The sequence below is a fragment of the Streptomyces sp. NPDC048507 genome (genome assembly GCF_043199995.1).
Lineage (GTDB): Bacteria > Actinomycetota > Actinomycetes > Streptomycetales > Streptomycetaceae > Streptomyces.
Map to the genome: position 1 here is coordinate 225215 of NZ_JBICWZ010000001.1, position 55909 is coordinate 281123.

47 protein-coding genes and 2 pseudogenes (2 of these 49 cut by a window edge) are annotated in these 55909 nt (G+C 73.2%); 31 read left to right on the top strand and 18 right to left on the bottom strand.

What is annotated here, in order from left to right:
* The 3 genes from ACGFXC_RS01040 to ACGFXC_RS01050 all read left to right on the top strand — a co-directional run.
* A protein-coding gene (locus tag ACGFXC_RS01040; protein WP_393708238.1) for a 6-phospho-beta-glucosidase crosses the window boundary here: on the top strand, positions 1–1129 show its 3' portion. Its footprint begins 230 nt before the window's first position; the window shows 1129 of its 1359 coding nt (coding positions 231–1359); the start codon falls outside the window, past its left edge; the stop codon is at positions 1127–1129.
* 179 nt (positions 1130–1308) lie between these two features.
* The gene (locus ACGFXC_RS01045) at positions 1309–3291 is read left to right on the top strand and encodes an MDR family MFS transporter (protein WP_393709565.1); all 1983 of its coding nucleotides are present in this window, start codon (positions 1309–1311) and stop codon (positions 3289–3291) included.
* 110 nt (positions 3292–3401) lie between these two features.
* The gene (locus ACGFXC_RS01050; protein WP_393708240.1) at positions 3402–4061 is read left to right on the top strand and encodes a GPP34 family phosphoprotein; all 660 of its coding nucleotides are present in this window, start codon (positions 3402–3404) and stop codon (positions 4059–4061) included.
* Positions 4062–4127: 66 nt separating this feature from the next.
* Here ACGFXC_RS01050 and ACGFXC_RS01055 read toward each other — a convergent pair whose 3' ends face one another.
* Complete coding sequence (locus tag ACGFXC_RS01055; protein ID WP_393708242.1) at positions 4128–4655, bottom strand: NUDIX hydrolase; 528 nt, start codon at positions 4653–4655, stop codon at positions 4128–4130.
* A 169-nt stretch (positions 4656–4824) separates the two neighbouring features.
* On the opposite strand from ACGFXC_RS01055, the gene ACGFXC_RS01060 reads away from it, so the two are divergent.
* Positions 4825–6294, top strand: a complete 1470-nt coding sequence (locus ACGFXC_RS01060; RefSeq protein WP_393708244.1) for an NAD(P)-binding protein — start codon at positions 4825–4827, stop codon at positions 6292–6294.
* On the opposite strand, the gene ACGFXC_RS01065 is transcribed toward ACGFXC_RS01060, so the two are convergent.
* Complete coding sequence (locus ACGFXC_RS01065) at positions 6281–7360, bottom strand: ATP-dependent DNA ligase (RefSeq protein ID WP_393708246.1); 1080 nt, start codon at positions 7358–7360, stop codon at positions 6281–6283. The two genes, ACGFXC_RS01060 and ACGFXC_RS01065, sit on opposite strands and share 14 nt — an antisense overlap.
* Before the next feature lie 75 nt (positions 7361–7435).
* On the opposite strand from ACGFXC_RS01065, the gene ligD reads away from it, so the two are divergent.
* Genes ligD through ACGFXC_RS01080 form a run of 3 tightly spaced genes read left to right on the top strand, consistent with a single transcriptional unit; the run spans position 7436 to position 9280 of the window.
* Positions 7436–8455: a non-homologous end-joining DNA ligase gene (ligD, locus tag ACGFXC_RS01070; protein WP_393708248.1), complete on the top strand. Its 1020-nt coding sequence runs from the start codon at positions 7436–7438 to the stop codon at positions 8453–8455.
* Positions 8456–8493: 38 nt separating this feature from the next.
* A complete protein-coding gene (locus tag ACGFXC_RS01075; protein WP_393708249.1) occupies positions 8494–8991 on the top strand; it encodes an HAD domain-containing protein in 498 nt (165 codons plus the stop codon).
* A gap of 46 nt (positions 8992–9037) precedes the next feature.
* The gene (locus ACGFXC_RS01080) at positions 9038–9280 is read left to right on the top strand and encodes a WhiB family transcriptional regulator (RefSeq protein ID WP_351828190.1); all 243 of its coding nucleotides are present in this window, start codon (positions 9038–9040) and stop codon (positions 9278–9280) included.
* A 68-nt stretch (positions 9281–9348) separates the two neighbouring features.
* Here ACGFXC_RS01080 and ACGFXC_RS01085 read toward each other — a convergent pair whose 3' ends face one another.
* The 4 genes and pseudogenes from ACGFXC_RS01085 to ACGFXC_RS01100 all read right to left on the bottom strand — a co-directional run bounded on the left by ACGFXC_RS01085 (position 9349) and on the right by ACGFXC_RS01100 (position 12918).
* On the bottom strand, positions 9349–10320 hold the full coding sequence (locus ACGFXC_RS01085; RefSeq protein WP_393708251.1) for an acyl-ACP desaturase: 972 nt from the start codon (positions 10318–10320) through the stop codon (positions 9349–9351).
* 418 nt (positions 10321–10738) lie between these two features.
* Positions 10739–11513: pseudogene (locus tag ACGFXC_RS01090) on the bottom strand (ATP-binding cassette domain-containing protein); the annotation flags it as partial.
* An 87-nt stretch (positions 11514–11600) separates the two neighbouring features.
* Positions 11601–12203 (bottom strand): annotated as a pseudogene (locus ACGFXC_RS01095) (ATP-binding cassette domain-containing protein); the annotation flags it as partial.
* Between the two features lie 298 nt (positions 12204–12501).
* Positions 12502–12918 (bottom strand): SsgA family sporulation/cell division regulator, encoded by a 417-nt coding sequence (locus ACGFXC_RS01100; RefSeq protein WP_393708252.1) that lies wholly within the window; start codon positions 12916–12918, stop codon positions 12502–12504.
* A gap of 306 nt (positions 12919–13224) precedes the next feature.
* Between ACGFXC_RS01100 and ACGFXC_RS01105 the strand changes: the two genes are divergently transcribed.
* Entirely contained in the window at positions 13225–14337 is a 1113-nt protein-coding gene (locus ACGFXC_RS01105; RefSeq protein WP_393708254.1) for a WD40/YVTN/BNR-like repeat-containing protein, read from the top strand.
* 353 nt (positions 14338–14690) lie between these two features.
* Here the strand turns inward: ACGFXC_RS01105 and ACGFXC_RS01110 are convergent, their stop codons facing one another.
* Positions 14691–14990: a YciI family protein gene (locus ACGFXC_RS01110; RefSeq protein ID WP_393709567.1), complete on the bottom strand. Its 300-nt coding sequence runs from the start codon at positions 14988–14990 to the stop codon at positions 14691–14693.
* A 25-nt stretch (positions 14991–15015) separates the two neighbouring features.
* Between ACGFXC_RS01110 and ACGFXC_RS01115 the strand changes: the two genes are divergently transcribed.
* Positions 15016–15693, top strand: a complete 678-nt coding sequence (locus ACGFXC_RS01115; RefSeq protein ID WP_393708256.1) for an endonuclease V — start codon at positions 15016–15018, stop codon at positions 15691–15693.
* A 78-nt stretch (positions 15694–15771) separates the two neighbouring features.
* On the opposite strand, the gene ACGFXC_RS01120 is transcribed toward ACGFXC_RS01115, so the two are convergent.
* Complete coding sequence (locus ACGFXC_RS01120) at positions 15772–16971, bottom strand: saccharopine dehydrogenase family protein (RefSeq protein ID WP_393708258.1); 1200 nt, start codon at positions 16969–16971, stop codon at positions 15772–15774.
* A 96-nt stretch (positions 16972–17067) separates the two neighbouring features.
* Between ACGFXC_RS01120 and ACGFXC_RS01125 the strand changes: the two genes are divergently transcribed.
* From ACGFXC_RS01125 to ACGFXC_RS01150, 6 genes are all read left to right on the top strand, one after another.
* Positions 17068–17469 (top strand): MmcQ/YjbR family DNA-binding protein, encoded by a 402-nt coding sequence (locus ACGFXC_RS01125; protein WP_393708259.1) that lies wholly within the window; start codon positions 17068–17070, stop codon positions 17467–17469.
* A gap of 94 nt (positions 17470–17563) precedes the next feature.
* Positions 17564–18718, top strand: coding sequence for a CaiB/BaiF CoA transferase family protein (locus tag ACGFXC_RS01130; RefSeq protein ID WP_393708261.1), 1155 nt, complete (start codon positions 17564–17566; stop codon positions 18716–18718).
* Positions 18718–19743: an LLM class F420-dependent oxidoreductase gene (locus tag ACGFXC_RS01135; protein WP_393708263.1), complete on the top strand. Its 1026-nt coding sequence runs from the start codon at positions 18718–18720 to the stop codon at positions 19741–19743. Before ACGFXC_RS01130 ends, ACGFXC_RS01135 begins: the two co-directional genes overlap by 1 nt.
* Before the next feature lie 11 nt (positions 19744–19754).
* Positions 19755–20897 (top strand): acyl-CoA dehydrogenase family protein, encoded by a 1143-nt coding sequence (locus tag ACGFXC_RS01140; RefSeq protein ID WP_393708265.1) that lies wholly within the window; start codon positions 19755–19757, stop codon positions 20895–20897.
* Positions 20898–20924: 27 nt separating this feature from the next.
* Positions 20925–22139 (top strand): acetyl-CoA C-acetyltransferase, encoded by a 1215-nt coding sequence (locus ACGFXC_RS01145; protein ID WP_393708267.1) that lies wholly within the window; start codon positions 20925–20927, stop codon positions 22137–22139.
* Positions 22140–22185: 46 nt separating this feature from the next.
* Entirely contained in the window at positions 22186–24357 is a 2172-nt protein-coding gene (locus tag ACGFXC_RS01150; protein ID WP_393708269.1) for a 3-hydroxyacyl-CoA dehydrogenase NAD-binding domain-containing protein, read from the top strand.
* Between the two features lie 49 nt (positions 24358–24406).
* On the opposite strand, the gene ACGFXC_RS01155 is transcribed toward ACGFXC_RS01150, so the two are convergent.
* Positions 24407–25054, bottom strand: a complete 648-nt coding sequence (locus tag ACGFXC_RS01155) for a 1,4-alpha-glucan branching protein (protein WP_393708271.1) — start codon at positions 25052–25054, stop codon at positions 24407–24409.
* A 9-nt stretch (positions 25055–25063) separates the two neighbouring features.
* Entirely contained in the window at positions 25064–25792 is a 729-nt protein-coding gene (locus ACGFXC_RS01160) for a MerR family transcriptional regulator (protein WP_393708272.1), read from the bottom strand.
* Positions 25793–25877: 85 nt separating this feature from the next.
* Between ACGFXC_RS01160 and ACGFXC_RS01165 the strand changes: the two genes are divergently transcribed.
* The 4 genes from ACGFXC_RS01165 (at position 25878) to ACGFXC_RS01180 (ending at position 32929) form a co-directional block, all read left to right on the top strand.
* Positions 25878–27716, top strand: a complete 1839-nt coding sequence (locus tag ACGFXC_RS01165) for an AMP-dependent synthetase/ligase (RefSeq protein ID WP_393708273.1) — start codon at positions 25878–25880, stop codon at positions 27714–27716.
* Positions 27717–27829: 113 nt separating this feature from the next.
* Entirely contained in the window at positions 27830–29509 is a 1680-nt protein-coding gene (aspT, locus tag ACGFXC_RS01170; RefSeq protein ID WP_393708275.1) for an aspartate-alanine antiporter, read from the top strand.
* 18 nt (positions 29510–29527) lie between these two features.
* On the top strand, positions 29528–31231 hold the full coding sequence (aspT, locus tag ACGFXC_RS01175; RefSeq protein WP_393708277.1) for an aspartate-alanine antiporter: 1704 nt from the start codon (positions 29528–29530) through the stop codon (positions 31229–31231).
* Between the two features lie 45 nt (positions 31232–31276).
* Positions 31277–32929 (top strand): bifunctional aspartate transaminase/aspartate 4-decarboxylase, encoded by a 1653-nt coding sequence (locus tag ACGFXC_RS01180; RefSeq protein WP_393708279.1) that lies wholly within the window; start codon positions 31277–31279, stop codon positions 32927–32929.
* 334 nt (positions 32930–33263) lie between these two features.
* Here the strand turns inward: ACGFXC_RS01180 and ACGFXC_RS01185 are convergent, their stop codons facing one another.
* Together ACGFXC_RS01185 and ACGFXC_RS01190 are read right to left on the bottom strand one after the other, a co-directional pair.
* Positions 33264–33515, bottom strand: a complete 252-nt coding sequence (locus tag ACGFXC_RS01185; protein WP_393708281.1) for a hypothetical protein — start codon at positions 33513–33515, stop codon at positions 33264–33266.
* A 400-nt stretch (positions 33516–33915) separates the two neighbouring features.
* Positions 33916–34260, bottom strand: coding sequence for a DUF6415 family natural product biosynthesis protein (locus ACGFXC_RS01190; RefSeq protein ID WP_393708282.1), 345 nt, complete (start codon positions 34258–34260; stop codon positions 33916–33918).
* Positions 34261–34388: 128 nt separating this feature from the next.
* Between ACGFXC_RS01190 and ACGFXC_RS01195 the strand changes: the two genes are divergently transcribed.
* On the top strand, positions 34389–35612 hold the full coding sequence (locus ACGFXC_RS01195; RefSeq protein ID WP_393708284.1) for a helix-turn-helix domain-containing protein: 1224 nt from the start codon (positions 34389–34391) through the stop codon (positions 35610–35612).
* Between the two features lie 257 nt (positions 35613–35869).
* Here ACGFXC_RS01195 and sph read toward each other — a convergent pair whose 3' ends face one another.
* Positions 35870–36859, bottom strand: coding sequence for a sphingomyelin phosphodiesterase (gene sph / locus ACGFXC_RS01200; protein WP_393709568.1), 990 nt, complete (start codon positions 36857–36859; stop codon positions 35870–35872).
* 206 nt (positions 36860–37065) lie between these two features.
* Between sph and ACGFXC_RS01205 the strand changes: the two genes are divergently transcribed.
* Entirely contained in the window at positions 37066–37956 is an 891-nt protein-coding gene (locus ACGFXC_RS01205) for an oxygenase MpaB family protein (RefSeq protein ID WP_393708286.1), read from the top strand.
* A 34-nt stretch (positions 37957–37990) separates the two neighbouring features.
* Here the strand turns inward: ACGFXC_RS01205 and ACGFXC_RS01210 are convergent, their stop codons facing one another.
* On the bottom strand, positions 37991–39496 hold the full coding sequence (locus tag ACGFXC_RS01210) for a M1 family metallopeptidase (protein WP_393708287.1): 1506 nt from the start codon (positions 39494–39496) through the stop codon (positions 37991–37993).
* Positions 39497–39825: 329 nt separating this feature from the next.
* Between ACGFXC_RS01210 and ACGFXC_RS01215 the strand changes: the two genes are divergently transcribed.
* The 5 genes from ACGFXC_RS01215 to ACGFXC_RS01235 all read left to right on the top strand — a co-directional run bounded on the left by ACGFXC_RS01215 (position 39826) and on the right by ACGFXC_RS01235 (position 46006).
* Positions 39826–40689: a hypothetical protein gene (locus ACGFXC_RS01215; protein WP_393708289.1), complete on the top strand. Its 864-nt coding sequence runs from the start codon at positions 39826–39828 to the stop codon at positions 40687–40689.
* 78 nt (positions 40690–40767) lie between these two features.
* Positions 40768–43263, top strand: coding sequence for a Tex family protein (locus ACGFXC_RS01220; protein WP_393708291.1), 2496 nt, complete (start codon positions 40768–40770; stop codon positions 43261–43263).
* A 254-nt stretch (positions 43264–43517) separates the two neighbouring features.
* Entirely contained in the window at positions 43518–44024 is a 507-nt protein-coding gene (locus ACGFXC_RS01225) for a hypothetical protein (RefSeq protein WP_393708293.1), read from the top strand.
* The gene (locus ACGFXC_RS01230) at positions 44014–45213 is read left to right on the top strand and encodes an MAB_1171c family putative transporter (protein ID WP_393708294.1); all 1200 of its coding nucleotides are present in this window, start codon (positions 44014–44016) and stop codon (positions 45211–45213) included. The genes ACGFXC_RS01225 and ACGFXC_RS01230 overlap by 11 nt, the downstream gene beginning before the upstream one ends.
* Positions 45214–45220: 7 nt before the next feature.
* Positions 45221–46006, top strand: coding sequence for an SDR family NAD(P)-dependent oxidoreductase (locus ACGFXC_RS01235; protein ID WP_393708296.1), 786 nt, complete (start codon positions 45221–45223; stop codon positions 46004–46006).
* A 37-nt stretch (positions 46007–46043) separates the two neighbouring features.
* Here ACGFXC_RS01235 and ACGFXC_RS01240 read toward each other — a convergent pair whose 3' ends face one another.
* Complete coding sequence (locus ACGFXC_RS01240) at positions 46044–47681, bottom strand: ABC-F family ATP-binding cassette domain-containing protein (protein ID WP_393708298.1); 1638 nt, start codon at positions 47679–47681, stop codon at positions 46044–46046.
* Between the two features lie 123 nt (positions 47682–47804).
* On the opposite strand from ACGFXC_RS01240, the gene ACGFXC_RS01245 reads away from it, so the two are divergent.
* Positions 47805–48764: a GlxA family transcriptional regulator gene (locus ACGFXC_RS01245; protein ID WP_393708300.1), complete on the top strand. Its 960-nt coding sequence runs from the start codon at positions 47805–47807 to the stop codon at positions 48762–48764.
* A gap of 92 nt (positions 48765–48856) precedes the next feature.
* On the top strand, positions 48857–49498 hold the full coding sequence (locus ACGFXC_RS01250) for a DJ-1/PfpI family protein (protein ID WP_393708302.1): 642 nt from the start codon (positions 48857–48859) through the stop codon (positions 49496–49498).
* Here the strand turns inward: ACGFXC_RS01250 and ACGFXC_RS01255 are convergent.
* Positions 49411–50268, bottom strand: coding sequence for an enoyl-CoA hydratase/isomerase family protein (locus ACGFXC_RS01255; protein WP_393708303.1), 858 nt, complete (start codon positions 50266–50268; stop codon positions 49411–49413). The two genes, ACGFXC_RS01250 and ACGFXC_RS01255, sit on opposite strands and share 88 nt — an antisense overlap.
* 92 nt (positions 50269–50360) lie before the next feature.
* Here ACGFXC_RS01255 and ACGFXC_RS01260 point away from each other — a divergent pair, with 92 nt between their 5' ends.
* Complete coding sequence (locus ACGFXC_RS01260) at positions 50361–51038, top strand: HdeD family acid-resistance protein (RefSeq protein WP_393708304.1); 678 nt, start codon at positions 50361–50363, stop codon at positions 51036–51038.
* Positions 51039–51132: 94 nt separating this feature from the next.
* On the top strand, positions 51133–51663 hold the full coding sequence (locus tag ACGFXC_RS01265) for an ATP-binding protein (protein WP_393708305.1): 531 nt from the start codon (positions 51133–51135) through the stop codon (positions 51661–51663).
* 66 nt (positions 51664–51729) lie between these two features.
* On the opposite strand, the gene idi is transcribed toward ACGFXC_RS01265, so the two are convergent.
* Positions 51730–52329 carry an isopentenyl-diphosphate Delta-isomerase gene (gene idi, locus ACGFXC_RS01270; RefSeq protein ID WP_393708307.1) on the bottom strand — a complete coding sequence of 200 codons (600 nt, stop codon included), beginning with the start codon at positions 52327–52329 and terminating at the stop codon, positions 51730–51732.
* A gap of 128 nt (positions 52330–52457) precedes the next feature.
* Positions 52458–53702: a GNAT family N-acetyltransferase gene (locus ACGFXC_RS01275; protein WP_393709569.1), complete on the bottom strand. Its 1245-nt coding sequence runs from the start codon at positions 53700–53702 to the stop codon at positions 52458–52460.
* A gap of 465 nt (positions 53703–54167) precedes the next feature.
* Between ACGFXC_RS01275 and ACGFXC_RS01280 the strand changes: the two genes are divergently transcribed.
* Positions 54168–55909, top strand: the 5' portion of a protein-coding gene (locus tag ACGFXC_RS01280; RefSeq protein WP_393709570.1) for a DUF5941 domain-containing protein. 40 nt of this gene lie beyond the right edge of the window; 1742 of the gene's 1782 nt are visible here — the first part of the coding sequence; its start codon is at positions 54168–54170; its stop codon lies off the right edge, out of view.

The window sequence follows — 55909 nt, forward strand, 5'->3', positions numbered from 1 at the left end:
CGACTTCGTCTTCTCCGCCATCCGCGTCGGCGGACTGGAAGGACGCGCCGCCGACGAGCGGATCGCCCTGGCCGAGGGGGTCCTGGGCCAGGAGACGGTCGGCGCGGGCGGGATCGCCTACGGCCTGCGGACCGTTCCCGTGGTGCGCGAGATCGCCCGCCGGATCGCCCGGCACGCCCCGGACGCCTGGGTCATCAACTTCACCAACCCGGCCGGGGTGGTCACCGAGGCGATGGCCGAGGTGCTGGGCGACCGGGTCATCGGGATCTGCGACTCGCCGGTCGGGCTCGGCCGCCGGATCGCCCGGCTGCTCGGCGCCCGCCCCCAGGACGCCTGGATCGACTACGTCGGCCTCAACCACCTCGGCTGGGTACGCGGCCTGCGCGTCGGCGGCCGGGACGAGTTGCCCCGGCTGCTGGCCGACGCGGGGGCCCTGGAGTCCTTCGAGGAGGGCCGGCTCTTCGGCGCGGACTGGCTGCGCTCGCTCGGCGCGATCCCCAACGAGTACCTGCACTACTACTACTTCAACCGGGACACCGTCCGGGCGTACCAGGAGGCCAAGCAGACGCGCGGGGCCTTCCTGCGCGACCAGCAGCGCGCCTTCTACGCCGAGGCCGGCCGGGCGGCGGACGGCCCCGCCGGGCAGGCGCTCGCCGCCTGGGACCGGACGCGGGCCGAGCGCGAGGCCACGTACATGTCCGAGAACCGGGAGGTCGCCGGCGTCGGCGCGCGCGAGGACAGCGACCTGGAGTCGGGCGGGTACGAGAAGGTCGCCCTCGCCCTGATGCGGGCCATCGCGCGGGACGAGCGCGCCACCCTCATCCTCAACGTCCGCAACCGCGCCACCCTGTCGGTGCTCGACGCCGAGGCCGTGATCGAGGTGCCCTGCCTGGTCGACGCCAACGGGGCCCACCCGGTGGCCGTCGACCCGCTGCCGCTGCACGCGGTGGGGCTGGTGACCTCCGTCAAGGCGGCCGAACGGGAGGTGCTGGCCGCCTCCGCGAGCGGGGCGCGGGCCGACGCGGTGAAGGCCTTCGCGCTGCACCCGCTGGTGGACTCGGTGGCGGTGGCGCGCAGGCTGCTGGACGGCTACGCGGCGGAGCACCCGGGTCTCGCGTACCTGCGCTGACCGCGACGGGGCGGGGCGGCCGGGGCGGGGGCTCGCGTCCGGTTCACCCGTACGGCGGCTTGCGGCATGCGGGGACGGGTGCGTGCTGTGACAGTGCGAGAGTGACCACTGCTCCCGCCACAGCCGCCGCGCCCCCCGTGCTCGACCGGCGGCGGCGCAACGTCGTCTTCGGCACGATCATGCTGGGCGTGCTGCTCGCCGCGCTCGACCAGACGATCGTGGGCACGGCCCTGCCCACCATCGTCGCCGATCTGGGCGGGGCGGCCCACATGTCGTGGGTGGTGACCGCGTACCTGCTCGCGGAGACCGTCGCGACGGTGCTGGTGGGCAAGTTCGGCGACCTCTTCGGCCGCAAGCTCATCTTCCAGATCTCCGCCGTCGTCTTCATCACCGGCTCCTTCCTCTGCGGCCTCGCCGGCAACATGACCCTGCTCATCCTGTGGCGGGGCGTGCAGGGCATCGGCGCGGGCGGTCTGATGGTCACCTCGATGGCGCTGATCGCCGACGTGGTGCCGCTGCGCGAACGCGGCAAGTACCAGGGCGCGATCGGGGCGGTCTTCGGCGTCGCGACGGTGATCGGCCCGCTGCTCGGGGGGCTCTTCACCGACCATCTGAGCTGGCGCTGGGCCTTCTACGTCAACGTCCCGATCGCGGTCCTCGTCGTCATCGCGGCCGCCCGCACGATCCCCTCGGTACGGGTCGCCGGGCGGCCGGTCATCGACTACCTGGGCATCGCGCTCGTCGCGGTCGGCGCCAGCGCGCTGATCCTGGCCACGAGCTGGGGCGGGAACGAGTACGCGTGGAGCTCGCCCGTCATCATCGGGCTGTTCGCGGGCGGCGTGCTGGCCCTGGGGCTGTTCTGCCTGGCGGAGACGCGGGCCGCCGAGCCGATGCTCCCGATGCGGCTGTTCCACAACCCGGTGTTCTCGGTGTGCTCGGTGCTGAGCTTCGTCGTCGGCTTCGCCATGCTCGGCGCGATGACCTTCCTGCCGACCTACCTGCAGTACGTGGACGGGGATTCGGCCACCGTCTCCGGCGTGCGCACCCTGCCGCTGGTCATCGGCCTGCTCATCGCGTCCGTCTTCAGCGGCAACGTCACCAGCAAGACCGGGCACTACCGGATCTTCCCGATCGTGGGCAGCGCCGTCATGGGCGTGGGCCTGTACCTGTTGTCGCGGATGGGGCCGCAGACCGGCGTCTGGCTGGAATCGCTGTACATGTTCGTGCTGGGCGCCGGGATCGGCCTGTGCATGCAGGTGCTCACCATCGCCGTCCAGAACACCGTCGACTACGCCGACCTCGGCACGGCCACCTCCGGCGTCACCTTCTTCCGTACGCTCGGCAGCGCGTTCGGAACGGCGGTGTTCGGGACGATCTACGCCAACAGCCTGGAGCCCGAGCTGACGGCGGCCGTGGCCCGGGCCGCCCGCGCCACCGGGGCCGACCCGGCGAAGCTGGCCGCGGCCGCGCAGAGCCCCCAAGGGGTGCACGGGCTCGATCCGGCGGCCGCCGGGCCCGTCATCGCCGCGTACACGGAGGCCCTGCGGACCGTCTTCCTGTGGACGGTGCCGGTGGCCGCGGTGGGCTTCGTCGTCGCCCTCTTCCTCAAGCAGGTCCGGCTGCGCGACAGCGCCCGCGCGGGGTCCACGGACATGGGCGACGGCTTCGCCTCGCCCGCCACGGCCTCGGGGGATTCGGCCAAATTGCTGGAGCTGGCGGTCGGCAAGCTCGTCCGGAGCATGGGCCCGGACACGGCGCGCGGGATCGTCGACGCCTCCGACACGCGGCTGGACATCGCGGGAGCCTGGGCGGTCATGCAGGTGGACCTGCTGACGCGGACGGTCGGCCACGCCAGTCTCGGCCTGATCGCGGCCCGGCGTTCGCTGCCGCCCGAGGTGCTGCTCCCCGTCTTCGACCGGATGTCGGAGGAGGGCTTCCTGACCCGGCAGAACGGATTCTTCGCGCTCACCCCGGCGGGGGAGCGGGAGGCGGGGGTGATCTCGGGGGCGTGGGCGGGCTGGCTCGGAGACCAGCTGGAGAAGGACCGTGGGCGGCCCCGCAGCGCCGAGCTGAGGGTGGCGGCGGACGCGATCGCGAAGCGGCTGCTGGCCGAGGACCTCGGCGACGGCAATTTCGCGCCACGCCTGGTGCGGCGGGGGTAGGGCGGGGAACCCGGCGGGGAACCCCGGGCCCGGCCCGGGCGTCCTTCGCTGTGCGTACGGATCCGCGGGCGAAGCGTGCGGGCGTGCGGGCGAAGCGGGGGGCGGCGCTCATGACGGTCACGTTGGCGGAGGAGGTCGTCCTGCTGTCCCTGGACGCGCGGTCCGGGGCGGCGCGGCGGCGGCAGGCGGCGGGCTGGGCCGTCGCGGGCGGCATACTCCTCGAACTGGTCATGGCCCGGAGGGTGTCGGTGACCGGCAAGTACCTGGAACTGCGGGACCCGGCGCCGACCGGGGTGCGGCTGCTCGACGGCCGGATCCAGCTGATCGGCTCCTGGCTGCGGGGCCGCAGCAAGCGGCGGGTGACGGACTGGCTGACGAAGGACCACTCCCACGCGGTCGGCGCGGTGCTGGACAGCCTCGCCGAACGGGGCGTGGTCGGGTCGGAGGTGCGCAAGGTGCCGGGGGTGTTCCCGCAGCGCCGCTACCCCGGGTCCGACGCCGCCGTGGAGCGGGAGCTGCGGGAGCGGCTCGGGCGCGTCGTCCTGGGGGGCGCGGAGCCCGACGCGCGCACGGCCGGCCTCATCTCCCTGCTGCACGCGGCCGGGCTGCACGGACCGGCCTTCCCGGACCGGCCGGCCCGGGAGGTGGCCCCGCGGATGGGGGAGATAGCCGCCGGTCAGTGGGCGGGGAAGAGCGTCCGCGCGGCCGTCCGGGACATGCAGGCGGCGGCGGTCACCGCCACGGTGTTCATGGCCTCGGCGCCGGTCTGAGGACGCCGGTCTGAGGACGCCGGTCCGGGGGCGGGGTCCGGGGCGGACAGGTGCGCCCGGGCGTGCCTACCGGGCGGCCGGCGGGGCGGCGGCGGTCCCCGGGCCCGTCGGGTAGTCGTACGAGGGCACGTGCGGCAGCATCGGCAGGTCCGGGCGCCAGGTGCGGAGCACGGCGGCCGTGGGCGGGTAGAGGGCGGAGGGCACCTCGGCCGGGGAGAACCACTGCCAACGGGCGATCTTGTGCGGCTCGGTGACGGTGGGGGCTCCCTCGGCGGTCCGGGTGAGGGCCGCCGCGGTCAGCCGGGTCAGGCCGGAGTTCGCGTCGATCTGGACCGCGAGGACCTCGATGCCCTCGGGAGCGGCCCGCAGGGCCGTCTCCTCGGCGAGCTCGCGCGCGGCGGCCTGCTCGAAGCCCTCCCCGGGGTCGACCTTGCCGCCGGGCAGTTCCCACCGGCCGTCGTGGGCCTGGCCGAGCAGGACGCGGCCGTCGTCGCCGAGCACGATCAGCCCGACGCCGACGACGGCGTTGGGCTGGGGGACGGCTCGCACGGCCGGCTCCGGTAGGTCCGCCCGGTTCTGGTGTTCGGTAGCCATGGCTCCATTTGCCGTGCCGGTGCGACGGTTTGTCAAACCCCGCAGGTGTGGGGGCGATCGGGGCGAGAGGCGGAGAATCAGACAGTTGTGCGGGTTCCGGTCAGGGCCCGTCCGCGCAGGCTCTGGGCGGTCCGATCGTCGTACGGTTCGCCGGCTCGGGGGGATGCGCATGGCACACGTGCTGGTCATCGGCGGAGGGGTCGCCGGTCTCGCGGCCGCGCTGCTCGCCGCCCGGCGGGGGCACACCGTCGAGCTGTTCGAACGGGACACCCGCGCCCCCGGAACCGCCCTGGACCGGGACTTCTTCGGCTGGCGCCGCCCCTCCGTACCCCAGGCGGCCCAGCCGCACGCCCTGCTCGGCGCCGCCCGCAAGGTGCTGGTCCGTGAACTGCCCGACGTACACGCCGAGATGCTCCGGCTCGGAGCCCGGGAGTGGCACGAGCTGGACTGGTTCGACGTACGGCCGCCCGCGCGGCCCGGGGACGAGGACCTGGTCATGCTCCAGGCCCGCCGCATCGTGCTGGAGAGCGCCCTGGCCACCGCGCTGCGCGCCGAGCCGGGCGCGGTGGTGCACTACGGGGAGCCGGTCTGCGGGGTGACGGCCGTCTCCGGGACGGCCGCGGCGGGGACCGGTCCCGCGACGGGGGCCGGTGCCGGGACGGGGCCGGCGGAGGGCCCGGAGGCCGGTGCCGATCCGGGGATCCGGGTCACCGGGGTGAACACGCGCGGCGGCGCGTACGCGGGTGACCTCGTGGTGGACGCGGGCGGGCGGCGGGGCGGCGCCGAACGGTGGCTGGCCGCCGCCGGCTGTCGGCCGGGCACCGTCGAGCGGCACCGGACCGGCCTCGCGTACTTCTGCCGCTGGTACCGGCTGCCCCCCGGCGTCCGGGAGGGTCCGCGCCGGCCGTGGACGGTGACCGGCGGCGGCTTCGCCGGGTGCGCGGTCTTCCCCGCCGACAACGGGGTCTTCGCCGTCACCCTGTTCGTGCACACCGAGGACCCCACCCGCGCGGCGCTGCGCGAGCCCGCCGTCTTCGAGGCCGCGGCGCGCGCCTTCCCGCCCGGCGCGGCCTGGCTGGAACTGGGAGCCGCACCGCTGTCCGGGGTCCTGGCGACGGCGAGCCTGGACAACCGGTGGAGCGCCCTCGCGGACGAGCGGGGCCCGGTGGTCAGCGGACTGGTGCCCGTCGGGGACGCGCTCACGCACACCAACCCGACCCTGGGGCAGGGGACCTCGCTCGCCCTGTGGGCCGCCCACCGGGTGGCCCGGACCGCGCACCAGGAACCCGGATCGGCCGGCTTCGCCGCCGATTACCACGCGTGGGCGGTGCGCACCGTCAAGCCCTGGTTCGACTTCCAGGTCGTCGCCGACGCGGCCATCGGGGCGCGCTTCGCCACCCGGGCCGGGCGGACGGGTACCGCCCGCGAGGCCGCCGCGCTGTTCGAATGCGCGTTGGAGGATCCGGAGGTGATGCGGGCCCGGGCCCGGGTCCGCCACCTCGTGGAACCGCCCGGGCGGGCCTACGCCCACCCCCTGATCCGGGCCCGCGTGGCGCGCTGGCTCGCGGCCCGGCCGGAGTACGCCCCGAACGCGGTGGGACCGGACCGCGCGGAGTGGGAAAAGCTCACGGCGGGCTGAGCGGCGGGGTGCCGAGGACTTCGGCGAGGTCGTAGCCGATGACCTCCTCCAGCTGGGCGTACGTACAGCTCTGCGGCGTACGGTCCGGGCGCCAGCGGCCGAACTGGGCGGTGTGCCGGAAGCGGTCGCCCTCCATGTGGTCGTACTTCACCTCCAGCACCCGCTCCGGGCGCAGCGGCACCCAGGACAGGTCCTTCTTCCCCGTCCAGCGGCTCTGCGCCCCCGGCAGCCGGGCGCTCTCGTGCGCGGACTCCTCGGCCCATGCCGCCCAGGGGTGGCCCGCGGGATCGGGCATGCGCAGTGGTTCCAGCTCCTCGACCAGCTCGGCGCGGCGCTTCATCGGGAAGGCGGCGCAGACCCCCACGTGCTGGAGCGCGCCGTGGTCGTCGTACAGGCCCAGGAGCAGCGATCCGACAATCGGACCGCTCTTGTGGAAACGCAGGCCGGCGAGGACGACGTCGGCCGTACGCTCGTGCTTGATCTTGAACATCAGCCGGGCGTCGGGCCGGTAGGGGAGATCGAGGGGTTTCGCGACGACCCCGTCCAGACCGGCGCCTTCGAACTGCTCGAACCACTGCCGCGCCAGCGCGGGGTCGGTGGTGGCGGGCGCGACGTGCACGGGGGGCAGAGCGGTGGACAGGGCGTTGACCAGGGCGCTGCGGCGTTCACTGAGCGGGGTGTCCAGCAGGGACGCGTCGCCGAGGGCGAGCAGGTCGAAGGCGACGAAGCTGGCCGGGGTGGTTCCGGCGAGCAGTTTCACGCGGGACGCGGCGGGATGGATCCGCTCGGTGAGCCGGTCGAAGTCGAGCCGCCCGCCCCGCACGATCACGATCTCGCCGTCCACCACGCAGCGGGGCGGCAGGTTCTCCTTCAGGGCCGCCACCAGCTCGGGGAAGTACCGGGTCAGCGTCTTGCCGGTGCGGCTGCCGATCTCGATCTCGTCGCCGTCGCGGTGGACGATCGCGCGGAAGCCGTCCCACTTCGCCTCGTACTGCATGCCGGGCGGGATCTTCGCCACGGACTTGGCGAGCATTGGTTTCACGGGGGGCATCACCGGCAGATCCATGTCATCGATTCTGCGGTGGTACGTCCGGACCCGCCCGGTGTGCGCGCCCGGCCGGGCACGCCTACCGTGGCGCACATGGGTGCTGCGGGTGGTGCGATCGAGCTCGAAGCCGGCGGGCGCAAGGTACGGCTGTCCAGCCCGGACAAGGTGTACTTCCCGGAGCGGGGCCTCACCAAGAGAGACGTCGCCGAGTACTACCTGGCCGTCGCGGACGGGATCACCCGGGCGCTGCGCGACCGTCCCACCACCCTGGAGCGGTTCCCCGACGGGGTGGAGGGCGAGTCCTTCTTCCAGAAGCGCGCCCCGAAGAACCTCCCCGAATGGATTCCCACCGCCCACATCGCCTTCCCCAGCGGCCGCAGCGCGGACGAGATCTGTCCGACCGAGCCCGCCGCCGTCCTGTGGGCCGCCAACCTGGGCTGTCTCACCTTCCACCCCTGGCCGGTGCGGCGCGGGGACACCGACCGGCCGGACGAGCTGCGCATCGACCTCGACCCGCAGCCGGGCACCGACTACCACCACGCGGTGGCCGCCGCGCACGAACTGCGCGCCCTGCTGGAGGAGCTGGGCCTGCGCGGCTGGCCCAAGACCTCGGGCGGGCGCGGGCTGCACGTGTTCGTGCCGATCGCCCCGCGCTGGACCTTCACCGAGGTCCGTCGGTGCGCGATCGCCCTGGGACGGGAGCTGGAGCGGCGGATGCCCGGCAAGGTCACCACCGCCTGGTGGAAGGAGGAGCGCGGCGAGCGCATCTTCGTCGACTACAACCAGACCGCCCGTGACCGGACCATCGCCTGCGCCTACTCCGTCCGCCCGCGCCCGCACGCCCCGGTCTCGGCGCCGCTGCGCTGGGACGAGATCGACGACGCGGAGCCGCGCGACTTCGACATCGTGACCATGCCGGCGCGCTTCGCCGAGCTGGGCGACCTGCACGCCGACATGGACGAGCACGCCTTCGTCCTGGACGCGGTGCTGGAACTCGCGGCGCGGGACGAACACGAGCACGGTCTCGGCGACATGCCCTACCCGCCGGACTACCCGAAGATGCCGGGCGAACCCAAGCGCGTCCAGCCGAGCCGCGCGAAACACGAGCACTGACCGCACGGCCCGGTGGCGGGGCGGCCTAGGCTCGGGGGATGACCTCGTCCGGGCCGCGGCCCCTGCTCTTCCTCGATGTGGACGGCCCGTTGATCCCCTTCGGGGGTACGGGCCACCCCGCCGGGGACGCCACCGGTCATCCCCTCCTGGCCAGGCTCGACCCGGCGCACGGGCCCCGGCTGCTCGCCCTGCCGTGCGAGCTGGTGTGGGCCACGACCTGGGGAGACGAGGCCAATGAGGTCATCGCGCCGAGGATCGGGCTGCCGTCGCTCGAGGTGGTCGACTGGCCCGAGCCCGATGCGCTGGAGGGTCGGGACGGCCTGCACTGGAAGACCCGTCCGCTGCTCGCCCGGGCGTCCGGATCACCCTTCGCCTGGGTCGACGACGAGATCACCGCCGCCGACCGGGCCTGGGCGGCGGCCCGCCACGGTGCCCCCGTGCTCCTGCACCGGGTCGACCCCCGTACCGGGCTGACGCCCGCCGACTTCGACGTCCTCGGACGCTGGCTGGCCGGGGTGCGCCGGGCCGGGTGTTGATGACCTGTTGATCGGACGTCCATCGGGCCGCAGCAGGATCGGCGGCATGTCGATGAACACCACTGCCACCTCCGCCCCCGCCTGGTACGACCTCGCGCTGTGCGCCCAGACGGGCCCGTCGTTCTTCTTCCCGGAGCCGGGTTCCTCGCTCCGGGACGCGAAGCGGCTGTGCGGGGCGTGCGAGGGGCGGCGGGCGTGCCTGGAGTACGCCCTGGCCAACGACGAGCGGTTCGGGGTCTGGGGCGGCCTCTCCGAAACGGAGCGCCAGGCCCTGCGCCCGCGCGGCTGAGCGGCGCCGGGACGCGGCGGAGCCCCGGCGGGTCCGCCCGCCGGGGCTCCACCGCGTCAGCCGGTCGGTCAGCCCTTGCGGGCGGCCAGGCGCGCGGCGCGCGCCGCGAGGCGCTCGTCGAACTTGCTGGCCTCGGAGTCGAGGCCGTTCATGAAGAGCCCGAGCTCCTCCTGGGCCTTCTGGCCCTCCGGGCCGAGCCCGTCGATGTCCATGATCTTGAGGAAGCGGATCACGGGGCTCAGCACGTCGTCGTGGTGGATCCGCAGGTTGTAGACCCCGCCGATCGCCATCTGCGCGGCCATCCGCTCGAAGCCGGGCATGCCGTGGCCGGGCATCCGGAAGTTGACGACCACGTCCCGCACGGCCTGCATCGTCAGGTCCGGGGCGATCTCGAAGGCCGCGCCCAGCAGGTTGCGGTAGAAGATCATGTGCAGGTTCTCGTCCTGCGCGATGCGGGCCAGCATCCGGTCGCAGACCGGGTCACCGGACTGGTGGCCGGTGTTGCGGTGCGAAATGCGGGTGGCCAGCTCCTGGAAGGCGACGTACGCCACCGAGTGCAGCATCGAGTGGCTGTTGTCGGACTCGAAGCCCTCCGACATGTGCTGCATCCGGAACGCCTCGAGCTTGTCCGGGTCCACGGCGCGCGACGCCAGCAGGTAGTCGCGCATCACGATGCCGTGCCGGCCCTCCTCGGCGGTCCAGCGGTGCACCCAGGTGCCCCACGCGCCGTTGCGGCCGAAGAGGGTCGCGATCTCGTGGTGGTAGCTGGGGAGGTTGTCCTCGGTCAGCAGGTTCACGACCAGCGCGATCTTGCCGATGTCGGTGACCTTGGACTGCTGCGGGTCCCAGGCTTCGCCGTCCTCGAAGAAGCCCGGGAAGTTCCGGCCCTCGCTCCACGGGACGTACTCGTGGGGCATCCAGTCCTTGGTGACCTTCAGATGGCGGTTGAGTTCCTTCTCCACCACCTCTTCCAGCGCGTACAGCAGCTTGGCGTCGGTCCACGCCTCCGAGCTGCCGAGGTGGGGAGAGGTGATCGTCACGGGTGCTCCTGGGGACAAAGCGAATTACCTACGGTTCCGTAGCCTACGGAGTCGTAGGTTAAGCGCGACATCAAGGCCAGCCAAGCCCCAGGGGTCGTTGTGTCCGGTTACCTGCGGTTATCTGCGCATATGGAACCCCCCTTCAGCGGCTTCAGAAAGGTCAGAATCACGCCAGAGGGGGTCCCGAATTTTCGCCTTGACGGCCTCCGGGACCGTCGAAGCGTCCCGTGCGGCCCCGCGGGTCAGTCGTGCCAGAGGACCTCCCGGACCTCTTCGGCGGAGGACGGCCGCAGGGTTCCGTCGAGGAGCAGCCACCGGGTGATGCCGATCGACTCCAGGAACGGCACGTCGTGGCTCGCGACCACCAGCGCCCCCTCGTACGCCTCCAGGGCGCCGGAGAGCTGGCGCGCGCTCGCCAGGTCCAGGTTGTTCGTCGGTTCGTCCAGCATCAGCAGCTGCGGGGCCGGCTCGGCCAGCAACAGCGCCGCCAGCGCGGCCCGGAAGCGTTCGCCGCCCGAGAGGGTGCCGGCCGCCCGGTCCGCCCGGGCGCCCCGGAACAGGAAGTGCGCCAGCCGCGCCCGGATCAGGTTGTTCGTGGCGTGCGGGGCGAACCGTGCGACGTTCTCCACGACCGAGCGCTCGTCGTCCAGCACGTCGAGCCGCTGCGGCAGGAAGCGGGCCGGTACGTGTGCCACCGCCTCCCCGGACGCGGGCGGCACCAGCCCGGCGAGGGTCCGCAGCAGGGTGGTCTTGCCCGAGCCGTTGCCGCCCACCAGGGCGATCCGCTCCGGACCGCGGACCTCCCACTCGCCCGGCACCGACGCCCCGTGCGCGAGGCGCAGGTCCCGCAGGGTCAGGACCCGCCGGCCCGGGGGCACCTGGGTCGCGGGCAGCTCGATCCGGATCTCGGCGTCGTCGCGGACCGCCTCCGCCGCCTGGTCCAGCCGCTCGCGGGCGTCCGCCAGCTTCTCGGTGTGCAGGGTCCGCTGTTTGCCGGCCGACTCCTGGGCGGCGCGTTTGCGGTTGCCCATGACGATCTTCGGCTCGCGCTTGTTGTCGGCCATCTTCTGGCCGTACCGCTTGCGGCGGGCCAGCTTGACCTGCGCTTCCGCCAGTTCGCGTTTCTGGCGGTGCACGTCGGCCTCGGCGACCCGGACCATCCGCTCGGCCGATTCCTGCTCGGCGGCCAGCATCCGTTCGTAGTCGGTGAAGTTCCCGCCGTACCAGCGGACTTCGCCGTCCCGAAGGTCGGCGATCTGGTCGACCCGGTCCAGCAGCTCCCGGTCGTGGCTGACCAGGAGCAGCACCCCGGACCAGGCGTCGACGGCCGCGTACAGGCGCCGGCGGGCCGACAGGTCGAGGTTGTTGGTGGGTTCGTCGAGCAGCAGTACCTCCGGGCGGGCCAGCAGCAGCGCCGCCAGCCGCAGCAGGACGCATTCGCCGCCCGACAGCTCGCCGACGGTGCGGTCGAGCCCGATCCGGGCGAGCCCCAGCTGGTCGAGGGTGGCCAGGGCCCGCTCCTCGACGTCCCAGTCGTCGCCCACGGCGGCGAAGTTGGCCTCCGTGGCCGCACCCGCCTCGATGGCGTGCAGGGCGGCGCGGGTGGAGCGGATGCCGAGCGCCTCGTCCACGCGCAGGGCGGTGTCCAGGGTGGCGTTCTGCGGGAGGTAGCCGATGGTCCCGGCGACGGAGATCTGTCCCGCGGTGGGGGTCAGCTCGCCCGCGGCGAGCTTCAGCAGGGTCGACTTGCCGGATCCGTTGAGGCCGATCAGGCCGGTGCGGCCGGGGCCGACGGCCAGCTGGAAAGCCTCGAAGAGGGGGGTTCCGTCGGGCCAGTCGAAGGACAGGGCGGAACAGGTGACGAAAGCAGAGGGATGACTCATGGAGGCCTCCAGGTTGCGTGGATGGTGCGTGCAACGCGGGGAGACAGCCGACGGGTCACGAAGATGTGGTCGCGGTCGGTGTCTCGGACCTCAGACGAGCAATGTCCTGCTCCGTTTCGGCGGCAATGGGGCGTTCACGAAGCTACGCCGGGGTGGGAGCCGTCCGCAAACGAATTGTGGCCGGCCGTGGTGGAGCGCACGAGCGGTGCGCTCCACCACGCCGGCCACGGGGCCGCCGGTACCGGCCGGATCGACGACCGGGCGTCAGCGGGAGTCGGGTGTCAGCGGGAGTCGGGTGTCAGCGGGAGCCGCGCAGCAGCTCGTCCAGGCTGTGGTCCATGTCGAGGTACATGTGCTCCAGGCCCGGCGGTACGAGGGCGGCCGCCCGTTCGAGGAAGCGCTGGAGCTCGGCCGTCACCATCAGCACGATCGCGACGCCCTCCGGTGCGTGGAACTCGACCGTGGTCCGGTCCCCGTCGTACGGACGCACGCGGACGTCCCCGCAGCCGGCCGGGTGCCGCAGCCCGGACCGGAGCAGATCGCGCGCGAAGGTCCAGGAGACCTCGACGCCCTCCAGCGTGGCCAGTGCGGGGAAGGACATGCGGACGGCGAAGGGATCCGCGCGGTCGTAGCAGAGGGTGACGGGCACGGTCTCGACCTTCGGCGCGGTGGCGACCAGTCGGGCCTGCACGGCCTGCTCGATGACAGTGATCAAGGCTCACTCCCTTGCGGCGGATCTGCTGCCGGGCCGTGGGGTGGGACCCGGCAACCGGATAGACGCCGGAATCGGCAAATCCGTGCACGGCGGATGACGTGAGCTGTGTCACCGATTGGCCTGATCACGGCTGTGCGATCGCACAGGGACGGGTGGATGCGGGTGGCGGGGCAGGGGCGGTGCGCGGTTGCCCGGGGCCCGGAGTCATTTCAATTCGTCCGGTTACCGCTCACCCCGCCGGCGTAACGGGCCCTGCGGGAGAGGCGCCCTGGACGGCGGGCGGGGGCTGCATTAGCTTCCGGCGCCATGAGACTTCTGGGAGTGGGTACTTGTGCGGCGGCCCTGCTGGTGGGGCTGCTGGCCGCGCCCGCGCTGGCGGACGACGCCGGCGGACCGGGCGGCGCCGCCGACGCGGGAGCGCGGGGCGCCGGCTGGGCGCTCAAGGCGACGGGCAAGGACTCCCGGTTCCGGGGCCTCGCGGCCGTCGGCCGCGGCGCCGCCTGGGTGGCCGGATCCGGCGGCACCGTGCTGCGCACCGGTGACGGCGGGCGCACCTGGCAGGACGTCTCGTCGCCCGGCGCGGTGGCCGAGGGGCTGGAGCTGCGCGACATCGAGGCGTTCGACGCGCGCCGGGCGGTGGCCCTGTCGATCGGAGAGGGAGCTGCCTCGCGGATCCTGCGCACCGAGGACGGCGGCGCCACCTGGACCGAGGCGTTCCGCAACCCCGACCCGCGGGCCTTCTACGACTGCCTGACCTTCCTCGACCCCCGCCACGGGCTGGCGGTGAGCGACCCGGTGGACGGGAAGTTCCGCATCCTGGCCACCGACGACGGCGGCCGCGCCTGGCGGGTGCTGCCGGACGACGGGATGCCCGCCGCGCTGCCCGGGGAGGCCGGTTTCGCCGCGAGCGGCCAGTGCCTGGTGGGCTCCGGCCCGCGCGACGTCTGGCTGGCCACCGGAGGCGGCCCGGTGGCCAGGGTGCTGCACTCCGCCGACCGGGGGCTGACCTGGCGGGCCGCTGACGCCACCCTCCCGGCCGGGGATCCGGCGCGCGGGGCCTTCGCGCTGGCCTTCCGCGACCGTACGACGGGCCTCGCGGTCGGCGGCGACTACCGCGCCGGCCAGGCCTCGCCCCGGGCCGCGGCCCGCACCGCCGACTCCGGCCGGGGCTGGAGCCAGGCGCTCACCCCGCCGCCGGCCTACCGTTCGGGCGCGGCCTGGCTCCCGTACGGGCGCGCCACGGCCCTGGCGGTCGGCCCGACCGGTACGGACGTCACCACGGACGCGGGCCGCACCTGGCGGAGCCTGGACGCGGGCTCCTACGACACCGTCGACTGCGCACCGGACGGGGGCTGCTGGGCGGCGGGAGAGCGGGGGCGGGTGGCGCGGCTGGAGCCGCTCAGGCGTCCGGGCCGATGACCGGGTCCATCCCCGGGTGGCGGGCCGCGGTGAACCCGGCGATGGCCGCGGCGGCCGTCGGGCTGCCGGGGGCCGGGCAGGTGGTGGGCGATCCAGGCCATGCCGGTGCTCACCAGGGGCTCACCGGGAGCGCCGCCGACGACGAGGCACCGTACGTCGCCCCGAGCGCCCAGCCGCTCGCGGAACCATCCGTCGGCGACCGCCCGCCAGGGGGAGTCGGCGGGGCCGGGGTCCGTCCCGAGCGAGTCCAGCGCGACGGCGCGCAGCCGGATCGGCTCGGGAACGTCGGCCACCACGGCGGGACGGATCCGCACGGCTGCCTCCAAGCGGGAGCGGGGCGGGCGCGGGCGGGGTTACGCCGGGAGGGTCTCGCGGGCCGCGGCCAGCGCCGGGGCCGTCTTCGTGGCGACGAACTCGGTGATGCGGTAGGCGCAGACGCCCGCCACCACGAAGGGGTCGCCGGCCGCGATCCGCTCGATCTCGGCCCGGGAGACGCCCGCGGCCAGGATGATCCCGCCCTCGCGGGGCACCTTGCGGCCCGAGGCGAGGAAGAGGCCGGAGGCGTAGTGGCCGTCGAGCCAGGCGACGTGGGCTTCCATCTCGGCATCGACGGCTTCGACGGGCGCGGTGTAGGTGAGCTCCATGACGAACATGATCGTCAGGCTACCCTCGCCCTCCATGACGACTGTGAAGACCCCCGCCGACGAAGCCGAGGCCCGCGCGATACAGGACGAACTGCGGTCCGGGGTGGTGCTGGACGAGCCCGGACCGCCCGCGGGGCGGGGCTTGATCGCCGGAGTGGACGTGGCCTACGACGACGCGCGCGACCTGGTCGCCGCCGCGGCCGTCGTGCTCGACGCGGCCACCCTGGAGGTGGCCGCGGAGTCGACCGCCGTCGGACGCGTCAGCTTTCCCTACGTGCCCGGGCTACTCGCCTTCCGCGAGCTGCCGACCGTACTGGCCGCGCTCGACGCCCTGACCGTCGTCCCGGACCTCGTCGTCTGCGACGGCTACGGCCTCGCCCACCCGCGCCGCTTCGGCCTCGCCTGCCACCTGGGGGTGGTCACCGGGCTGCCCAGCATCGGCGTCGCGAAGAACCCGTTCACCTTCACCCACGAGGAACCGGGCGGCCTGCGCGGCGACTTCGCCCCGCTGCTGGCGTCCGACGGGACCGTCGTCGGGCGGGCGCTGCGGACCCAGGACGGGATCAAGCCGGTGTACGTGTCGGTGGGCCACCGCGTCTCGCTGGACGGCGCCTGCGCCCACGCCCTCGCGCTGAGCCCCCGCTTCCGGATCCCCGAGACCACCCGCCACGCCGACTCCCTGTGCCGCCGGGCCCTGCGCGAGGCCTCGTGAGCGGCCGGCCCGCGCGGGGGGCGCACCCGGCCCGCGCGGGCGGCGGCGCACCCGCCCGGCGTACGCGGGGTGCCCGGATCAGCGCGCGTCGGCCACCCGGAAGCGCAGACCCGCCTTGCGCAGCCGGTCCAGCAGGGCGTCGCCCATGGCCACCGCGGTGGTGAGCTGCCCGGCGCGCTCCGGCAGGGCGTCCAGGGCCAGGCACAGGGCGGACTCCGCCAGCATCTTCGCCGTCTCCCCGTAGCCGGGGTCGCCGCCCGACACCTCGGTGAACACCCGCCGCCCGCCGCCCTCGCCGACGAAGCGGAGCGTGAACCAGCTGCTCGCGCGGCGTTCGGGGCCGGGGCCGCTGCCCGGCTCCCAGCGGGCCATCAGCCACCGCCGGGCCGCCGGGACCTGCGCCAGGGCCACCGTCGCGCCCATCGCGGCCGTCCCGCCGAGGGCGACCGGGAGCCGGCGCACCGAGGCGTAGTGCCGGTAGCGGAAGTCCGGGCCGTAGCGCTCCAGCGCGGCCGCCGACCGGGCCACGACCGCCGGGTCCAGGGTGGGCAGCGGCAGCGCCCAGGTCCCCGTCTCGCGGCTGAAGCGCGGCGGGCCCACGGGCCCCCGTACGCGCCGGCCCGCCGCCCGGGGCTCCCGAAGCCGCCGGGCGCGGGCGGCGGCCAGGGTCTGCGGGCCCCGGCCCAGGGCGGTGAGGGCGGAGGCGAGCGTGCCGCCGGAGACGAGCGCGTTGGAGCGGACGAAGCCGTCGACCCGCAGCGGCACCCCCTCGGGCAGCCGGTGCACCGTGAAGTACGCCCCGAGGTCGGCCGGTACCGAGTCGAACCCGCAGGCGTGCACCAGCCGGGCCCCCGTCTCGCGGGCCCGCGCGTCGTGCGCGAGGTACATGCGGTCGACGAACTCCGGCTCCCCGGTGAGGTCCACGTAATCGGTGCCCTCCTCGGCGCAGGCGGCGACCAGCTCCGCCCCGTACCAGACGTACGGGCCGACGGTGGTGGCCAGCACCTTGGTGGCGGCGGCCAGTTCGCGCACGGCGCCCGCGTCCCCGGCGTCCGCGCGCAGCAGCGGCAGCGCCGCGCAGTGCGGGTGACGGACGGCCAGGCGCTCGCGCAGCCGCTCCAGTTTGCCGAGGTCGCGGCCGGCCAGCGCCCAGCGCAGCCCGGCGGGGGCGTGTTCGGCGAGGTACTCGGCGGTGAGCGCCCCCACGAATCCGGTGGCGCCGAAGAGGACGACGTCGTGGGCCCTTCGCGGGCCTTCCTGGCGGACCTGCGCGTTCATGAACCGCTCCTCCCGGCTGGTGTGGGTGGCTGAGGTTAGCGTGGGGACCGGCTGTCCGTACGAGCGGGTGTGACCGGCGGTAGGCGGGAGGCGTCGATGAAGGCAGCAGTGCGCAGGTGGCAGACGGTACGGGAGTTCGCGCTGGGGCTGCCCGAGGCCGTCGAGGAGTTTCCCTGGGGTCCCGAGGACGGCGTGGTGAAGGTCAACAAGAAGATCTTCGTCTTCCTGGGGAACGCGGACGGACCCCGGCCGCCGGGCCTTTCCGTCAAGCTCAAGGACGAGACGCTGCACGGCCACGCGATGGCCGCGCCCGGCGCCGCACCCACCGGCTACGGCCTGGGCCGGGCCGGCTGGGTGTCGGTGCCGCTGGGGGAGGAGGGGGCGCCGTCGGCGCGGGTGCTGTGCGAGTGGGTGGAGGAGAGCTACCGGAGCACGGCGCTCAAGCGGCACCTCAAGGAGCGCGACGCCCGGAGCGGACCGATCCCGCCAATCGGCTAAGCGCTTGCTCTTGTGCTGAGTGGAACGCGTTCCTAGCATCACTGGTGTTACATCGGTTGTGTCACACACTCGCACCAGGGGCGCTGGGGGCTCGATGGCAGTGACAGGGAACGGCCCACGGGCGGGCTCCGGCCCGCTCGCGGGCGTACGCGTGGTCGAACTGGCGGGCATCGGCCCCGGCCCGTTCGCCGCCATGCTGCTCGCGGACCTCGGCGCGGACGTGGTGCGCGTGGACCGGCCGGGCGGCGGCGGCCTCGCCATCGACCCGGCCCACGACGTCACCAACCGGAACAAGCGCTCCGTCCTGGTCGACCTCAAGTCCCCCGGGGGCCCGGCCCTGGTGCTGGACCTGGTGGAGCGGGCCGACGTACTGATCGAGGGGTTCCGGCCCGGGGTCGCCGAGCGGCTCGGCGTCGGCCCGGCCGACTGCCACGCCCGCAACCCGCAGCTGGTGTACGGCCGGATGACCGGCTGGGGCCAGGAGGGCCCGCTCGCCCACACCGCCGGGCACGACATCGCGTACATCGCCGTCACCGGCGCGCTCGGCATGATCGGCGCCCCGGACGGGCCCCCGGCCGTTCCGGCCAATCTGGTCGGCGACTACGCGGGCGGCTCCCTGTACCTCGTCATCGGGATCCTCGCGGCGCTCCACCACGCCCGCACCCCCGGCGGCCGCGGCCAGGTCGTCGACGCGGCGATCGTCGACGGAACCGCCCACCTCACCGCGATGATCCACGGCATGGTCGCGGCCGGCGGCTGGCAGGACCGCCGCGGGGCCAACCTCCTCGACGGCGGCTGCCCGTTCTACGGAACCTACGAGACCTCCGACGGCCTCTACATGGCGGTCGGCGCGCTGGAGCAGCAGTTCTACGACACCTTCGTGGAGCTGCTGGGCATCAAGGAGCAGGCCCCCGCCCGCAAGGACCTGGCCCGCTGGGGCGAGCTGCGCGAGACGGTCGCCGCCCGCTTCAAGTCCCGGACCCGTGCCGCGTGGACGGAGGTGTTCGAGGGCACCGACGCCTGCGTGGCGCCCGTGCTGTCGCTGCGCGAGGCCCCGCAGCATCCCCACCTCGCCGCCCGCGCCACCTTCACCGACTTCGGCGGGATCACCCAGCCCGCCCCCGCGCCCCGCTTCTCCGCGACCCCGGCCGCCGTCACCAGCGGCCCCGCGCTGCCGGGCACCGGCGCCGCCTCCGTGGCCGCCGACTGGGACGTACCGGGCCTGACCGCGCGGGACGGGGACGCCTGATGGAACTGTCCATGCTGCTCGACTACGCGGGCGACCCGCGCGCGGCCGCCGACGGGGCCGCCGCACTGGAGGCGGCCGGGCTGGATGCCGTGTGGGTGGCCGAGGCCTGGGGCTTCGACTCCCCGACGATCATGGGCTACCTGGCGGCCCGGACCGAGCGGATGAAGATCGGCTCGGCCATCCTCAACGTCTACTCGCGCACCCCCGCCCTCATCGCCCAGACCGCCGCCGGACTGGACGCCGTCTCGGGCGGCCGGGCCCTGCTCGGCCTCGGTGCCTCCGGCCCGCAGGTGGTCGAGGGCTGGCACGGCAAGCCGTACGACAAGCCGCTCGGCCGGACCCGCGAGACCGTCGAGCTGTGCCGGCGGATCTGGCGCCGCGAGACCGTCGACCACTACGGCATCACCGACATGCCGCTGCCCGCGGAGAAGGGCGGCCGGCACGGCAAACCGCTCAAGATCCTCACCAGGCCGGTCCGCGACCGGATCCCCGTCTACGTCGCCTCCCTCGGTCCGGCCAACGTCGCGCTGACCGCCGAGATCGCCGACGGCTGGCTGCCCACTCTGTTCCTGCCCGAGAAGGCCTCCGAGGTGTGGGGCAGCGCCCTGGCCGAAGGCGCGGCCAAGCGGGCGCCGGAGCTGGGCCCGCTGCGGACCGTCGCGGGCGGCCTGCTGGCCATCGGCGAGGACGCCGCCGCCGCCCGGGACCTGGCCCGCCCGCAGATCGCCCTGTACGTCGGCGGGATGGGCGCCCCGGGCAAGAACTTCTACAACGACCTCGCCGTCGCCTACGGCTACGGCGAGCAGGCCCGCAGGATCCAGGAGCTGTACCTGTCCGGGCGCAAGCGCGACGCCGCGGCCGCCGTCCCCGACGAGTTCTGCGAACTCATGACCCTGTGCGGGCCCGAGGGATACGTGCGCGAGCGCGTCGAGGCCTTCCGGGAGGCGGGCGTCACCATGCTCAACGTCACGCCCGTCGGTCCCGAGCCGTCCCGGCTGATCGAAACCGTCAAGAGCTGGCTGTAGGGGGACCACCGATGCAACGCCGCATCTTCGACGCCGACCACGAGGCGTTCCGCGAGACCGTCCGCACCTTCCTGGCGAAGGAGGTGCTGCCGCACTACGACCAGTGGGAGAAGGACGGCATCGTCAGCCGCGCGGCCTGGCGGGCCGCGGGCCGCCAGGGCCTGCTGGGCCTGGCCGTCCCCGAGGAGTACGGAGGCGGCGGGAACCCCGACTTCCGCTACGCCGCCGTGATCGCCGAGGAGTTCACCCGCGCCGGGGCCCCCGGCCTCGCCATCGGCCTGCACAACGACATCATCGGGCCCTACCTGACCTCACTGGCCACCGAGGAACAAAAGCGCCGCTGGCTGCCCGGCTTTTGCTCCGGCGAGACCATCACGGCCATCGCGATGACCGAACCGGGCGCCGGCTCCGACCTCCAGGGCATCCGCACCACCGCCGAGGACCGGGGCGACCACTGGCTGCTCAACGGCTCCAAGACCTTCATCTCCAACGGCATCCTCGCCGACCTGGTGATCGTGGTCGCGAAGACCACCCCCGAGGGCGGGGCACACGGCCTGTCCCTGCTGGTCGTCGAACGGGGCACGGCGGGCTTCGAGCGCGGCCGCAACCTCGACAAGATCGGCCAGAAGGCCCAGGACACCGCCGAACTGTTCTTCCACGACGTGCGCGTCCCCAAGGAGAACCTCCTCGGCGGGCTCAACGGCGCCTTCGTGCACCTGATGACCAACCTCGCGCAGGAGCGGATGGGCATCGCGATGGCCGCCATCGCCGCCGCCGAGCACCTGGTGGAGATCACCACCACGTACGTCAAGGAGCGCGAGGCCTTCGGCCGGCCGCTCTCCAAGCTCCAGCACATCCGCTTCGAGATCGCGGAGATGGCCACCGAGTGCGCCGTCACCCGCGCCTTCCTCGACCGCTGCATCACCGACCACACCGCGGGCGAACTGGACCACGTCCACGCCTCGATGGCCAAGTGGTGGGCCACCGAACTGCAAAAGCGCGTCGCCGACCGCTGCCTCCAGCTGCACGGCGGCTACGGCTACATGAGCGAATACCGGGTCGCCCGTGCCTTCACCGACGGCCGCATCCAGACCATCTACGGCGGCACGACCGAGATCATGAAAGAGATCATCGGCCGCTCCCTCCTCGGCTGACGCCAGACCTTCAGAAAGGCTTGACCAGTGAGCACCGAAGCGTACGTGTACGACGCGATCCGCACGCCGCGCGGCCGCGGCAAGGCCAACGGCGCCCTGCACGGCACGAAGCCGATCGACCTGGTCGTCGGCCTCATCCACGCCCTGCGCGAGCGCAACCCCGGCCTGGACCCGGCCGCCATCGACGACATCGTGCTCGGCGTCGTGGGCCCGGTCGGCGACCAGGGCTCCGACATCGCCCGCGTCGCGGCCATCGCCGCCGGACTGCCCGACACCGTGGCCGGCGTCCAGGAGAACCGCTTCTGCGCCTCCGGCCTGGAAGCGGTCAACCTGGCCGCCGCCAAGGTCCGCTCCGGCTGGGAGGACCTGGTCCTCGCGGGCGGCGTGGAATCCATGTCCCGCGTCCCCATGGCCTCCGACGGCGGCGCCTGGTTCAACGACCCGATGACGAACTGGGACGTCAACTTCGTCCCGCAGGGCATCGGCGCCGACCTGATCGCCACCATCGAGGGCTTCACCCGCCGCGACGTCGACGAGTACGCCGCCCTCTCCCAGGAGCGCGCCGCCGCGGCCATCAAGGACGGCCGGTTCGCCGCCTCCGTGGTCCCCGTCACCGACCGCAACGGCCTCGTCGTCCTGGACCACGACGAGTTCGTGCGCCCCGGGACCACCGCCGACAGCCTGGCCCGGCTGAAGCCCTCCTTCGCCGACATCGGCGAGCTCGGCGGCTTCGACGCCGTCGCCCTGCAGAAGTACCACTGGATCGAGAAGATCGACCACGTCCACCACGCGGGCAACTCCTCCGGCATCGTCGACGGCGCCTCGCTCGTCGCCATCGGCTCCCGCGAGGCCGGCGAGCGGGCCGGCCTGCGCCCGCGCGCCCGGATCGTCTCGGCGGCCGTCTCCGGCTCCGAACCCACCATCATGCTCACCGGCCCCGCCCCGGCCACCCGCAAGGCCCTCGCCAAGGCCGGGCTGACCATCGACGACATCGACCTCGTCGAGATCAACGAGGCCTTCGCGGGCGTCGTGCTGCGCTTCGTCAAGGACATGGGCCTGTCCCTCGACAAGGTCAACGTCAACGGCGGCGCCATCGCCCTGGGCCACCCGCTCGGCGCCACCGGGGCCATGATCCTCGGCACGATCGTCGACGAACTGGAGCGCCAGGACAAGCGCTACGGGCTCGTCACCCTCTGCGTCGGCGGCGGCATGGGCGTCGCCACCGTCGTCGAACGCGTCTGACCCGTCCTGATCCCCTGATCCCTCCTCTCACACGGAAGTAGCGAACATGAGCGAGTCCACCACGATCCGCTGGGAACAGGACGAGACCGGCGTCGTCACCCTCGTCCTCGACGACCCGGGCCAGTCCGCGAACACGATGAACCAGGCCTTCAAGGACTCCATCGAGGCCGTCGCCGACCGCGCCGAGGCCGAGAAGGACTCCATCCGGGGCATCGTCTACACCTCCGCGAAGAAGACCTTCTTCGCGGGCGGCGACCTCAAGGACATGATCCGGCTGCGCCCCGAGGACGCGGCCCTCGCCTTCGAGACCGGCACCGCCATCAAGCGCTCCCTGCGCCGCATCGAGACCCTCGGCAAGCCCGTCGTGGCCGCCATCAACGGCGCGGCGCTCGGCGGCGGTTACGAGATCTGCCTCGCCTCCCACCACCGGATCGCCCTCGACGCCCCGGGCTCCAAGATCGGCCTGCCCGAGGTCACCCTCGGCCTGCTCCCGGCCGGCGGCGGCGTCACCCGCACCGTGCGTCTGATGGGCATCGCCGACGCCCTGCTCAAGGTGCTGCTGCAGGGCACCCAGTACAACCCGCAGCGCGCCCTGGAGAACGGCCTCGTCCACGAACTGGCCGCCACCCCCGAGGAGATGCTGGCCAAGGCCCGCGCCTTCATCGACGCCCACCCCGAATCGCACCAGCCCTGGGACGTACCCGGCTACCGCATCCCCGGCGGCACCCCGTCGAACCCCAAGTTCGCGGCCAACCTCCCGGCCTTCCCGGCGAGCCTCAAGAAGCAGCTGAACGGGGCCCCGTACCCGGCCCCGCGCAACATCCTGGCCTGCGCCGTCGAGGGCTCCCAGGTGGACTTCGAGACCGCGCTGACCATCGAGGCCCGGTACTTCACCGAGCTGGTCACCGGCCAGACCGCCAAGAACATGATCCAGGCGTTCTTCTTCGACCTCCAGGCCGTCAACGCGGGCCGCAGCCGCCCCCGGGGCATCGAGCCCCGCCCGGTCCGCAAGGTCGCCGTCCTCGGCGCCGGCATGATGGGCGCGGGCATCGCCTACTCCTGCGCCCGCGCGGGCATCGAGGTCCTCCTCAAGGACGTCACCCCCGAAGCCGCCGCCAAGGGCAAGGGCTACGCGGAGAAGCTCCTCGACAAGGCGCTCTCCCGGGGCCGCACCACCGAGGCCAAGCGCGCCGAACTGCTGGCCCGCATCACCCCGACCGCCGACGCCGCCGACCTGGCGGGCTGCGACGCCGTCATCGAGGCCGTCTTCGAGGACACCGCGCTCAAGCACACGGTGTTCCAGGAGATCCAGCACGTCATCGCCCCCGACGCGCTGCTCTGCTCCAACACCTCCACCCTGCCCATCACCGGGCTCGCGGAAGGTGTGGAGCGGCCCGCCGACTTCATCGGCCTGCACTTCTTCTCGCCCGTCGACAAGATGCCCCTGGTCGAGATCATCAAGGGCGAGCGCACCGGCGACGAGGCCATCGCCCGCGCCTTCGACCTGGTCCGCCAGATCGGCAAGACCCCCATCGTCGTCAACGACTCGCGCGGCTTCTTCACCTCGCGCGTCATCGGCCAGTTCATCAACGAGGGCGTGGCGATGGTCGGCGAGGGCGTGGAGCCCGCCTCCGTCGAGCAGGCCGCCGCCCAGGCCGGGTACCCGGCCAAGGTCCTCTCGCTGATGGACGAGCTCACCCTCACCCTGCCGCGCAAGATCCGCAACGAGACCCGCAAGGCCTTCGAGGCCGAGGGCCGCGCCTGGGCGCAGCACCCGGCGGACGCCGTCATCGACCGGATGGTGGACGAGTTCGGCCGCCCCGGCCGCAGCGGCGGCGCCGGCTTCTACGAGTACGACGAGTCGGGCCGGCGCACCCGCATCTGGCCCGGCCTGCGCGAGCACTTCGCCAAGCCGGACGCCGGCGTCCCCTTCGAGGACATGAAGGAGCGGATGCTCTTCTCCGAGGCCCTGGACACCGTCCGCTGCCTCGACGAGGGCGTGCTCACCTCGATCGCCGACGCGAACATCGGCTCCATCATGGGCATCGGCTTCCCGGCCTGGACCGGCGGCGTCATCCAGTACGTCAACGGGTACGAGGGCGGCCTGCCGGGCTTCGTGGCCCGCGCCCGCGAGCTGGCCGCCACCTACGGCGAGCGCTTCACCCCGCCGGCCTCCCTCGTGGCCAAGGCCGAACGGGGCGAGACGTACGCCGACTGACGGGGCCGTTCCGGGCCCGCCCGCGAGCGGGCCCGGAACACCCGCCGGCTCAGCGGCCGGCGTCGTCCAGCCGGACGAACACCCCGCGCCGCGCGGATCCGTCCGGGGCGGTCCAGCCGGCCAGCACCTGGCCGAGGACCCCCTCGGCGGCGGGGCCGGGACGCAGGACCCGCGACAGGGTCAGGGCCGCCGGGCCCACGGTGACCACGGTGGCGCCGTCGGTGTCGGCCACCTCCGCGAGGCCGGCCGGCTCGGCCGCCGGGCGGGCCCCCTCGGTGCGGACCTCGACCGTCGGATCGGGGGTGTCGCTCTCGCTCTGGGCCTGCGCGGAGGCGCCGCCCGCCAGCAGGGCGAGCAGCCGCTCCAGCAGGACCGGGTCGTGGGCGCCGTCGTACACCCAGCGCTTGCCCAGCACCCCGTGCTCCATGGTGCCGACGAGCGCGTCCCCGGCGCCCTCCAGCGGGGCGCCGCGATAGGTGAGCGGGACCAGGTAGGCGGCCGGGCCGTCCCCGGCGGCGTCGGTGACCACCATGAACTCGATGCCCACCTCGCCCTCGGGGTCGTCGAGCCGGAACCCGCCGGCCCGCGCCAGCAGGGGAGCCCCGCCGGAGTTCCGGTACCAGGGCCTCAAGGGGAGCCACTCGGCGAGGAGTTCGAGTTTGGTCGGGGTCAGGGTGGTGCGGTGGATGACTGCCATGCGCCGAACCTACCCGCCGTCGGGGACGAAAGCGGCACGCAGTTCCGCCGTCAGCGAGCGCTGGAAGGCCGTCACCAGGGCCTGCACCACCATCGGCTGCATGTGGGCCGACAGCGCCTTCATGGACTCCACCCGCTCCGGGTCGCTCTCGCCCTCGGTGAAGGGCCCCCACACCTCGTCCCGGAACAGCGCCGTCAGTTCGTGCGCCGCCGTGCGGGCGTGCTCCATCAGCACCGTGCGGGCCGCCAGGATCGTCTCGTGCGCGATCGGTACGTCGAGCAGCGCGACCCCGAGCCGCAGCAGGCCGACGTCCACCCGGAACCCGTCGCCCGCCCCGGCGAGCACGTTCATCGCGGTGAGCCGGCGCAGGTCGCCCTCCGACAGGCTCCGCCCGGCGCGCTGTTCCAGTTCCGCCCGCGAGAGCTCCCGCGCCGCGTCGGGCGCCCAGCTGGCCACCAGGGCCCGGTGGATCGCCAGGTCGTGCGCGCTCAGGTCGTCGGGAAGCGCGTCCAGGTAGCGCTGGATCGCGGACAGGGTCATGCCCTGGTGCTGCAACTCCTCGATGAGTGCCAGCCGCGAGAGGTGTTCCGGGCCGTAGTGGCCCACCCGGCGGGCTCCGATCACGGGAGGGGGCAAAAGCCCGCGCGTGCTGTAGAACCGTACGGTGCGGACGGTGACACCGGCCTTCGACGCCAGCTCGTCCACGGTGAGCACCGGCTCGGTCGCCCGGTCGGCCATCGTCCGTTCCTCGCTCTCTGCTCCACAGCTTGGGTTCAACAGTATTGCTGTCGCACCAACGATGTGAAACGGCCAGGAGCTGCCCATGACCACGAACCTGCGACTGCCCGGACGACCCGAGGAGCTCACCCTCCCCGCCCTGCTGGCCCGCAACGCCGCCGAACAGGGCGAGCTGCCCGCCCTCTCCTGGCGCGCGGGGGGTGACGGCTGGCGGACGCTCACCTGGAGCGAGGTCCGTCACCAGGTCGCCGTCCTCGCCGCCGGGTACGCCGCCCTCGGCGTCGGGCGCGGCGACCACGTCCTGCTGATGATGGCGAACCGGCCCGAGCACTGGCTGAGCGACCTCGCGCTCGTCCACCTCGGCGCCGTCCCCGTCACCGTCTACGCGACCTCCGCCCCCGAGCAGATCGCCCACATCGCCCGCCACAGCCGGGCCCGCCTGGCCGTCGTCGAGGGGGAGCGCGAACTGCCCCGGTGGGAACCGCTGCTGGCGGACCCCGGCATTGCGCTGGAGCGGCTCGTGGTTGCCGAGGCCGCCGGGGCCGGGGCGCACCCCACGTACGCCTCCCTGTGCGCGAGCGGTACCCGGCTGCACCGCGCCGAGGACTTCGACAAGGCCCTCGGCGAGGTCCGCCCCGAGGACCCGCTGACGGTCGTCTACACCTCGGGCACCACCGGCGACCCCAAGGGCGTGCGCCTGACCCACCGCAACATCTGGCTCCAGTCGGTCCGCCTCGACCGGGGCACCGAACTGCCGGAACACGCCGAACACGTCTGCTACCTGCCGTTCGCGCACATAGCCGAGCGCATCCTCGGCATCTACCTGCCGTTGCTGCGCGCCGCCCACGTCCGGCTGGTCGCGGACCCCGCCGCCGTCGCGGCGGCCGTCCGCGAGCTGCACCCCGTGCAGTTCTTCGGCGTGCCCCGGGTCTGGGAGAAGCTGGCCGCCGCCGTGAAGGCCGTCGTCGCCGGGCTCCCCGAGGAGCGGCGCCGGGCCATCGAGGACGCGGGCGGCCTGGCCCTCGCCCGGGCCGGGCACCGGGAGCGCGGCGAGGAGGTGCCCGCCGCACTCGAAGCCTCGTACGCCCTCGCCAAGGAACGGGTGCTGGACCCGCTGCTGGAGCGGGCCGGGCTGGACCGGCTCGCCTGGACGGCCAGCGCCACCGCGCCGATGCCGCTCGACGTGGTCCGCTTCTGGGCGGCCTGGGGGATCACCATCATGGACGCGTGGGGGCTGACCGAGACCTCCGGCGTGTGCACCGTCAACCGGCACGACCGGTTCCGGCTGGGCTCGGTGGGCCTGCCGATCGAGGGGCTGGAGCTGCGGATCGCCGAGGACGGGGAGGTCCTCACGCGGGGGGCGACCGTCTTCGACGGCTACCTGCGGGCCGACGGGACGGTGGAGGGGGCCCGGGACGCCGAGGGCTGGTTCCCCACCGGGGACGTCGGCCGGATCGACGCCGACGGCTTCCTTTGGATCACCGACCGCAAGAAGGAGCTGATCATCACCTCGACGGGCAAGAACGTCTCCCCGGCGCTGGTGGAGAACACGGTCAAGGAACACCCGCTGATCGGCCAGGCCCTGGTGCACGGGGACGGCCGCTCCTACCTGGTCGCCCTGCTCGTCCTGGACCCCGAACTGGCCCCCGCCTGGGCCGCCGCCCGGGGGATCGGGGCCGCCTCGCTCAGCGAGCTCGCCGAGCACCCGGCCGTCCTGGAGGAGACCGCGCGGGCGGTCGAGGCGGCCAACGCCCGCCTCAACCGCACCGAGCAGATCAAGCGCCACCGGCTGCTCGCCGAGGAGTGGGGCCCGCTGACCGGTGAGCTCACGGCCTCGCTGAAACTGCGCCGCCGCGTGGTCCGGGAGAAGTACGGCCCCCTGATCGAGGAGCTCTACGCGGCCGCGCCCCCGCCCCCCGAGTAACCCGTACGGTCCCACCCGGAGGGCGGGCGCCGTCCCTCCGGGTGAGGCTGGGGCCATGCGGACACACCTGCCCCGGATCCACGCTCGGGCCCCCGAGGGCGGGGTGAACGCCCGTGGGCGTGCTGCGTGACAACCCCGAACTCGCCCTCTTCCTCTGTCTCGCCGTCGGCTACCTCGTCGGGAAGCTGCGGGTGGGGCCCATCACCCTCGGCGGCATCTGCGGCACGCTGATCGTCTCGCTGCTGCTGGGCGCCTGGGCGAAGATCCAGATCGACGCGGACGTCAAGACGATCTTCTTCGCGCTGTTCATCTTCGCCCTCGGCTACCTCGCCGGACCGCAGTTCTTCGCGAACCTCAACCGCGGCAGCCTGCGCTTCTTCGCCCTGTGCCTGATCGAGCTGGTGTCCGTCCTCGCCATCGCCTACCTGCTGGCGCAGGCGTTCGACCTGGACGTCGGCACCGCCTCCGGGATCCTTGCCGGAGCCGCCACCGAATCGGCCGTGGTCGGCACCGCCACGGAGTCGATCGCCAAGCTGCCGGGGCTCACCCCGGACCAGATCGCCACCTACCAGGGTCACGTGGCCACGGCCTACACGGTCTGCTACCTCTTCGGGCTGGTCACCATCGTGATCTACACCAGCCAGATCATGCCGATGCTGCTGCGCATCAACCTGCGGGACGCCTCGCGCGAGCTGTGGGAGAAGATGCGCGGGGGCGGCGGCTCCCTGGAGAGCGACGAGCGCGAGGCCCTGCCCGCGCTGGTCGGCCGCACCTACCTGGTGACCCACGCCGACGGCCGCACGGTCGGGGACCTGGAGAGCGCCTTCGGCGGCCGGGTAACCGTGGAGGCCGTCAAACGCGGCTCCCGCACCCTCGACCCCGCCCCCGGTCTCGCACTCACCCTCTCCGACCTCGTCCTGGTCGTCGGCCGCCGCGCCAACACCATCGAGGCCGGCCGCGCCATCGGCCCCGAGACCCCCGGCATCCCGGGCGTGGACACCCCGCTCGCCACCAGCCAGATCGCGGTGACCGACCGGGCCGTCTCCGGCAAGTCCATCGACCGGATCCAGCACGAACACCCCGAGTTCGCCCGCGACGGCGTCTACGTCACCGACGTGCTGCGCGGCGACCAGAACCTGCCCGCCACCCCCGAGACGGTCATCCAGCGGGGCGACGTCGTCACCCTCGTCGGCGCCCGCTCCGGACTGAACAAGATCGTCGCGAAGATCGGCACCGTCGCGAAGAACGACGCCACCGACTTCATCTACCTCGGCCTCGGCATCGCCGCCGGCTCGCTCCTCGGCCAGATCGTCGTCCGCTTCGGCGGGGTACCGCTCTCGCTGGGCACCGGCGGCGGCTGCCTGGTGTCCGGGCTGCTCTTCGGCTGGTTCCGCTCCCGCCGCCAGACCTTCGGCGCCTTCCCCCCGCAGGCCGCGACCACCATCAAGGACATGGGCCTCGCGGTGTTCATCGCCTGCACCGGCCTGACCTCCGGCCCGCAGGCCTGGCCGCTGCTCAAGGAGTACGGGGCCCTGCTGCCGTTCGCCGGGATCGCGATGGTCCTCGTACCGGCCACGCTCTCCCTGTTCATCGGCGCCAAGCTGCTGAAGATCGAGAAGCCGCTGCTCATCGGCGCCATCGCCGGGCAGCAGTGCTCCACCCCGGCGATCACCTCGGTCACCCAGGTCGCGCAGAGCTCCGTCCCGATGCTCGGCTACACGATCACCTATGCGCTCTCCAACTTCCTGCTGCCCCTGACCGGTCCGATCCTCGTCGGCATTCTCGGCGCCTGACCCGCTGGACGGCTGTTCATGATCGACTTCCTGAACCGCAACATCTTCCAGCCCCACCCGGAGCTGCTGGTCTTCCTGACCGTCGCCCTCGGCTTCCTGGTCGGCAAGCTGCGCTGGCGGGCCATCGCGCTGGGCGCCGTGACCGGCTGCCTCGTGGTGGGGCTCGTCCTCGGGGCCCAGTTCAAGATCACCATCGACGGGACCGTGAAGAACCTCTTCTTCACGATGTTCCTCTTCGCCCTCGGCTACAAGGTCGGTCCGCAGTTCTTCCGCGGCCTCAAGAAGGACGGCCTGCCCCAGGTGGTCAACGCGGTCATCGTCTGCGTCACCGGCCTGCTGGTCTCCTGGGGCTTCGCCGTCTTCCTCGGTTACGGCCCCGGCCTGAGCGCGGGCCTCCTCGGCGGCGCGCTCACCCAGTCCGCCGTCATCGGCGTCGCACAGGACGCCATCGCCAACCTGCCGGGCCTCTCGCCCGACCAGATCAAGGAGCAGGAGAACCTCGTGGCCGTCGGCTACGCGGTCACCTACCCGCTCGGCACGATCCTGTGCGCCATGCTCCTGGCCAACGTCCTGCCCCGGCTCTACCGGCGCGACCTGGCCGTCGAGAGCGCCCGGCTCGCGCAGGAACTCGACGCGCCCAGCGACGACCCCGACCTCCACGAGGGCTACTACGAGGTCGTCCTGCGGGCCTACACCATCCAGCGCCCGGACCTCGTCGGACGCACCATCGACGATTTCGAGGGCCAGCAGAAGTCCCTGGGACGCCGCGTCTACCTCACCCGGGTGCGGCGCGACGGCCAGATCCTCGACCACACCCAGCAGACCGTCCTGAAATCGGGCGACGTCGTCGCGATCAGCGCCCTGCGCGGCTCCCTCGTCGAGTTCGACGCCCGCACCCACATCGGCGCCGAGACGGACGACGTCGAACTCCTCGGCTACCAGACCGAGACCCTGCACGTGGTGGCCTCGGAAAAGGCCCAGCTCGGCAAGACCGTCGCGGAGCTGCGCGCCGAACCGTTCATGGTCGGCGTGTACATCGACAAGCTCTACCGTTCGGGGGCCGAGTTCCCCTACCGCCTCTCCACCCCCCTGGAGCGCGGTGACACGGTCGTGCTGACCGGACCCAAGCGGCTCGTCGACCCGGCCGGCAAGGCCATCGGCAAACCCGTGCCCACCAGCTTCGCCACCGACATGATCTGGGTCGGCCTGGGCATCTTCCTCGGCGGCTGCATCGGCATCCCGGCGCTCACCGCCGGAGGGGTCCCGATCTCGCTGTCCACCTCCGGCGGCGCCCTCATCATGGGCCTGGTCTTCGGCTGGATCCGGGGCAGGTACCCCACGTACGGCAACGTCCCGCCCGGCGCCCAGTGGTTCATGGACACCCTCGGGCTCTGCCTGTTCGTCGCCGTCGTCGGCCTGAACGCCGGACCCGGCTTCACCAGCGGGCTCGCCTCGGCGGGCTGGGGGCTGCTGCTCTTCGGGGCCATCGCCACCCTGATCCCGCTGATCGTGGGCTTCCTGGTGGGCCACCACGTCCAGAAGATCCGCTTCCCGATCCTGATGGGCGTACTGGCGGGGGGCCAGACGACCACCGCCGCGATCGGCGCCGTCAACGAGGCGTCCCGCTCCCAGGTGCCCGTGCTCGGCTACACGATCCCGTACGCCATCTCCAACGTCCTCCTGACCATCTGGGGCGCCGTCATCGTCATCCTCAACCACTGACTCCCGCCGCCGGACCACCGCCCCCGAGCCGCTAAGGAAACCCCCGTGCCGCAGACCAGCTTCAGCCGCGAGGAGATCCAGTCCCTCGCCCAGCTCAGCCCCTTCGAGCTGAAGGACAAGTTCATCCAGCTCGCCACCGCCGCCCAGGAGGACAAGCCGGGCCAGAAGGGCACCACCACCCGCGCCATGCTCAACGCGGGCCGCGGCAACCCGAACTGGGTCGCCACCGGGCCCCGCGAGGCCTTCTACGCGCTGGGCTACTTCGCCCTCGACGAGTCCCGCCGGGTGTGGACCGCCGACAACCTCGGCGGGATGCCGGAGAAGCACGGCATCGGCGACCGCTTCGACTCCTGGGTGCGCCGCCACCCGGACCTGCCCGGCGTCGAGCTGCTGTCCGCCTGCGTCGCGTACGCCCTCAAGCGCTGGCCCTTCGACAAGGACGCCTTCGTCCACGAGCTGACCGACTCCATCACCGGGGACAACTACCCCGTCCCGGACCGGATGCTGACGCACGCCGAACACATCGTGCGCGGCTACCTCGCCGACGAGATGTTCGACAAGCGGCCGCCCGGGGACAACCTCTCGCTCTTCGCGACCGAGGGCGGCACCGCCGCCATGTGCTACATCTTCGACTCCCTGATGAAGAACGGGGTGCTGAAGAAGGGCGACAAGATCGCCCTGATGACCCCGGTGTTCACCCCGTACATCGAGATCCCCGAGCTCGACACCTTCGAGTTCGATGTCGTCAACGTCTCGGCCGGCCTGTTCGCGGAGACCGGCGTGCGCCAGTGGCGCTACCCGCAGGAGGAAGTCGCCAAGCTCGCCGACCCCGCCGTCAAGCTGGTGTGCGTGGTCAACCCCAGCAACCCGCCGTCGCTGGCGATGAGCCAACGCGTCGCCGACCAGATCAGGGACATCGTCGCGACCAGCAACCCCAACCTGCTGATCGTCACCGACGACGTCTACGGCACCTTCGTGCCCGGTTTCCGCTCGCTCGCCGCGGACCTCCCGCGCAACACCCTGCTCGTGTACTCGTACTCGAAGCACTACGGCTGCACCGGGTGGCGGCTCGGCGTCATCGGGCTGCACGACGACAACGTCATCGACGAGATGATCGCGGGCTTCCCGCAGGAGCAGAAGGACCGCCTCGCCAAGCGCTACGGCACCCTCACCCTGGAACCGGGGAAGATCCGCTTCATCGACCGCCTCGTCGCCGACTCGCGGTCCGTGGCCCTCAACCACACGGCCGGGCTGTCCCTGCCCCAGCAGACGATGATGGTGCTCTTCTCCCTCTTCGACCTCCTCGACGAGGGCCAGGCCTACAAGGAGCGCATCCGCGCGATCGTCCACCGCCGCCTGGACCTCCTGCTGGAGGGGGCCCAGATGAAGATCAGCGAGGACGACCAGCGGGCCGGCTACTACATCGAGCTCGACCTGCTCGCCGAGGCCGAACGCGTCCACGGCAAGGACTTCGCCGATTTCCTGGAGAAGAACTACGAGCCCGTCGACCCGCTCTTCCGCCTCGCGGAGCAGACCTCCGTGGTCCTCCTGAACGGCGGCGGCTTCGACGGCCCGGAATGGTCGGTCCGGGTCTCCCTGGCCAACCTCGACGACCTCGACTACCTCAAGATCGGCCACCACCTCCGGGAGATCTTCAACGACTACGCCGCGGAATGGCAGCGCGCGACCGCAGGCTGAACCCGCCGTACTGTCCATCCGGCGTATCCGCGCCAGCTGCCCCGGCCGGCGGGAGGGATGCCGACCGGGGCGGGTCTACGCGTCTACGCCGGCGTGTTCGCCTTCTCCGTGGAGCCGCCGCCCTGGCATGCCAGGCAGGGCTGGCTGTACACGACCTCGTAGGCCCCGTCCACGAGGACCGTGCGCCCCAGGCGGCCGCACGCGGCACACCCGGGGCGCCGGTCCCCCTGAGGGAGCGGGGTGCGCCTGCGCCGCAGGTCTCGCAGGTGGGACAGGAGCGCGCCGGCGTCGTCGTTCTGCCGCGAGGTGATGACCGCAGCGTAGCGATTTCAGCCTAGTTGGGGTGGTCGTCGCGGCAGTTTCCCGAGCACTCGCCGTCGCCACAGTTCGACGAGTGCTCGCAGCTCGCCGCCACCGGCATGCCCTTGATGGGCCCGAGCCACAGCGTCCGGTCGACGGCGAACCCGGCCGCCAAGATGCTGGCCTGCGTGTGGTCCAGGGCGCCCGGGTCGTGCCGGGTCGGGTCGGGTCGCTCGGGAATGTGGTGGACGAACCGGCCGAGCGCGGCGCACAGCCGCTCGTACACGCGGGTGTGCAGGGATCAGGGCGTGCCAGCGCTCGTCGACCGTCCTGGAGGGCCGCATCCCACCCGGGCGGGCGGCCGCCGCAGCGACGAAGTTCAGCGCCTCCTCGACGATCCGCTCCGCGTCGGCAGGCGCCATGTCCGGGTTGTTGTCGAGGACGGTGGCGGTGACCCCGGCGAATTCCTCGGCGGTGATCAGGGGGCGGGCGGCCTTGGTGATGGTCGACTCGCTGGTGACGGTCATGCTGTGATGCCTCCTCAGGTGTGGTGGAGGTGCTCGGTCCGTCCCGTCCGCGGGTCCTGGCAGATGCGCGGCGGGGCGGGCGCTAGTGGGTGCCGACGACGATGACGGCGAGGACGCCGAGGACGATCACGACGTAGAGCAGCTGCCGCGCGTGCTCGATCACGGGGTGCGGCTCGCCTGGTCGACGGCCGTCCGAAGGTTCCGCAGAATCCGGGCCAGCGCACGCGCGTGGTTCCAGTTCGCGTGATCGCCGGACCCGATCGGGCCGGCGGCGGCGAAGTAGTCCCACTCGACGAGAGCGGCCCCCGCGCGCTCCGTCCGCTGCTCCTGCGGGAGTGCTGCGACCCGGGCGTGCAGGATCTGGCCGTGGGTGATGAGGTCGTCGATGAGGTGGGCGACGGTCTTGGCGTCCGGCCGGTCCGAGTAGGGCACGATCGCGCGCCCGATGAGGTCGTCGATCGCCTGCGTCTCGCCGGGCTCCATGGCGGTGCTCCCTACCGTCATCAGTGGATGGTGCAACGGGCGCCGGCCACCCGATCGAGTGCTGCTGGGTACCCCGGCACGACCACAATGTCGGCTGGACCTGGGCCAATCCACTGCCGCGTCCTATAGGGCCGTCCTATATTTCGAGCATGGAGTCTGAGCTCGACGTATGGGTGCACCCAGACCTTCGGGCAGCCGCGGCGGCAGAGGATTGGCCAGCGCTGCTGAAGACGTGGCGGAGGATCACCGGCAGCAACCAGAGCAAGCTCGGTGCGCTCGTCGGCCTGGCGCAGCCGGACGTCTCCGCCATCGAGAACCGGAGGCGCGAGGTGACCTCCGTCGAGGTCCGGCAGCGCATCATCGAGGGCCTCGGCGTTCCGGCCGAACTGCTTCTCGGCGGCACACAGCTGGAGATGCCGCTACCCTCTCTGGTCCTGCCTGGCGTGGTGGTCGATCCGGAAGCTACGCGGCTGCGGCAGGTGACCGCGACGGGGCTGAGGCTCGATGCCCCCTCCATCGGGGTGATGGAGCGCCTGCTGGCGGAGCACCGACGGGCCGAGGACACGCTGGGGTCGCGGGTCATGAACTCCGTGGTCGCCGCGCAGTTCGAGGCGATCTCCGGGCTCTACGAGACGGCGCGCGGGCCGCTCGCGGACCGGCTCGTGAAGGTCATGGCCGAGTACGCCCAGTTCCTCGCGTGGATGGCGCAGGACCAGGACAACGCGGCCGTCGCCCTCGCCTGGTTCGACCGGTCGTACGACTGGGCACTGGAATCCGGGTACGGAGACATGGCCGCGACGACCATGAGCATGAAGGCCCACCTGGCCTGGTCGCAGGGTAACGGGCGCCGCTGTGTTCGGCTCGGCGAGGCGGCAGCGTCCACGGCGGGCGCGAGCGAGGCGACGCGCGCCATGGCGGTGCAGATGGCCGGCCGTGGCCACGCGCTCGCCGGTGACGGGGACGAGGCCTACCGCAGGCTGGACGAAGCTCAGATGATCATCTCCAACGCCACCGATGCCCCGCCGTGGCTCTACTTCTACGGCGAGTTCTGGTTCGCGGCGCAGCGCGGTATGGCCGACCTGCACCTGAAGGACTGGAGCAGCGCCGCCGAGCATCTGACTCTGGGGCTGGCGGGGTTCGCCCCGACCTACCGCCGAGACCGGGCCTGGTACGGATCCTGCCTGGCCCATGCGTACGCGGGCGCCGGGGAGGCCGAAGCCGCCCTGACGACAGCGCTCGGTGTGATTCGTGACGCTTCCGAGATCGGCCGTCCCCACGCGTGGGGGGAGCTGCACAAGGTCGGCGCGCTGCTGCTCCGCCAAGGGGCCCATGAGGGGCGGGTGCTGGTGGACATGCTCGCGGAACTCGACTGAGGCAGGCGGACGCACGAAAGCGCCCCCTCCCGCCCGAAGGCGAGAGGGGGCATTCTGCTGCTCACGCGACGCCGTACCACTGGCTGCCCCAGCCGGTGTTGACCGTTCATCAGGGCCGCCGAGATGTCTGCGGTGAAGCCGCGGCGCAGCGTCCCGGCGGCGTCGTACACCCGGAGGTAGCAGTCAGACTCGCGCCGGGGTCGATGCCTGTGAGGCCGAACCAGACCTTCGACCACGTGATCTGCTTCCGCAGCAGCTCAGGAGCCGATCAGGGGGTAGTGGTCCGAGAGGTTGGAGTAGGTGTAGGAGGTGCCCCAGCTGGAGACCGTCCAGGGCGCCGACTGCTCCTTGACGACGTTGTTGTTCCAGTTCGCCGGGCGGGCGTTGCCCTTGCGGTACAGGACGTAGTCCAGGTCCTCGCGCGGGTCCGTCGGGTAGCGGTAGTTCGCGATCGAGTTCTGCGCGGTGTCGAAGGAGTACGGGTGGCCCGTGCGGCTGTCCGCGTCCGCCAGGTCGGCGTTGGCGAGCATGCTCGCGTACTCCGGGCTGCGCGAGTCGACGTTCATGTCGCCGGTCACGATCACCTGCTCGGCCGCCGGAATGTTCTTGGCGTCCAGGAAGGCGTCGATGGCCCGGAACTGACGGGCGCGCATCTCCGCCGCCTCGCCCGCGCCGCAGCCCGGGTCGGTGGACTGGGCGTGGGTGCCGACGACGTGCACCTTGGTGCCGTTGACGTTCAGCACCACGTAGGCGAAGCCCTTGTTGGACCACCAGTCGGCGCCGCAGGCGTCCTTGTAGACCACCTGCTCCTTGCGCACGATCGGCCACTTGCTGAGGACCGTGACGCCGCCGTCCTCGGGGGTGGTGGCGGAGTAGGAGCCGCCCGTCGCGTCCCAGCCGCTCTTGCTGCGGCCCACGACCGGGGTCTGGTACGGGTACTGCGCGGCGGCGTTCGCCTTCAGCGCGTCCGAGGCGCCGTTGTCGAAGGCCTCCTGGAGGACCACCACGTCGTGGCCCTGGAAGAACGACGCCTTGGGGATCTCGGCGGCCCGGTGGTCCTGGCCCCAGTTGGGGTAGAGGTTCTTGCTCATCAGGAACGTGTTGTACGTCAGGACGCTGAGCCGGGGGGTCGCGCCGGCCTCGGCGGCGGTGGCCGCGGGCGCGGCGGCGAGGGCCAGCGTGCCGGCGGCGATCGCCGCGACGGCCGTGGCGGCGGCCCGGTTGCGGCGGTTCGGGGTGAGCAGCATGAAGGTCTCCGTCATTCCTGCGGGGGAAGATCGACGCCGTCATCCAAGCAGCCGCGGTTACTTCGGGGTAACACCCATGACAAGACTTTCTGTCCGTGCCACGACAACGTGGGGCGGGCCCGCTGACGGCCGGACCGGCCGGTCGGGCGCAGGGGGCGATAATGGGGGGACCGCGAGGCGCGCGGGGCACGACCGGGGGAGCAGGCATGAGCAGCACCGACACCGCCGGAGCGGCCGCCGTACGGCGCGGCCGCGACCCGGAGCCGCCCCCGCCCGGCGGGGTGCTGTGGACCAATGCCGGCGACGTCCGCTCGCTGCTGACCCTGCCCGCCGCCTTCACCCTCCAGGTCGCCCACCCCGCCGTCGGCGCCGGCGTCGACCAGTACTCCGTCTTCCGCACCGACCCCTGGGGCCGCGGCGAACGCTCGCTGCGCTCGGTCATGCTCTGGGTGTACGGCGGCGAGCGGGCCGCCGAGGAGGGCCGCCGGGTGCGCCGGCTGCACAAGGAGATCCGGGGCACCGACACCCGGGGGCGCCGCTACCACTCCCTGGACCCGGCCTGCTACGCGTGGGTGCACGCCACGGGCTTCCCCGTCGCCCTCCACTCCGGGCGCTACCTCTTCCGCCGCGTCACCCCGGCCCAGGAACGGCAGCTGTACCGCGAGTGGCTCCAGGTGGGCCGCATCCTGGGACTGCGCGACCGGGACATGCCGCAGACCGTCGAGGAGTTCTGGCCCTACTACCACCGGATGCTGGCCGAGGAGATCGAGCCGACGAAGGTGGCCCGCGAACTGCTCGCCACCGACACCGACGTGCCGCGCCCCGACACCGCCTCCCCGGTCCTGCGGCTGCTGCTGCGGATCGGCTGGCCGCTGCTGCGCACGGCGTACCTGCGCTTCCGGGCCTTCGTCACCGTCGGCTACCTGCCGCCCGACGCCCGGGCCGCCCTCGGCCTGGAGTGGACCCCCGCCCAGGAGCGCCGGCTGCGGCGGATGAGCACGCTCCTGCGCGTCCTGGTACCCCTGCTGCCCGAGCGGCTGCGCTACCTCCCCCTCGCCCGCGAGGCCCGCGCACGGCGGCGCGCCGGCACCCGCTGAGGGGGTACCGGCGCGTGCGTCCCTCCGGGCCGGATCAGTGCTCGTGGAGGGTGTTGGTCGCGGCGATCTTCTTCCAGGACTTCGGCTCGACGGCGGGCTTCGCCGGGGCCTGGGAGCGGGCGCCCGGGGTCTTGGCCGTGGCGGGCGGGGCGAAGGCGGGCTTGCCCGGGGTGTAGAGCCAGGTCTCGAAAAGCTGCGCGAGCGGCTTGCCCGAGATCTTCTCCGCGTACCGCACGAAGTCCCCGACCTTGGCGTTCCCGTAGGCGCGCTCGGTCGGCCAGCCCTTGAGGATCTTGAAGAACTTCTCGTCGCCGATCTCGTTGCGCAGCGCCTGGATGGCGATGGCGCCGCGGTCGTAGACGGCTCCGTGGAACTGGTTCTCGGCGCCCGGGTCACCGGGCTTGACCTGCCAGAACGGGTCGTCGGCCGGGCGGGAGGCGTAGGTCCAGTCGGCGAGTTCCTGAGCGGTGCCCTCGCCCTCCTTCTCCGACCAGAGCCACTGGCTGTAGCGGGCGAAGCCCTCGTTGACCCAGATGTCCTTCCAGTTGTCGACGGACACGCTGTCGCCGTACCACTGGTGGGCCAGCTCGTGCACGACCACCGAGACGTTCGCGCCGTTCGCGAACTGCCGGGGGCTGTAGAACGGCCGGGTCTGCGTCTCCAGCGCGAAACCGGAGGGCACGTTCGGGACGTAGCCCCCGAGCGCGTTGAACGGGTACGGACCGAACACGCCCTCCAGCCACTCCGCGACCTCGGTGGTCCGCTCGACGCTCGCGCGGGCCGCACCGTCGTTGTCGCCGAGGTCCTTGCTGTACGCGTTGAGGACCGGCAGGCCGCTCGCCGTCTTGTCGGTGGTGATGTCGAACTTGCCGATGGCGAGGGTGGCCAGGTACGTGGCCTGCGGCTTGTTGGAGCGCCAGTTGTAGCGGGTCCAGCCGAGCCGGGAACTCTGCGACTGGAGCACGCCGTTGCTGATGGCCTGCGTACCGTCCGGGACGTTGACCGACACGTCGAAGGTGGCCTTGTCCAGCGGGTGGTCGTTGCTCGGGAACCACCAGGCCGCCGAGTCGGGCTCCTGCGCCGCGATGCCGCCGTCCGGGGTGCGCTGCCAGGCGGACCAGCCGTCGACCTTGAACTCCGAGGGCTTGCCCGCGTACTTGACGACGACGCTGGCCTGCTTGCCCTTCTGGAGCGGCTGGGCCGGGGTCACCTCCAGCTCCTGGGTGCCGGAGGTGGCGAACTTCGCCTTGGCCCCGTTGACCCGGACCTCGCTCACCTTCAGGCCGAAGTCCAGGTTGAAGCGCGACAGGTCCTGCTTGGCGGTGGTCAGCAGGGTGGCCGTGCCCTCCAGCAGGTCGGTCGCGGGCTGGTACTGCAGGCGCAGGTCGTAGTGGGAGACGTCGTAGCCGCCGTTCCCGCTGGCCGGGTAGTAGGGGTCGCCGATACCCGGCGCGCCCGGACCGGCACTGGCCGCCGACGCCGGGATCACCAGCAGCAGGGAGGCGGCGAGCACGCTCGGGGCGATGACTTTGCGGCGCACGAAGAGCTCCAAGGGGTAGGGGAGACAGATCGGTTCGGGGTCTCGTCGTTCGACCGTATTCACCCCTGGCCGCTCACGTCATGTCCATGGCCCCTCGTGTCACACGATCGCCATCCGGCCGCAAAGGAACCGCCGGCGGGAGCCGCTCCAGCCCGCGCGGGTGCCCGGCGGGCGCCCGCGCCGCCGCCGCTCCCGGGTGCGCCCGGGGCCGTACGGACCCCGGGTGCACCCGGGGCCACATTGACCGGATAGTGCCGCTCCCGCCCGCCCCGGCCAAGGGCCCCGGCCCGGGGTACCCGACATACTGAGCAGTCGGTAACCTGCGGCGCATGACGCTACCTCCGCACGCCGCCCGCCGCACCTGGCACGCCGCCGTCAACCCCCTCCACTCCACGATCTACTTCTCGCCCGACCTCGCCACCGAGTTCGCCGCCCTCGGCGTCACCCACCGGGTCGCCGTCAACCTCGCCAGCCGCTCCGCGGCCCTCGGCGCCGTCGGCCCCGGCGCGGTGACCGCCACCTTCTACAACTACCGCCACGACCACGTCGCCCGGCACCTGCCCGCCGTCTGGCGGACCATCACCCCCGAACAGGCCCTCGCCGCCCGGCTGCGCGCCGCCGACACCACCCTGCGCCGCCTGCTGGGCCCCGACACCATCGCCTCGCCCGAGCTCGCCGAGGCCGCAGACCTCGCCCTGCGCGCGACCGAGGGGTGTGCGCGCCCCGGCCGCCCCCTCTACGCCGCCCACGCCGACCTCCCCGTCCCCGAGGAGGCGCACCTGCGCCTGTGGCACGCCACCACCCTGCTGCGCGAGCACCGCGGCGACGGCCACGTGGCCGCGCTCCTGCTGACCGGCCTCGATCCGGTGGAGGCCCTGGTCAGCCACGCCGCCACCGGCCGCGGCATGGCCCCGAAGTGGGACATGGCCATCCGCGGCTGGGAGCAGGCCGACCTCGACGCCGCCGCCGCCCGGCTGCGCGCCCGCGGCGTCCTGGACGGCGCGGGAGAGCTGACCGAGCAGGGGCGTGCGCTGCGCGAACGCCTGGAGAGCGAGACCGACCGCCTCGACGCGGGCCCGTACGAGCACCTCGGCGCGCAGGGCCTCGCCCGGCTCCACGAACTGGGCGGCGGATTCGTCCGCCAGGCCCTCGCCGCCGGCGCCTTCCCCCGGGACCTCAACGGAAAGGGCTGAGGGGCTCCCGCCGTCCGTCACCGCCACCTGCCACAATTGGCAGCCTTCCACGCAAACGAAGGCAGGCGGGACCGCACAGTGACGATGTCCATCGAAGGCAGGATCGCCGAGGAGCTCGGCGTACGGGAGCGGCAGGTCAAGGCCGCCGTCGAGCTGCTCGACGGCGGCTCCACCGTGCCGTTCATCGCGCGCTACCGCAAGGAAGCGACCGAGATGCTCGACGACGCCCAGTTGCGCACCCTGGAGGAGCGGCTGCGCTACCTGCGCGAGCTGGAGGACCGCCGCGCGGCGATCCTCGACTCCGTACGGGAGCAGGGAAAGCTCGACGACGCCCTTCAGGCCCGGATCGACGCGGCCGACACCAAGGCCCGGCTGGAGGACATCTACCTCCCCTTCAAGCCCAAGCGCCGCACCAAGGCCCAGATCGCCCGCGAGGCCGGTCTGGAACCGCTGGCCGCGGCCCTGCTGGCCGACCCGTCCGCCGACCCGGCCGCGGCCGCGGCCGCCTTCGTCGACGCGGACAGGGGCGTCGCCGACGCCGCCGCGGCGCTGGAGGGCGCCCGCGCCGTCCTCACCGAGAAGTTCGCCGAGGACGCCGACCTGATCGGCGACCTGCGCGAGCGCATGTGGAGCCGCGGCCGCCTCGCCGCGAAGGTCCGCGAGGGCAAGGAGGAGGCCGGAGCCAAGTTCGCCGACTACTTCGACTTCGCCGAACCCTTCACCGCGCTGCCCTCCCACCGCGTCCTCGCGATGCTCCGCGGCGAGAAGGAGGACGTGCTCACGCTCGACCTGGAGCCCGAGGAGCCGTCCGAGGTGCCCGGCCCGTCCACGTACGAGAGCCTCGTCGCCCGCCGCTTCGGCATCGCCGACCGCGGCCGCCCCGGCGACAAGTGGCTGGCCGACACGGTCCGCTGGGCCTGGCGCACCAAGATCCAGGTGCACCTGGGCATCGACCTGCGGACCCGGCTGCGCGCCGCCGCCGAGGACGAGGCCGTACGGGTCTTCGCCGCCAACCTGCGCGACCTGCTGCTCGCCGCCCCCGCCGGCACCCGCGCCACGCTCGGGCTCGACCCGGGCTTCCGCACCGGCGTCAAGGTCGCCGTCGTCGACGCGACCGGCAAGGTCGTGGCCACCGAGGTGATCCACCCGCACGTTCCCGCCAACAAGTGGGACGCCTCCCTCGCCACGCTCGCCCGCCTCGCCCGGGAGCACGCGGTCGATCTCGTCGCCATCGGCAACGGCACCGCCTCCCGCGAGACGGACAAGCTCGCCGGGGACCTCATCACGCGCCACCCCGAGCTGAAGCTCACCAAGGTGATGGTCTCCGAGGCGGGCGCCTCGGTGTACTCGGCCTCCGCCTTCGCCTCGCAGGAACTTCCCGACATGGACGTCTCGTTGCGCGGGGCCGTGTCCATCGCCCGCCGGCTGCAGGACCCGCTCGCCGAGCTGGTCAAGATCGACCCGAAGTCGATCGGCGTGGGCCAGTACCAGCACGACCTGTCCGAGACGAAGCTGTCCCGCTCGCTGGACGCGGTCGTCGAGGACTGCGTGAACGGCGTCGGCGTCGACGTCAACACCGCCTCCGCGCCGCTGCTCTCCCGGGTCTCGGGCATCAGCGGCACCCTGGCCGAGAACATCGTGGCCCACCGCGACGCCAACGGCCCCTTCCGCAGCCGCAAGGGCCTCAAGGACGTGGCCCGTCTCGGACCGAAGGCGTACGAGCAGTGCGCGGGCTTCCTGCGCATCCGCGGCGGCGACGACCCGCTGGACTTCTCCAGCGTGCACCCCGAGGCCTACCCGGTGGTCCGCGCGATGGGCAAGACGGCCGGTACCGAGGTCGCCGCGCTGATCGGCAACTCCGGCGTCCTGCGGTCCCTGCGGCCCGAGCAGTTCGTCACCGAGGCCTTCGGCCTGCCCACGGTCTCCGACATCCTGCGCGAGCTGGAGAAGCCGGGCCGCGACCCGCGACCCGCCTTCAAGACGGCCACCTTCAAGGAGGGCGTGGAGAAGATCGGCGACCTGGCCCCCGGGATGATCCTGGAGGGCGTGGTCACCAACGTGGCCGCCTTCGGAGCCTTCATCGACATCGGCGTCCACCAGGACGGCCTGGCGCACGTCTCGGCCCTTTCCAAGACCTTCGTCAAGGACCCGCGCGACGTGGTGAAGCCGGGCGACATCGTCCGGGTCAAGGTCATGGACGTGGACATCCCGCGCAAGCGGATCTCGCTGACGCTGCGGCTGGAGGACGACGCCGAGCGGCAGGCGGGTGCCCCGCGCCCGCGCGAGGAACGCCAGGAGCGGCGCGCGGGCGGCGGCGGCCGTCCGCCGCAGCAGCGCGGCGGTGACCAGGGCCGGAGCGGCCAGGGCCGGCGCGGCGGCGCCCAGGGCCAAGGCCAGGGCCAGGGCGCGCGCGGCGGCGCCCAGGACGGCCGCCGGCAGGGCGGTCAGGGCGGTCAGGGCGCCCAAGGCGGCGGGCAGCGCTCCGGCGCCCCGGCCCCGGCCAACAGCGCCATGGCCGACGCCCTGCGCCGGGCCGGCCTCACCGGACCGCAGGAGCCCCGCAAGCGGTCGTAGGACGCCATGCGGAACGCATGATTCCGGGCGATCGGAAGAAGTGGCCGGATCGGCACCCCGCGGAGAGGGCCGTCTTGCCAATCCGCGGGAACGATCTGTAGGGATGGTGGAACGCCCGTTCGCAGTGCGGACGGGCTTCCGCCGTCTCCCCCCTCAGGATCCCCTCCCGAGGCCGCCTCCAGGCACAGGACCCCATGCCGATGCCCACGCACGCCTACCGACGCTGCCCCAGGAAGGGGCCCCAGAGGGAACACATGCCCCACCGGAATCTCAGCCTGCGCAAACGGTGCGAGGTGATTCTCGGTCACCTGGACCTGACGCACCCGTTCTCCCTCGACGCGCTGTGCGCGCGGCTGGCCGAGCAGCGCGGCCGCCCGATCCGGCTGCACCCGCTGCCCCGGGAGGCCGCCGAATCCGGCGTCTGCGGGCTGTGGGTGGGCACCGAAACCGTGGACTACGTCTTCTACGAGGCCCAGACCACCCCCCTGCACCGGGAGCACATCGTGCTCCACGAGCTCGGCCACATCCTCTTCGGCCACCACTCCGTCGAGGGGGCGGAGAACGACGGCCGCGCGCCCGTCATCCTCGGCCGCACCAACTACACCAGCCGCCAGGAGCAGGAGGCGGAGCTGCTCGCCAGCATGATCCGCATCCGCACCGCCGGTTCCGGCCACCCGCACGCGGCCCCCGCGCCGCGCGGCGCCCTGGCCCGCCTGGAATCCGCCATGGGGTACGAGCGGGGACCGCGCGATGGCGGCTGAGCTCACCGCCCTCGGGGACTGGCTCGCCGTCCCCAGCGTGATCTTCCTGTGGGCCGCCGTCCTGCTGCGGGCCCCCGGCGCCCTGCGCTCCCCGCAGCAGCGCGGTCTGTGGCTGGCCGTCGCCACCGCCGCCGCGGCCATGACCCTGAACCTGCCCGACGTCGTCGCGTACGCCACGCACCGCACCCCCGGCTACGCGCACGCCGTCGGCCTCGTCCGCAACCTCATCGGGGTCCTGTCGGCGGGCGCCGTCCTCTACTTCGTCGCCGCCGCCACCCGCGGCCGCCGCCTCCAGCTCGCCGCCCGGGCCGGTACGGTCCTGTGGCTCGGCGCCCTCGTCGCCCTGGACGCCGCCGCCCCCGGTCACGGCACGCACACCATCCCGCCCGCCGGGCCGCCCGTGCCCTCCCTCGCGTACTGGCTCGTCCTGATCAGCGCCCACCTCATCGCCAACACCGTCTGCGTGTACGTCTGCTGGCGCTACGGCCGGCGCACCGAGAGCCGGGGCCTGGCGGCCGGGCTGCGGCTGTTCGGCCTGGGCACCGCGCTGGCCGGCCTGTTCTGGTTCGCGTACCTGCTCAAAGCCCTGTTCGGCAGCGCCTGGGCGATGCCCGCCCTGCCGCTGATGATGAACCTGCACGGGCTGCTGCGCGCCGCCGCGATCCTCGTGCCCACCCTGTTCGTGCTGCGCCGCACCACCACCGACGTCGCCACCGCCTGGCGCCTGTGGCCCCTGTGGCGGGACCTCGTCCAGGCCGTTCCGCACGTGGTCCTGTCCGAACCCCGCACCGGCCGGGTGCTGGAACTGCTGTGGCCGCCCGTACCGCGCAACCTGCTCGTCTACCGCAAGGTGATCGAGACCCGCGATGCGATCCTGATCCTCGGGGAGTACGTGTCCCCGGACGTGCCGGACCTGGCCCGCAGCCACGTCGCCGGCAGCGGTGTACCCGACCGGCGTCGCGCGGCGGCCGCGCTGGCCTGCGTACTGAAGGAGGCGCGGCGGGCGAAGCTGGCCGGGCTGCCCGGACAGCCGGGCCAGGGCACCTCCCTGGACCTGCCGTCCGCGCTGCAGGCCGGCGAGGAGGGTGGCGGGCTGGCGGAGGAGACCCGCTTCCTGGTGGACGTCGCCCAGGCCTACGCCTCCCCCCGGACCACCGCCTTCACCCCCGCCGCACCGCACAGGAAGTGACCCGCACGTGCCCACCACCGTTCTGATCACCGGGGCCAGCGCCGGCCTCGGCGCCGCCTTCGCCCGCGGCTTCGCCGCCAAGGGCTGCGACCTCGTCCTCGTCGCCCGGGACAAGGCCCGCCTGGAAGCCGTGGCCGCGGACCTCGGCCGGGAGTTCGGCGCCTCCTGCGAGGTGCTGGCCGCCGACCTGCTGGAGCCGCAACAGTGCGCGGCCGTCGAGGCGCGGCTCGCCGACCGCACCCGGCCCGTGGACATGCTGGTCAACAACGCCGGCTTCGGGCTGCCCGCGCCCTTCCCGTACAACCCGGTCGCGGACGAGGAACGGATGCTGGACCTGCTCGTGAAGGTCCCGCTCCGGCTCACCCACGCCCTGCTGCCCGGCCTGCGCGAGCGCCGCCGGGGCGCCGTCCTGAACGTCTCCTCCGTCGCGGGCCTGCTGCCCACCGGCACCTACGGGGCGGCGAAGGCCTGGCTCACGGCCTTCAGCGAATCCCTGCGGGTGGACATGGAGCCCTACGGGGTGCGGGTGCTGGCCGTGGTCCCCGGCTTCACCCGGACCGAGTTCCAGCAGCGTGCCGGAATGGACGTCAGCGCCCTGCGCGACGCGGTCTGGCTGGAGCCCGGGGCGGTCGTCGCCAAGGCGCTGCGCGACCTCGCCCGGCGCCGCCCGCTCAGCGTCACCGGCCGCCACTACCAGGCGTACGCGCTCGCCGTCCGGCACCTCCCGCGCCGCTTCGTGGCCGAGCGGATGGCCCGGACCCGCCGCGCGCCGGCGGAGGTCCGGACCGGCTGACACCGGCCCCCGGGCCCCGCTCCCGCCGCCGCGGTCCCTAAAGCTCCGTGACCTTGCCGTCCGCCACTTCCAGGCGGCGGGTCACCTGGACCGCGTCCAGCATGCGACGGTCGTGCGTGACCAGCAGCAGCGTGCCCTCGTAGGTCTCCAGCGCCGCCTCCAGCTGCTCGATCGCGGGCAGGTCGAGGTGGTTGGTCGGCTCGTCCAGGACGAGCAGGTTCACCCCGCGGCCCTGGAGCAGAGCCAGTGCCGCGCGGGTGCGCTCGCCGGGGGAGAGGGTCGCCGCCGGGCGCAGCACGTGTGTCGCCTTCAGGCCGAACTTGGCCAGCAGTGTGCGCACTTCGGCCGGCTCGGTGTCCGGAACGGCGGCGCAGAAGGCCTCCAGCAGCGGCTCGTCACCGAGGAACAGCCCGCGCGCCTGGTCCACCTCGCCGACCAGTACGCCCGAACCGAGCGTGGCAGCCCCCGAGTCCGGGGCGAGCCGGCCCAGCAGGACCGACAGCAGGGTGGACTTGCCCGCGCCGTTGGCGCCGGTGATCGCGACCCGGTCCGCCCAGTCGATCTGCAGACTGGCCGGGCCGAAGGAGAAGTCCCCCCGCCGCACGGCCGCTTCGCGCAGGGTGGCGACGACCGAGCCGGAGCGCGGGGCCGCCGCGATCTCCATGCGCAGCTCCCACTCCTTGCGCGGCTCCTCGACGACGTCCAGCCGCTCGATCGCGCGCTGGGTCTGCCGGGCCTTGGCGGCCTGCTTCTCGCTGGACTCCCCGCGCAGGTTCTTGCCGATCTTGTCGTTGTCGCCCGCCTTGCGGCGGGCGTTGCGCACGCCCTTGTCCATCCAGTTGCGCTGCATCTGGGCCCGGCCCTCCAGGGCCGCCTTCTTGCCCGCGTACTCCTCGAACTCCTCGCGGGCGTGGCCGCGGGCCCGCTCGCGCTCCTCCAGGTAGGACGCGTAGCCGCCGCCGTAGAGGTTGATCTGCTGCTGGGCCAGGTCGAGTTCGAGGACCTTGGTGACCGTGCGGGTCAGGAACTCGCGGTCGTGGCTGATGACGACCGTGCCCGCGCGCAGCCCCTTCACGAACTGCTCCAGCCGCTCCAGGCCGGCCAGGTCCAGGTCGTTGGTGGGCTCGTCGAGGAGGAACACGTCGTACCGCGACAGCAGCAGCGAGGCGAGCCCGGCCCGGGCCGCCTGCCCGCCGGAGAGGGCGGCCATCGGCAGGTCCAGGCCCACGGACAGACCCAGCTCGTCCGCGACCTCCTGGGCCCGCTCGTCCAGGTCGGCGCCGCCGAGGCCCAGCCAGCGGTCGAGGGTGTCCGCGTACGCGTCGTCGGCGCCCGGGGTGCCGTCGACCAGGCCCTGCGTGGCCTCGTCGAGCGCGGCCTGCGCCGCCGCGACCCCGGTACGGCGGGCGAGGAACTCGCGCACCGACTCGCCGGGGCGCCGCTCGGGCTCCTGCGGGAGGTGCCCGACGGCCGCGCCCGGCGGGGAGAGTCGCAGCTCACCGGTCTCCGGGGCGTCCAGCCCGGCGAGCATCCGCAGCAGGGTCGACTTCCCGGCGCCGTTGACGCCGACGAGTCCGATGACGTCGCCGGGCGCGACGACGAGGTCGAGATCGGCGAACAGCGTGCGCTCACCGTGCGCGGCGGTGAGGTTCTTGGCGACGAGGGTTGCAGTCATGATGCCCCGATCCTATCCGCGCCCCACGGGCGTCCCGCTCCGCCCGGTGCGGTCCGCTCCCGTGGCCGAATAGGTGGGACAGCCGTCATTGCGGCCACCGCCTCCGCGTCACACCATGGAGCCATGCCACTGCGAAACGTGCTGGTCGTCCTCTACGACGGGGTGCAGAGCCTGGACGTCACCGGCCCGGTCGAGGTCTTCGACGGCGCCCGGCGGTGCCCCGGCGGTGACGGCGGGTACGCGATCCGCACGGTGTCCCCGGGCGGGGCCCCGGTCCGGACGGGCAGCGGGCTGGCCCTGGTCCCCGACGGGGACCTGGAGAGCGCCCGGCCGGGCCCCGGGACCACGCTGCTGGTCCCCGGGGGCCGCTACCGCGCCGATTTCGAGCCCCGGCTGACCGACTGGCTCCGTACGCACGGGGGACGCGCGGAGCGCCTGGTCTCGGTGTGCACCGGCGGACTGCTGCTCGCCGAGGCGGGGCTGCTCGACGGACGGCGGGCGACGACGCACTGGGACGCCTGCGCGGGGATGGCGCGGGACTACCCGCGGGTGTCGGTGGAAGCGGACCCCATCTACGTCCGGGACGGCCCGGTCGCCACCTCGGCCGGGGTCACCGCCGGGATCGACCTGGCGCTGGCGCTGGTGGAGGAGGACCTCGGGCGGGACGTGGCGCTGCTGATCGCCCGCCACCTGGTGGTGTTCCTGCGCCGCCCGGGCAACCAGGCGCAGTTCAGCGCGCAGCTGGCGGCGCAGACCGCCCGGCGCGAACCGCTGCGGGACGTCCAGCAGTGGATCACCGAGCACCCCGGCGGGGACCTGAGCGTGGAGGCCCTCGCCGCTCGGGCGGCACTGTCGCCGCGGCACTTCGCGCGGGCCTTCCGGGCGGAGACGGGCGTGACGCCGGGGCGGTACGTGGAGCGGGTGCGGGTGGAACACGCGCGCCGGCTCCTGGAGGAGGGCGGGGAAGGGGTGGCACAGATCGCCCGGTCCTGCGGCTACGGCACCCCCGAGGCCCTGCGCCGCGCCTTCGCCCGCCACCTCGGCCAGCCCCCGGCGGAGTACCGCCGCCGCTTCGGCCCGTAGGCCGGGGCGTCCGCCGCCCCGGTGGGGCATCCGTACCCGGTCCGGCGGGAACCTCCCGCCGGGGCCGTTCCAGCGAGCGCTCCGGAGGAGCCATGCAGATCGCCGTACTGCTCTACGACCGTTTCACCGCCCTCGACGCCATCGGGCCCTTCGACACCCTCGGCCGGCTCCAGGGCGCGCGGACCGTCTTCGTCGCCGAGCGCCCCGGGCCCGTCCGGACCGACAACGGGGCCCTCGCGCTCGTCGCCGACAAGGGGCTCGACGAGGTCACGCGGCCGGACGTGGTCATCGTCCCCGGCGGACCGCACCCCGAGGAGGAGATGAAGAACCCGGCCGTCCTCGACTGGCTGCGGGCCGTCGACGCCACCACCACCTGGACCACTTCCGTCTGCACCGGCTCGCTCCTGCTGGCCGCCGCCGGGCTGCTGGAGGGCCGCCGGGCCACCAGCCACTGGCTCTACCTCGACCGGCTGACCGGCTTCGGCGCCCGCCCCACCGGGGAGCGGGTGGTCTACGACGGCAAGTACGTGACCGCCGCCGGGGTGTCCTCCGGCATCGACATGGGCCTGGGCCTGCTCGGGAAGATCGCCGGGGACGAGTACGCCCAGACCGTGCAGCTGATGTGCGAGTACGACCCGCAGCCGCCCTACGACGCCGGTTCCCCCGAAAAGGCCCCGTCCGCACTCGTCGCCCGCCTGCGCGCGGCCGGGCCGTCTCTTCCGGATCGTGCCTGACCCGCGACGGCCTGATCCACGGACGGCCAGCCGAACCGCGGCGGCCGCCGCTCCAGGAACGCGGCGACGCCCTCCGCGGTGTCGCCGCTCGCGGCCGCCTGCCCCGCCCAGTGGGCGTCCCGGTCCGTGCGGCCGTCCGCGAACTCCTTCGCCGCGGCCTGCGTCAGCTGCGAGCGGGCGGTCAGGATCCGGGTGAACTCCGCCACCCGCTTGTCGAGTTGGCCGGCCGGCAGCAGCTCGTGCAGGAAGCCGGCGCGCAGCGCCTGCTCCGCGCCGATCAGCTCCGCCGAGTACAGCAGGTACTTGGCCCAGGCCGGGCCGACCACCGAGGCCAGCCGCCGGGTGGAGGAGGCCGGGTAGACGATGCCCAGCTTCGCCGGGGTCACCCCGAAGGAGGCGCCCTCCTCCGCGAACCGCAGGTCGCAGGCGGCCGCCAGCTGGCTCCCGCCGCCCACGCAGAAGCCCTTGACCGCCGCCAGCGTCGGCTTGGGGAAGGCGGCGAGCGCCTCCTCGGCGGCCACCGCCAGCGCCTGCGGATCGTCCGCGCCGGTCGGGGAGCCGGTGAGGGAGGAGATGTCGGCGCCCGCGCAGAAGGTCGCGCCCTCCCCGGTCAGCACCAGGACCCGTACGGCCGGATCGGCGGCGAGGCCGGGCAGCAGCCGCGGCAGGGCGCGCCACATCGCGGCGGTCATGGCGTTGCGCTTGGCGGGGTGGGAGATGACGACGGTGGCCACGCCGTCGGTGACGGTGGAGCGGAGGGCTGCGTCCATGCGCCGGATGCTATCCCGGGCAGCCGATCCTATGATCAAGGGGAGTCCGTCAGCGGGGGGTGCCGAGGGGGGTGCTGAAAGGTGGCACGCCCATGGGCGCCGACCGTACCGGCCGTACCGACCCGCGCACCGGGCGGGACAAGAAGAAGCTGGGGCGCAGCTTCGGGCTGCTGGCCCTGCTCGGGGTGATCCTCGTACTGGCGGGCCTGGTGGGCCTGGTCTATACGGGCGTGGCCACCTTGACCTCGATGTTCCTCTTCGGCTGGCTGCTGCTGATCGGCGGTGTGGTGGGCCTGGCGCAGGCCGTGCAGTCGCGGGGGAGCAACTACTTCTGGCTCGCCGTCATCGTCGCCGCGATCAACCTCGCCGCCGGGTTCGTGATCCTGCGGCGCCCCGAGGCGAGCGCCGAGGCGCTCACCATGTTCGCCGCGCTGCTGTTCCTGACCGGCGGGCTGTTCCGTCTCGTCGGCGCGCTGGTCGTGCGCGGCACCAACTTCGGGCTGGCCCTGGTCCAGGGCGCCTTCGGGGTCCTGCTCGGGATCCTGATCCTGTCCAACTGGCCGGGCAACAGCCTGTACGTCATCGGCACCTTCTTCTCGCTCGCCCTGCTGTTCGACGGGCTGAGCCTGGTGGCGCTGGGAATGGGCGCCCGGCGCGTCCTCGGCCTGGTCGGCGGGGATGACGGGACGGCCGGGCCGGGCGTGGCGGACGGGGTCCGGGAGACGGCCGGGAAGAGGCCTGCATCGGATCAGAAGCAGTCGAACAACTGACTCTGTCATACGCCAATGGTCAGAAAGTGTCCGATTGACGCTGACTTCTGGTCAGCGACGCGGTCCGGACCAGCGCCTTCCCCACTCTTGGCACGTGGAGACGATCGAGCGTGAAGACGGGGGCCGGAAGATGAACGACAGCGGGAGCGTCCCGCCAGCCAGGGAGGGTGAGGCGCCGGCTCCGGCGGACCCCCTCGCCTACGAGGGGGTGTGGCGCTTCACCGCGCCCGCGGTAGAAGAATCCGTTCCGCAGGCCCGCCGAGCGGTCCGCGACCTGCTCGGCCGCCAGGGGGTGCCCGCCCCGCAGGACCTGGTGTACTCCCTGCTGCTGATCGTCTCCGAACTGGTGACGAACTCGGTCCGGCACGCGGCCCTGCTCTCCCCGGAGGTGGCCGTCGAGGTCGCGGTGGGCCGCGAGTGGGTGCGGGTCGCCGTCGAGGACAACCACCCGTACCGGCCCAAGGCGCTGGAGGCCGACTTCGGCCAGACCGGCGGCCGGGGCCTGCTGCTGGTCCGAGAGATCACCCGGGAGGCCGGCGGCGTCTGCGACGTCGAGCACACCTCGACCGGCGGCAAGGTGATCTGGGCCGCCCTCCCGCTCGCCGCTCCGGCCCCCGCGCCCTGAGGGGCGGGGACCGCGGCGCCGCCGCGGCCGGGCCGGGCCCGGCCGCCCGCTCCTACCAGCCCGCTCCTACCAGCCCGCCGCGTCGCCGGTCAGCTCGCGGATCGCGGGCCGCGCCGCGTCCAGCACCGTCATGAACCAGGCCGAGAACGGCACCTCGGCGTGCTGCTTCGCCAGCTCCTCGGCCGTGACGAAGGCCGTGTCGCCGACCTCCTCCGGATCCGGCGAAGGATCCGACTGCGCCAGTCCCACGAACAGGTGGTTGTACTCCTGCTCGACCAGCCCGGAGGCCGGGTCCGGGTGGTTGTAGCGCACCGTCCCCGCCTCCGCGAGCAGCGAGGGCGACAGGCCCAGCTCCTCGTGGGTGCGCCGGGCCGCCGCCGCGAACGGGGACTCGCCGGGGTAGGGGTGGCCGCAGCAGGTGTTCGACCAGACGCCGGGGGAGTGGTACTTCCCGAGGGCGCGCTGCTGGAGGAGCAGACGGCCCCGCTCGTCGAAGAGGAACACGGAGAACGCCCGGTGCAGCAGGCCGGGCGCCTGATGCGCGGAGAGTTTCTCCGCGGTGCCGATGGTGTTGCCGGACTCGTCGACCAGTTCGAGCATGATCGATTCCTGAGTTCCGGTGCCGGCGGACGCGCTGCCCGCGTCGGTGGCTGGTGTGGTCGGCATACCCATCCTTCGCTTCGGACTCCGGCCTTCAGTCTGCCGTACAAAAGAGGCTTGTCCCCACTTCGGCGATCAACGCATGTCCGCCCCGCGCCGCGTGATAGGCGGCGCGGGGCGGACCTGTGGCGGCGTCAGCCGACTCCGAAGGGGGCCGGGTAGGCGATCGTGCCCGACGGGACCGGAACCGAATCGTCCAGCACCAGCGCCATCATCGCCTCGTCGGGCACCTCGAAGGGTGCCCGGATCCCGAAGAGCGACGCCGGGACGAACCCGAAGCGCGGGTAGTACGCCGGGTGCCCGAGCACCAGGACCAGCGACTCCCCCCGTTCCCGGGCCGCCGCGAGCAGGGCGCGGACGACCGCGCTGCCGGCGCCCGAGCGCTGGAGCGCGGGATCGGCGGCGACCGGCGCGAGCGCGAGCGCCGGGGCGCCGTCCACCGTGCAGCGGGTCAGCAGGGCGTGCGCCGCCACCGACCCGTCCGGGCCCTCGGCCACGAAGGAGAGCCCCGCGAGCCAGGCGGCGTCGGCGCGCAGCGCGTCGACGAGATCGGCCTCCATCGGGGTGTCGAAGGCCGCCAGGTTGACGGCCCGGACCGCGGCCGTGTCGGCCGGGGTCTGCGGCCGGGCGGGCCAGCGGTTCCCGTCCCCGGCGCTCACCGGGGCCAGGACGTAGCCCCGGTAGCCGTACTCGTGCCCGTGCCGTTCCCGTACGGAGATCTCCTCGCGGGTCTCGGCGAGTGCGGCCCGGGCCGCCGTGGTGGTGGCGGGCGGGGCGGTCCGGACCCGCTCGCCGAGCGGACCGTAGTACCCCGCCCAGTCGGAGTCCGGCTGGAGCAGCGTGCCCAGCACCCGGTACCCGGCCGCCTGGGCGGCTGCCGTGTTGCGGGCGGTGGAGCGCAGCGGGAACCGCGGGTCCCAGAAGGCCCGGGCCCCGGCCGACGGCTCCTCGACGGTCCACTCGCACTCGCTCAGCACGAGCCGGCCGCCGGGCGCCAGCAGCCGGCGCCACTCGGCGAGCGCCCGGTCGAAGCCGATGCAGTAGGCGGAGCCCTCGGCCCAGACGAGGTCGAAGGAGCCGTCCTCGAAGGGCAGCGCGCCCATGTCCGCCCGGACGGCCGTCACGCGGCCGGCCCGGCTCCGGGCCGCGGCGGCGGCGCGCAGTTCGGCGAGGAACGGCTCGTGCAGGTCGACGGCGGTCACCTCGGCGAGGCCCGCCCCGCCCGCCTCGGCGGCGAGCAGCAGCGCACTGCGGCCGGGGCCGCAGCCGACGTCGAGGACGCGCGGCCGCTCGGGCAGCGGTCCGCACAGGGACAGCAGGCGGCGGGTGGTCGCGTCGGAGCCGGGGGCCTGCCGGGGCAGGCCGTGGTGCAGCTCCATGAACGCGGTGAGGAAGGAGTCGTCCGGACCGGACGCGGACGTGCCGGTGTCCTCGGACGTGGGGGTGTCCTCGGACGTCGGGGTGTTTTCAGACGTGCGAGTGTTCTTGTCGGTCAACGCGAACCCTTGGAACGGGGGCTCCGGCCGACGGGCCGATCGCTGGGGTCAGCCCTGGCGGGGAGCCCGGGAAACGGGGGAGGGGACGTACCGGAATGCGCCGCGCTCTGCTGCGGCCACTGCGACGGTCATCAACCCCACCTCATTTCTCGTTCCCGGACGTGTTCACGGGATCCGAACACGTCGGCGTCCACCCTAACATCCGGCGTCAAACGGCCCCCGAGGGGCCCGAACGGCTGATGAATGCCGCGTTCCATTCATCCGATAGCCTCTGCCGACGTGCCGCCGCCCCACCAGGCGATCCGTCGCGCCTGTTCGCTGGATGCCCGCTGCAAGGAGTGAGTCCGTCTGTCGACCGTCATCCTCACCGGCCCGCCGGTTCCCGGATCGCCGCTCGAAGACGAGCTCCGCTCGCTCGGGTTCGACGTCCGCCCGGTCACCGGCCCCGAAGACACCGCCGCCGCGCTGGCCGGCGTACCCGCAGACGAGCGGGTGGCCGTCGTGGACAGCGCCTTCGTCGGGCACCCGCACGCGCTGCGCCTCGCGCTGACCGACCCGCGCTTCGACGCCTGCGCCGTGACCGGCGCCTTCGCCGTCCAGCGGGGCGCCCGCGCGGCGCTGGACAAGGCCGCCGCGCTCGCGCCCGAGGGCCCGGGCCCGTACGCCGACGCCCTCGCCGGCGCCGTCGAGGCCGCCGGGACCACCGTCCAGCGGCCCGAGCTCGGCAGCCTGGTCGCCGCCGTGCCCGTCACCGGGGAGGAGCGCGCCGGGGCGATGGCCGCCGTGGCCGCCGTGGACGACGAGGCCGTGCGCCTGCGCACCGCCGTCAAGTCCCGCGACGGCTTCTTCACCACCTTCTTCATCAGCCCGTACTCGCGCTACATCGCCCGCTGGTGCGCCCGCCGCGGCTTCACCCCCAACCAGGTCACCACGGCCTCCCTGCTCACCGCGCTGATCGCGGCGGGCTGCGCCGCCACCGGCGAGCGCGGGGGCTACGTCGCCGCCGGGGTGCTGCTGCTCGTCTCCTTCGTCCTGGACTGCACCGACGGGCAGCTCGCCCGGTACGCGCTCCAGTACTCGACGATGGGTGCCTGGCTCGACGCCACCTTCGACCGCGCGAAGGAGTACTCCTTCTACGCGGGCCTCGCGCTCGGCGCCGCCAGGAACGGCGACGACGTGTGGGCCCTCGCACTCGGCGCGATGATCCTCATGACCTGCCGGCACGTCGTCGACTTCGCCTTCAACGAGGCCAACCACGACGCCACGGCCAACACGAGCCCGACGGCGGCGCTGTCCGGCCGGCTCGACAGCGTGGGCTGGACGGTCTGGGTCCGCCGCATGATCATCCTCCCCATCGGCGAACGCTGGGCCATGATCGCGGTCCTGACCGCCGTCACCACCCCCCGGACCGTCTTCTACGCCCTGCTCGTCGGCTGTGCCTTCGGCGCCCTCTACACCACCGCCGGCCGGGTGCTGCGCTCCCTGACCCGCAAGGCGCGGCGCACCGACCGCGCCGCCCGGGCCCTGCGGGACCTCACCGACTCGGGGCCGCTCGCCGAACTGGCCGCGAGGCTCCTCTCCCACCCGGGGCGCACCCTGAGCGTGCCCTTCGCGGTGCTCGGCGCGGCGCTGGTGACCGGCGCCGCCTGCTACGCGCCCTTCGGCTCCATGACGGTCGTCTACGCGGCCCTGCTGTACGCCGTGCTCAGCGGCGACGCCGTCGCCCGGCCGCTGAAGGGCCCGCTGGACTGGCTGCTGCCGCCGCTCTTCAGGGCCGCCGAATACACGACGGTCCTGGTCCTCGCCGTCAAGGCGGACGTCCCCGGGGCCCTCCCGGCGGCATTCGGCCTGATCGCGGCGGTCGCCTACCATCACTACGACACGGTCTACCGCATCCGCGGCGGGACCGGCGCGCCCCCGCACTGGCTGGTGCGGACGATCGGCGGGCACGAGGGCCGGGTGCTGCTCACCGCGGTGCTCGCCGCCGTGCTGGCGTCGCGCGCGGCGGACTTCCCCGTCGCGCTCACGGCCCTGGCCGTGTTCGTGGCTCTGGTGGTGCTCGTGGAGAGCATCCGCTTCTGGGTCTCCGC

Excerpts from the sequence above, each read along its gene's own strand:
- ACGFXC_RS01045 (WP_393709565.1), top strand. The coding sequence starts at position 1,309 with ATGCTGGGCGTGCTGCTCGCCGCGCTCGACCAGACGATCGTGGGCACG.
- ACGFXC_RS01050 (WP_393708240.1), top strand. The coding sequence starts at position 3,402 with ATGACGGTCACGTTGGCGGAGGAGGTCGTCCTGCTGTCCCTGGACGCG.
- ACGFXC_RS01055 (WP_393708242.1), bottom strand. The coding sequence starts at position 4,655 with ATGGCTACCGAACACCAGAACCGGGCGGACCTACCGGAGCCGGCCGTG.
- ACGFXC_RS01060 (WP_393708244.1), top strand. The coding sequence starts at position 4,825 with ATGGCACACGTGCTGGTCATCGGCGGAGGGGTCGCCGGTCTCGCGGCC.
- ACGFXC_RS01065 (WP_393708246.1), bottom strand. The coding sequence starts at position 7,360 with ATGGATCTGCCGGTGATGCCCCCCGTGAAACCAATGCTCGCCAAGTCC.
- ligD (WP_393708248.1), top strand. The coding sequence starts at position 7,436 with ATGGGTGCTGCGGGTGGTGCGATCGAGCTCGAAGCCGGCGGGCGCAAG.
- ACGFXC_RS01075 (WP_393708249.1), top strand. The coding sequence starts at position 8,494 with ATGACCTCGTCCGGGCCGCGGCCCCTGCTCTTCCTCGATGTGGACGGC.
- ACGFXC_RS01080 (WP_351828190.1), top strand. The coding sequence starts at position 9,038 with ATGTCGATGAACACCACTGCCACCTCCGCCCCCGCCTGGTACGACCTC.
- ACGFXC_RS01105 (WP_393708254.1), top strand. The coding sequence starts at position 13,225 with ATGAGACTTCTGGGAGTGGGTACTTGTGCGGCGGCCCTGCTGGTGGGG.
- ACGFXC_RS01110 (WP_393709567.1), bottom strand. The coding sequence starts at position 14,990 with ATGTTCGTCATGGAGCTCACCTACACCGCGCCCGTCGAAGCCGTCGAT.
- ACGFXC_RS01115 (WP_393708256.1), top strand. The coding sequence starts at position 15,016 with ATGACGACTGTGAAGACCCCCGCCGACGAAGCCGAGGCCCGCGCGATA.
- ACGFXC_RS01120 (WP_393708258.1), bottom strand. The coding sequence starts at position 16,971 with ATGAACGCGCAGGTCCGCCAGGAAGGCCCGCGAAGGGCCCACGACGTC.
- ACGFXC_RS01125 (WP_393708259.1), top strand. The coding sequence starts at position 17,068 with ATGAAGGCAGCAGTGCGCAGGTGGCAGACGGTACGGGAGTTCGCGCTG.
- ACGFXC_RS01130 (WP_393708261.1), top strand. The coding sequence starts at position 17,564 with ATGGCAGTGACAGGGAACGGCCCACGGGCGGGCTCCGGCCCGCTCGCG.
- ACGFXC_RS01135 (WP_393708263.1), top strand. The coding sequence starts at position 18,718 with ATGGAACTGTCCATGCTGCTCGACTACGCGGGCGACCCGCGCGCGGCC.
- ACGFXC_RS01140 (WP_393708265.1), top strand. The coding sequence starts at position 19,755 with ATGCAACGCCGCATCTTCGACGCCGACCACGAGGCGTTCCGCGAGACC.
- ACGFXC_RS01150 (WP_393708269.1), top strand. The coding sequence starts at position 22,186 with ATGAGCGAGTCCACCACGATCCGCTGGGAACAGGACGAGACCGGCGTC.
- ACGFXC_RS01155 (WP_393708271.1), bottom strand. The coding sequence starts at position 25,054 with ATGGCAGTCATCCACCGCACCACCCTGACCCCGACCAAACTCGAACTC.
- ACGFXC_RS01160 (WP_393708272.1), bottom strand. The coding sequence starts at position 25,792 with ATGGCCGACCGGGCGACCGAGCCGGTGCTCACCGTGGACGAGCTGGCG.
- ACGFXC_RS01165 (WP_393708273.1), top strand. The coding sequence starts at position 25,878 with ATGACCACGAACCTGCGACTGCCCGGACGACCCGAGGAGCTCACCCTC.
- aspT (WP_393708277.1), top strand. The coding sequence starts at position 29,528 with ATGATCGACTTCCTGAACCGCAACATCTTCCAGCCCCACCCGGAGCTG.
- ACGFXC_RS01190 (WP_393708282.1), bottom strand. The coding sequence starts at position 34,260 with ATGACGGTAGGGAGCACCGCCATGGAGCCCGGCGAGACGCAGGCGATC.
- ACGFXC_RS01195 (WP_393708284.1), top strand. The coding sequence starts at position 34,389 with ATGGAGTCTGAGCTCGACGTATGGGTGCACCCAGACCTTCGGGCAGCC.
- sph (WP_393709568.1), bottom strand. The coding sequence starts at position 36,859 with ATGCTGCTCACCCCGAACCGCCGCAACCGGGCCGCCGCCACGGCCGTC.
- ACGFXC_RS01205 (WP_393708286.1), top strand. The coding sequence starts at position 37,066 with ATGAGCAGCACCGACACCGCCGGAGCGGCCGCCGTACGGCGCGGCCGC.
- ACGFXC_RS01215 (WP_393708289.1), top strand. The coding sequence starts at position 39,826 with ATGACGCTACCTCCGCACGCCGCCCGCCGCACCTGGCACGCCGCCGTC.
- ACGFXC_RS01225 (WP_393708293.1), top strand. The coding sequence starts at position 43,518 with ATGCCCCACCGGAATCTCAGCCTGCGCAAACGGTGCGAGGTGATTCTC.
- ACGFXC_RS01230 (WP_393708294.1), top strand. The coding sequence starts at position 44,014 with ATGGCGGCTGAGCTCACCGCCCTCGGGGACTGGCTCGCCGTCCCCAGC.
- ACGFXC_RS01240 (WP_393708298.1), bottom strand. The coding sequence starts at position 47,681 with ATGACTGCAACCCTCGTCGCCAAGAACCTCACCGCCGCGCACGGTGAG.
- ACGFXC_RS01245 (WP_393708300.1), top strand. The coding sequence starts at position 47,805 with ATGCCACTGCGAAACGTGCTGGTCGTCCTCTACGACGGGGTGCAGAGC.
- ACGFXC_RS01250 (WP_393708302.1), top strand. The coding sequence starts at position 48,857 with ATGCAGATCGCCGTACTGCTCTACGACCGTTTCACCGCCCTCGACGCC.
- ACGFXC_RS01255 (WP_393708303.1), bottom strand. The coding sequence starts at position 50,268 with ATGGACGCAGCCCTCCGCTCCACCGTCACCGACGGCGTGGCCACCGTC.
- ACGFXC_RS01260 (WP_393708304.1), top strand. The coding sequence starts at position 50,361 with ATGGGCGCCGACCGTACCGGCCGTACCGACCCGCGCACCGGGCGGGAC.
- idi (WP_393708307.1), bottom strand. The coding sequence starts at position 52,329 with ATGCCGACCACACCAGCCACCGACGCGGGCAGCGCGTCCGCCGGCACC.
- ACGFXC_RS01275 (WP_393709569.1), bottom strand. The coding sequence starts at position 53,702 with ATGGAGCTGCACCACGGCCTGCCCCGGCAGGCCCCCGGCTCCGACGCG.